Raw genomic sequence first — 57671 nt, forward strand, 5'->3', positions numbered from 1 at the left:
GCAACTGTTAATATAATTGTTTAACGTTAATATGCAGGGCTGCGCATAATACCCGCGTTCTAAGGAGGGATACACCATGTCACAAGCAATAACTGGGCAGGAGCTTGCTTCTGCACCAGTGCCTTCATCTGCACCGCCCAACAGGGTCACAACCGAAGCCCCTTGGGTGAAGTGGACGCTGATTGGTGCTGCTTTTTTAGCTTTGCTCTGGGTACTGGTATTGCCGCTAATCGTCGTGCTTACCGAAGCGCTCAAGCAAGGATGGGGCGTATACGTCGAAGCGCTACGAGACCCAGATGCCATGTCTGCATTGCGGTTGACGCTGCTGGTGGCAGCGATCACTGTACCGCTGAATACGGTATTTGGTGTAGCTGCCGCTTGGCTGATCACGAAATTTCAATTTCGCGGCAAAGGCTTGCTGGTCACCTTGATTGATTTACCCTTTGCCATCTCTCCTGTCGTCGGAGGACTGATGTATGTATTAGTGTTTGGTGCACAGGGCTGGCTTGGACCGTGGCTGGACGAGCATGATATTAAAATTATATTTGCTTTGCCTGGTATTATTTTAGCGACGCTGTTCATCACCTTTCCATTTGTGGCGCGAGAACTCATTCCAATGATGGAAGATCAGGGACAGCAAGAGGAAGAAGCAGCGGTCACGCTGGGCGCGCGCGGTTGGCGTATTTTCTGGAAAGTGACGCTGCCGAACATCAAGTGGGGTCTGCTGTATGGCATCATTTTGTGTAATGCACGAGCCATGGGTGAGTTTGGTGCGGTCTCCGTTGTCTCTGGACATATCCGGGGAGAGACGAACACACTGCCGCTGCATGTGGAAATTTTGTATAACGAATATCAGTTCTCGGCATCTTTTGCGGTGGCCTCGTTATTATTGTTACTTGCTCTGGCAACCTTGGTGCTTAAAAGCTGGTTTGGACGCAAACGCGTGCATTAATTTATGATTTTGTATATGATCCCTCAGGGCCTCTCTTTGCATCTATCGTCTGTTAACGGCGAGAAGATGGGAAGAGAGGCCCTTGTTCTAAGGTGGCTGATATGGATAATAAAATGATCATATCAAGGCACGTTGGTGTGCCCAGGAGGAGCGAAGGGAAAAATGAAACATCCGTTTCAGTCCTACCGTCAGCTGTTTCCAGTGCTGTCCTCACATATCCATGTAGGGAGCTGTTCCCAAGGGGCCGTATCGAGGCCGGTTTCCGCTGCCATTGAGGAATATCATCGAAGTTTGCTGCAACACGGTCATAACGGCGAGCTGTCTATGGCACGTTTGGAGGAGGTCAGAGGGCATTTTGCCAAGCTCATTGGGGCGGAGCCTGACGAAATTGCGGTCCTATCCTCAGCCTCTGAGGCGATTGCCGGGGTGGCCACAGCCCTTCCTTATGTATCGGGAAAAGAAGGCATTGTGTATGCGGACACCGACTTCCCAACAGTGGGACACATCTGGCAGGCACAGGAGATGTTCCGTGATCACATCTGTTGTATCCCCTCCATCGAGGGAGAAGTGATAATAGAACAGTATGAGGAGCATGTTACGGAGAAAACTGCGCTCGTTATGGTGTCACAAGTGAACTATACCAACGGATTTCAGCAGGATTTAAAATCCATTGCAGATATAGCTCACCGAAATCAGGCGTTGCTGTTTGTGGATGCCTATCAGTCTGTAGGGATTATTCCAGTGGATGTAAAGGCAATGGGCGTAGATATTCTGGTCGCTGGAGCACGCAAATATATGCTTGGAATTCCGGGCGTGGCTTTTCTTTATGTAAGCAAGGATCGAATAGACCGCTTCAAGCCCCGTCTTACGGGCTGGCTTGGGCAGGAGCCCGCTTCCCGGTTTGATATTGCTCACCCGGTTCCGGCGGCGGGAGCCCGACGCTTTGAGACGGGATTGCCTTCTTTCATTAGCATTTTTGCCGCCAATGCGGCCTTAAAGCTGCTGCTGGAGATTGGAGTCACGAGTATTCAGGCCTATATGAGTGAGTTGTTGGATTTTTCCGTTGAACATGGACGGCGCAAAGGGTTACACATACGTGTACCTTACAGGGGAGGCACATTACCAAGCCTGCTCGCTGTTGAAGTAGCCGACGTGTCGGCTGTAGAGAGGCGATTGAGAAGCCAAAATATGATCGTTTCAGCACGAAAGGATGTTATCCGTGTGGCTCCGCATTTTTACAATACGGCAGAGGAAGTCCGACGGATCATAGATGAATTGGCAGAGAGATGTTGAACGGCAAAAGCCTCTTCCGAGTGAATGGGAGCATAACGTGTCCCTTTTTACACAGGAGAGGCTTTTTGGGTGTTTAGAATTCTAATTATACGATCCGTTTGCGCAGCCAGCCGGAAATCAGATCCGTCAAAATGATCAGGACTACAATACCGAGCAAGATAACGCCTACACGGTTCCAGTTGCGCATTTGGAGTGCAAATAGTAGTGGAGTACCGATACCGCCTGCACCGACCAGACCGAGCGTGGTAGCGGAACGGATGTTAATTTCAAAACGATAAAGCGAATACGAAAGAAACTGTGGAATCACCTGCGGTAGCACGGCGAAGAAAATCACCTGCCAACGGTTGGCACCGCACGCGATCAAAGCTTCCTGGGGCCCGTGATCGACACTTTCGATCGTTTCCGAGAAAAGCTTCGCCAGCATGCCTATGGAGTGAATGCCGAGGGCAAGCACACCCGCAAATGAACCGGGTCCAACGGCTTTGATAAACAAGATGGCGACGATCATTTCGGGAAATACCCGGATGACACTAAGCACAAATTTTCCGCTACCTGACAAGGGACGCAGACGGGTCATATTGCTGGACGCCCAAAAGGCGAACGGAAGACAGACAAATGCGGACACGAAGGTTCCGAGCACTGAAATGACCAGCGTATCCAGTAACCCGCGCAGTAAATCCTCTCCCTCAGGAATGTAGACGAACGACCAGTCGGGATGAAGGAAGCCGTCCAATATAGCGACAGAGACACTTTTGGCCGTTCCCTGTAATCCTTCAAACTGCATCCCGCGAAAAGCCCAAATATAAATGATGATTAGCAGAATAGCTATCGCCCATAGGCGCAGGCGGGAGCCAATAGGTCTGCGAAGCGTAGGATCATTCATAATAATTTCCTCCGTAGCAGGTTACTGCCGTAATCAATCGCAAGGACGATGACGAGGGTCAGTAGAATAATGATGCTTGCCCGATCATATCGGAACAGCCCCAGAGAACGGTCAAGCAACAGACCGATACCGCCAGCGCCAACCAGGCCCAGAACGGAAGCCGCGCGCACATTGACCTCAAAGGTATACAGCAAGTACGACACAAAATAAGGCAGAGCCTGCGGAACCACACCAAAGGCGATGACTTGGATGCGGCTCGCCCCAACAGCAGTCATGGCCTCCAGTGGTCCGGGATCAATGGCTTCAATCGCCTCAAAGGTCAGCTTGGCTATAATGCCAAAGGAGAAGAAGAGCAGGGCGAGCATCCCTGCAAACGGCCCGATGCCGAATACCGCCACAAAGATCGAGGCGAACAGCAAATCGGGAATCGTCCGTACTAGATTCAGGATCGTGCGCATCGGCAGCGAAATCAGCTTGCGCGGCATTACATTATAGGCACACAGCAACGCGACAGGGATCGCCAATATGGCTCCCAGTGTCGTGCCGACAATAGCGATCTGGATCGTTTCCAGCATCGGTTTCCAGATGGTAGGCAAGTAACTCCAATCAGGAGGAAACATTTCCTCCAGCAATTTGCCCATCTCCGGTAAGCCAACGATCAATTGGTAAGGCGTGGCATCCGTATGAATGGAGCAGGCTACCAGCACTACGATAAAGATCATCCAGGTGGCGTAACGCTTATAGCGTCCTGGCAAAGGTGGCCCTGCGGGCGGCTTACTTGGCTGCGGCGGTCCAGCATGCGGTGACGGTTGCGTCGAAGAGAGCGGCTGGGCAGTAGAGTCGGGCTTCATGATCCCACTCCCAGCAGCTCATCATGCTTGATGGCCCGGCCGTAGATCTCCGCAAAGGCCTCATCCGTAGCCTCCTTCGGTGTGCCGTCAAAGACCACTTCTCCGGCGCGCAATCCGATGATCCGCGTTGCATATTCGCGCGCGAGATCAATGAAATGCAGATTGACGATGGTCGTAATCTGCATTTCACGGTTGATCCGCTGGAGGTCATCCATCACCTGGCGGGTGGTCAGCGGATCCAGCGACGCGACAGGCTCGTCCGCCAGAATGATTTTAGCCTCTTGCGCCAGAGCGCGGGCGATGGATACGCGCTGCTGTTGGCCACCGGACAGTTCATCTGCCCGGCTGTAGGCTTTTTCGCGGATGTTCACGCGCTCCAGCGCTGTTAGTGCCAGTTCGATATCCTCCTTCGGGAAGAGGCCGAGAATGGTTCGCAGCGTCGAATGATAGCCGACACGGCCGGAAAGTACATTGCGGAGCACCGTCGAACGCTTAACCAGATTGAAACTTTGAAAGATCATGCCGATGTCACGGCGAATGCGCCGCAGCTCGCTGCTTCCAGCAGACGTGACGGACCTGCCACCCACGACAATATCGCCGGACGTAATGTCATGCAGTCGGTTAATGGAACGCAGCAGGGTAGACTTACCTGCACCGGATAAGCCGACGATGACGACCATTTCTCCCTCCTGAATCGTCAAATTAATATTGTTCAACCCTTTGGTGCCGTTCGGGTATGTTTTCGATACGTTACGGAATTCGATCATATGCTCCCAACTTTCTCCCCCGATGGGGTGGAATGAAAACAACACCGCCATGAATACATGGACGGTGCTGCCCTGTCATTCGTAAAGCCTGTTTCGTAGCTGTTACTTCATTACAGTACCTTGCTTGCTCCGGTTACTTAACCGCTTGACCAACAGCTTCGGCGTATTCACGCACGGAGTCGAAGTTTTTATCGTCGCCCTTTTCATAACCTACATGGGTGTAAATCTCTTTAATGATTTCGCCGCCTGCTGGGTCTTTGGCAATGTCAATAAAGGCTTGGCTGATCTTGTCTCTCCACGCTTGATCCATATCAGAACGTACGCTGACGGTGTCATTTGGAATTTTAGCTGTGTAATGAATGACGCGAGTTTTTTCAAATACATCCGGGATTTCCTTCTTCACCGTGTTACGTGCATCCTGGAAAACAGCTACCGCATCAACCTGACCGTTCAGCAACGCCAGAATAGCAGCATCATGGCCTTTGATTGTCACACCCTGTACATCCGTGTCCGGGTCCACGCCAGCTTTTTTCAGCTCTGCTGCAGGGTATACGTAGCCTGCGGAGGAGGTTACATTTTGCCAGCCAACCTTCTTGCCTTTCAGATCAGCTAGGCTTTGAATCGGAGAATCCTTTTTCACCACGATCATGGCTTTATAAAAGTTCACTTTTTCAGTCGTGTCCTTGCCTGTGGCATCTTCAATTCCGTAGCGTTGAGCTTGCAACAGCAAGTCGGCTGCTTTACGGTTATCGTGGGCCAGTACATAAGCATTCGGCGGAAGGAATCCTACATCTACCTGTTTGGAAGACATGGCTTCCACAATCGTATTGTAGTCAGGAGATACGGTTACTTTCACCGGGATTCCAAGCTTGTCACCCAGTAGATTTTCGAGCGGTTTGGCTTTGGCTTCGAGCGTATCTGCATTTTGAGAAGGAACGAACTGTACCTTTAACTCTTTAGGAACATAGGCTGTGCTTTCGTTTTTAGAGCCATCTGTACCCGGAGTGGACGCGCTGTTGTTATTGCTTGCATTGGAGCCACAAGCGGCTAGACCCGCTGCCAGTGTGAAGGTCATGCACAAGGTCAGTGCTTTTTTGAACAAAATAATTTCCCCCTAAACATAGTAATAACGAAAATAAAATTAAAAACCTGTAAATGCTGTGACAAACCAAATCTTAACAGCTAGTCCCGCTGCTAGGGTAAAAACCGCTCCTGACTTTGGTAAAAATGATGTAAAATTTATCATATTAACATTCTCTTAACAGTGCTCTGTTAGACTTGTTCAAGCTCTATGACCGAAGCTGAGGGAGAGAACAAGATTGGATATTTTGGATATTAACGAAAAGGCAGGCCATGAAAATGTAGGTCCTGTGAGGGTGAAGTTCCGCATTATGGTTACAACCGATCTGCATGTCAGCTTGTGGAATTATGACTATTATACAGATCAGGAAACGCTGCATTACGGTCTGGCGCAAACTGCCAGCCTGATTCAAACGGCCCGGGCAGAGGTGCCCAATCACCTGCTGCTGGATAACGGAGATGTGATTCAAGGGAATCCGATGGGGGATTATGCTGTACAACGTCTTCAACAAGACCCAAGCGCGGTGCATCCCGCCTATAAAGCCATGAATCTGCTTGGGTACGAGGTGGGCAATATCGGGAATCATGAATTTAACTATGGACTGGAATATTTGCAGACTTGCCTTCAAGGAGCGAAATTTCCTTATGTGAATGCCAACATTTATATAGCAGGAGAACAAGAACGAAATTATTTTACACCTTATCTATTGCTGGATAAGACGGTAGAGGATGAAGCAGGCAGTAAGCATCTATTGAAGGTGGGGGTCATCGGCTTTGTCCCTCCGCAAATTATGCAATGGGACAAGGCGTGGCTGGAGGGGAAAATCATTGTCAAAGATATGCTGGAAACGGCAAGACGGTTTATTCCGCAAATGAAGGCGGCGGGAGCCGATCTGATCATTGCCATGCCCCATGCTGGCTTCGAAGATATTCTCGAAACACCTTATATGGAGAATGCGGTGCTGCATCTGAGCAGGGTGGAAGGGATCGACGCCATTGTGTTTGGTCATGCCCATAAAGTATTCCCTGGACCTTCGTTTATGGGGAAAACAGGTGTTGATCTAGAGCGAGGTGCCATCCATGATATTCCAGCCGTGGAGCCGGGCTTTTGGGGGGATCATCTGGGTATCATTGATCTGGAGCTGACCTTTAGTGGAGGAAAGTGGCAGGTGGTTGCATCTGCTGCCGAGGTCCGAACGGTGTATGATCCGATACGCAAGGAGGCGCTAGTACAACCGGATACTGCCATTCAGCAGTCGGTAGCAGAAGAGCACGCCGGAACACTGGAGTATATTCGTGCACCTGTAGGTCAGACGACGGTGGCGGTGAACAGCTTTTTTGCTCAGGTGATGGATGATGCTTCGGTTCAGCTCGTGAATGATGCGCAAATGTGGTATGCGAAGCAGCAGATGCAAGGGAGCGAGTACGAAGGATTGCCCGTTCTGTCGGCAGCAGCTCCTTTTAAAACAGGCGGCAGATATGGCCCAACGTACTATACCGATATTCCGGCGGGGACGTTGGCGATCAAGCATATCGCCGATCTGTACAATTTTCCGAATACGCTGCATGTCGTTCGACTGACCGGAACGGAAATTCGGGAATGGCTGGAGTGGTCTGCTGGTCAATTCCGGCAAATTGATCCTTCAGCAGAACAAGAGCAAGGGCTGATTAATTCTGATTTTCCAAGCTTTAATTTCGATATCATCGACGGCATCAGGTATCAGATTGATGTAACACAGCCAGCCAGATATGATGCTGACGGGGGCCTAAAGGACCCAGATGCACACAGAATCATTCAGATGTCTTTTGATGGCGAACCGATGGATATGCAGCGAAATTATCTGGTTGTTACGAATAACTATCGCGCGTTTTCCTCTGCGCTGGTCAATCCGGGTGGAGAGCGAATTATACTTGCTTCACCGGATGAGAATCGTCATGTGCTGACCGAATACGTGCGGCATATGGAGACGTTGACGCCAAAAGCTGACGGCCATTGGTCCCTCGCCCCATGGTCAGGGCGTCCGCATGTGACGTTCCTGACCTCGCCGCAAGCAACGGATGCCGCTAATGCCTATTCGGAGTTGCTTTATGAAGGGTTAACGGTAGAAGGGTACGCTAAGTTTGCCGTCGATTTCGGACGTTCACGGTAGAACTGCTAACTAGTTTTTGTCCTATAAGTCCACAGCATCAAAATAATAGAAATAGACTGTCCCTCAGAGGACGGTCTTTTTTCATAAAACAGATTTAAAATCGTACAAAACTCGTGATTTTATATGTCCTGAGTCGTGTTTAAAGTTATTGACCTCTCGTATAAATAGACATATACTTTGATTAAACAAATTTTGGTTTAAAAGGTAATGAAAAAGTCACCATCATTCGTTTGAGGGGGTGTCCCTTTGGAAAAAAACACCACGATCCGCGCAGAAATAGAAAAGTATATTCAAACTGAAGGCATTTCAATGCAATGTTTTGCAGATGCTTCCAAGGTAAATCCGGGTACACTTAGCGGTATACTTAATCGGAACCCGCCACGGCCGATCTCAGTCAATCAGCTTGATCTGATTACCGAGGCCATGGGATTGGAAGAAGGATCTTTGTTCGAGATGTATGTTGATGAATGTTTTATTCATTCCTTGCCGCACTGGAGGAGGTTGCGTCCGTTTCTCCTGCGTTGTTCAGAGTTGAACAAGCTGGAGTGTATACGCAGTGTACTTGGCTATTTGATGGACGATTTATCGAACGTTCCTGCCATTTTTGAGACCGCAGAAGCGATGTTTGAGGATGGCAGATATGAAGCTTCCATGCTTCTGTATGATTGTGTCATCGAAAGTGAGAAGTATACCCACTCTGAACGATTGGCGATCAGCTATTTCCGTATATTCCAGATTCAGATTAAGGATAACCAACGGAACTTGAAGGCTGCTGTACAATTCCATTTGTACCGTAGTCGTCTACCGGAAATTTACGCATTGGAAGGCTTACATATGCTATCTCAAGTGTTTGCTTTAAAAATGCAATGGTCCGAGATGGAAATGTATGCGGACGAGCTAAGAGAGCTGGCGCAGGCATTGTATCGCAATCGGAACCGTTTCGGAGATGAGCACCTGGAGCTGCTTAAGCCGCTCGTTTATTACTATGCTCAGGGGCATCTGCTCAAGGCCAGTTGCTATGAGTTTCAGGGTAGATATGAGGAATCCAAGCAATGGATTGAAGGTTATGCAGATTTGAGCTGGTTTGAGGGTTTAGACGAAGAAGGCTGGAAAGTGGTCAACCTGCATCGTGTATATGCACAGGGCAACCGACTTTGTATTGAAATTAAAATGGGCAACACTTCTGCAATCTATGAATATATTACTTATCTGCGCGAGCATCCGGATGAGACATTGGAAGGCTTGAACACCTTGCTCGAATCGGCGAACCGGTTCGGTTATTTCGTGGATGCCGAACTGGGACTGTTTAGTCAGCAACTCAAGAACTTCTGGGAGCTTGCACCGGAACGATGGGATACTCATTATCGCAAGCACTTTAATGCATTTCGTTTTGCATCCTTTTGTAAGGTGTTTGCAGAATATTATTTCCGAAAAGGCGATTACCCCGAGGGAGTGGGACAAACACTGCATTGCTTGCAACTGTCTGTTGATAATAGCTATACCGAACATATCATTGGTTGTATGGCTTTATTTGAGCAGCATCGGAATTTTGCTACACCGGAACAGCAGCAATTGTATCAAAGCCTATGCCTGGGCGTACGTGCAAATGAAAAGAATCATGCCTATGATCACAGTACCGGCGGATATTTATAATTCTAAATTTCATTCAAATTCTTCATATAACACGTTATTGCGAGGATATTCCCGTTTCAAAAGGGGATGTTCTCGTTTTTTAGCTGCTGCCGTCGCTTGTGACTTTTAGCATAGAGAGGATCGTTTTGCGCGTTGACAAGTTTCGCAAGCGGGATTAGGATAAATGCAGCACAGAAAGTGAAGGAGAGCATGAACAAATGACGATTCCCAAAACATTAACGATAGCCGGCTCCGACACAAGCGGTGGAGCGGGTATTCAGGCAGACCTGAAAACCTTTCAGGAGCTTGGCGTATATGGTATGACCGTATTGACAACCGTAGTAGCGATGGGGCCTAAAACCTGGGACCATCTTGTATATCCTGTTGCGTTGGATGTGGTAGAAGCGCAGCTGCGTACTGTATTGGAAGGTATCGGCTTTGATGCGATGAAAACCGGCATGCTTGGTTCCGTTGAAATTATCGAGCTGGTAGCCAGCCATTTGAAAAAGCATGATCTGAAGCGGATCGTAATTGACCCGGTCATGGTCTGCAAAGGCACGGATGAAGTGCTTCAGCCGGAAAATACAGAAGCGATGCTGGAATTGTTGATCCCTGGCGCTGACCTGGTAACACCGAACTTGTTCGAGGCTTCGCAACTGGCGAAGAATGGACCGATCACGACACTGGAGCAGATGCAGGAAGCGGCTGCGATTATCCATGAGCGTGGAGCTAAGCATGTACTGATCAAGGACCGTGGCAAAATTCGTGCAGGTAAAGCGATGGATCTGCTATATGACGGAATCACTTTTGACTGGTTTGAAGCCGATGTTGTAAAAACAAACTTTACCCACGGTGCAGGCTGCACCACTTCGGCAGCGGTAACGGCTGGTTTGGCACAAGGGCTGACTGTACGTGAAGCAGTGGATCAGGCCAAGAAATTCATTACACAGGCCATTGAAGGTAGCTTCAAGCTGAATGAATTCGTCGGTCCAACCCTGCATGCGGCACATCGTTTGCAAAACCAATAAAGCATGAAGGTCTGCGACATTAGGGAGACTTATAAATCCCCACCAGGCTGTATATATATTTAGGTTGCTTTAGGCAGCGACATCTATGATATATAAGTTAGATTAGGCTCAAAAGCCGCAATACATAGTATTGCGGCTTTTGAGGTTGTATTTTATTGGAATTTCGGCTTCCAGTTTGGTCTAATCGTACTGTATAATAGGCATCAGATTTATTACATTTAAGGAGGAACCGAAGCAATGACATTATTCAGCCAAATGGCTTACAGCCGACCAGAGCAACCTGAAATTGAACAGCGGTTTAAAACGCTGTTGCAGCAGTTTCGTGAAGCGGACAGCGTAGAACGTCAAAATGAAGTGATTCATGCGATTAATAAGCTACGCAGTAATGTGGAAACGCAATTGCAATTGGTGGAAGTTCGGCACTCCATTAATACGGAGGACGCCTTTTACAAAGCGGAGCAAGAGTACGCTGATGATTTCATGCCGGTTATTCAGGAGTATGTAACCGATTACTACCGGGCATTGGTGGATTCTCCATTCCGCAACGAGTTGGAGAATCAATGGGGCAGCCAGCTTTTCAGTATTGCCGAGGTAGCCCTCAAGTCGTTCCATCCGGATATTATTGAGGATTTGCAGCAGGAGAATAAGCTGACCTCGGAATATGCTCAATTGATTGCTTCAGCGAAGATCCCGTTCGAGGGGGAAGAACGCACATTGTCACAGCTCCTGCCATTTGAAATGGCTACCAACCGGGAGACACGCAAACAGGCCTCCGAGGCTAAATATCAATTTATGAGTGAGCATGAGGACGAGCTGGATCGAATTTATGATGAATTGGTCAAGGTACGTACGCGCATGGCACACAAGCTGGGCTATGACAACTTCGTAGAATTGGGCTATGCCCGCTTAGGACGTACAGATTACAATGCCGAGATGGTAGCCAATTTCCGCGAGCAGGTGCTGAAGCACATCGTTCCTTTGGCAACCAAGCTGAAGGAGCGCCAGCGCGAACGGATTGGAGTAGATCAGCTTCGCTATTACGACGAAGGCTTCAACTTCTTGTCAGGCAATCCTACGCCAAAAGGTGACCCGGAGTGGATCATTCGTAATGGAGCACGTATGTATGAGGAGCTTTCAGCGGAAACACATGAATTTTTCAGCTTTATGATCGAACGTGGATTAATGGATTTGATCAGCAAAAAGGGAAAACAAAGTGGAGGCTATTGTACATTTTTGAGCGAATATGGCACGCCGTTTATTTTCTCCAATTTCAATGGTACGTCCGGTGATATCGACGTATTGACGCATGAAGCAGGTCATGCCTTCCAGGTCTATGAAAGCCGACATTTTGAAATTCCCGAGTACCATTGGCCAACCATGGAGGCGGCTGAGATCCACTCTATGAGTATGGAGTTTTTCGCATGGCCCTGGATGAATCTGTTCTTCGAGGAAGATACGGACAAATATCACTTTGAACATCTATCTTCATCGTTGCTGTTCGTGCCTTACGGCGTAGCCGTGGATGAATTCCAGCATGCCGTATACGAACATCCGGATTGGACCCCAGCCGAACGTAAAAGCGCATGGCGCTCCATTGAACGTAAGTATAAACCGCATCTGGATTATGAAGGCAACGAATATCTCGAGCAGGGCGGATTCTGGCACAAACAGGGGCATATTTTCCAATCTCCGTTCTACTACATTGACTATACACTCGCGCAACTGTGCGCGTTCCAATTCTGGAAACGCATGAGTATCGACCGGACAGCAGCGTGGGAAGATTATTTGAAGCTGTGTCGTGCTGGGGGAAGTCGATCCTTTACCGGATTGGTTGAGCTGGCTGGACTCATCTCGCCATTCCAAGATGGTTGCATTGCCTCAGTAATCGGAGAAATCGAAGCATGGCTGAACAGTGTGGATGATAAAAAGCTGTAAGCTAACTAAAAAGGGCATTTCGCTTACCAGTTAAAGCTGAAAAGCTTGCAGATGACATGTTTTTTTAGGTGAAAGCAGGACGGTTGCACGAAAAAAAGCCGGGAACCTCTACATGATGTAGGAGTCCCGGCTTTGTGTGATTTTAGAGCAAATATACCTTATTCTTGTTTGGTGTTGAGTGGTTTGAGATTAGCCTCAATCGAAGCACGGCGCGACTCCAAAAATGGAGGCAGTGATAGGGATTCGCCCAGAAACTCCAATTCCTCATCGGTGTCAAACCCCGGTCCATCGGTAGCCAATTCAAACAGAATGCCGTTCGGCTCACGGAAGTACAAGGAACGGAAATAAAAGCGATCTACAAAACCAGAGTTGGAAATCTGCAGCTGCCCAATACGGTCTACCCATTGTTTGAGCTCTTCCTCGGTTTCAACACGGAAAGCTACATGGTGCACACTGCCGCGTCCTGGTCGCTCTTGTGGCAGATCGTTGCGCTCTTCCAGATGCACCTCAGTTCCTGTACCGCCTTCACCCGTTTCATAGATGACCACATCCGCTTGTCCAGCAACAGGGGAAGGATAGGAGCCCTTTTTACGGAAGCCCATAACCTGTTCAAGGATGAGAATAGTATTCTCCGCTTTGGGAATGGTCAGATGAACCGGCCCAAGTCCTACAATGCCGTATTCGGCAGGGACAGGGCTTTTCTCCCAAGGCGTGCCGCCGCGCATTCCGTGATCATGCTCATCTGAAACGAGGAAGAAGCGTTGTCCTTCAAAATCCTCAAACGAAAGTGCCAGGCGCCCCGCTTGATCCGTAATTTCGCCATGTTTTACATCCAGCTGCTCGAAGCGGTTTTTCCAGTAATCCAGTGCCTTGTCATTTGGTACCCGTAGGGAGAGAGCTGAAATGCTGTTATTTCCTGTACGAGTTTGTCCCGCATGTGGAATTTCAAAGAAAGTGACTTCTGTACCCGCAGTTCCACGCTCATCTCCGTAAAAAAGGTGATACACACTAACATCATCTTGGTTCACCGTTTTCTTGATCAACCGAAGTCCCATTACCTGAGTGTAAAAATCAACATTTTTAGCCGCTGCTGCTGTAATCGCCGAAACGTGATGCAATCCTAATAGTTTCATGTCATTATCCTCCTTGGTTTTTATATGATTAGGTTTTTCTAAACAAAATAAACAGTCGAAAAACTTTTCTTTATATTTATTATCTTGATATTAAGATATATTATTTTTGATTGTTTGTCAACTTAAATTATGACTTTGCTTGGAAGATCGGACAAAACTAGAATTTCGAAATAATGCAAAAGCAGATACAATAAAGCCCAATAAGGCCCAATATAGATAGAACGAATTTTATTATAAAAGGAGTGTACTCAATGTATACGGATAAGGATTTAACGATTAGGCCTGTTACAGAAGAAGACCTGCCGGCTCTTTGGACGTTAACTTTTAAGGAAGAAGCACCGGAATGGAAGCAGTGGGATGCACCTTATTATGAACATAAGCCACTTTCTTTTGAGGAGTATTTAAAAGAGAAGGAAAAGCGAATCGGGCAAGATGACTTTTGGATCATTGAAGTGGAGGGTAAGGTCATTGGATCGGTTAGCTACTATTGGGAGCATCAGCCTTCCCAATGGCTTGAAATGGGGATAGGTATCTTTGATTCGCGGTATTGGAGCGGTGGGTACGGTACGAGGGTGCTTCGACTGTGGATCACGCATTTGTTTAATACATTACCTCTAGTAAGAGTGGGCTTTACAACCTGGTCAGGAAACCATCGGATGATGAAGGTTGGGGAGAAACTGGGCATGACCCTCGAAGCCAGGCTTCGCAAGTGCAGATATTATGATGGAGAGTATTATGATTCGATCCGAATGGGGCTTTTACGGGAAGAGTGGCGGGGATAGTTGTTCTGCAAATAAGAACCTTTCTAAGCATAAAAAGATGATCTCTGAATGGATCAGAAGTCATCTTTTTTGACGCGCATGGGTATTTTGCTTTCTTATTGTTAGGTGTATCTACTCTGATCCTCGAAGTCGCTCTACAATACTTTGTTTGTTGTTCATAGAATAGACTGCTGCTGGAATAAGTATCCCAAGCAATAACAGTAAAGGCAATGAGACTAGAAGTGGCCAAATTATAAAGTGATAGCTTAAAAGCCATAGCAAGCTGCAAAACGGTTTCACAATCAAAAGAGAAAATAAGACTGCCAATAGAATAGAGGTTAGGCTAGTAGCCCCAACATAATATAACCCTTCATAAATTAGCATTCCTCGCAGCTGCCGTTTGGTCATGCCTATGCTCTGCAGCATAGCAAATTCTTTGCGTCGGGTCAGTATGCTGGTTAAAATCGCATTAATAAAGTTCAGGATACCAATCAGGCCAATAATCAAGCTGAGCAGGCCGCCGATCATTATAACAGTAGTTTGCATACCTGATAAAGCATCTCTGGATGTAATTTTAGATTCATAGCTCATCATTGGTTCAATTGTTTCAGTGTATCGCTTCAAAAAACTCTGCATGGATGCTTCCTGAATTGAAGATACATTAAAGGCATAGCTCATTACCGCAGGCTGCTTTACAAGTGATTTGTATATATTCGCCGGGAGGTAGAAGCTATAACTCTGAAAGCGATCCGAATTGGAATATTTGATACCCACATGGCCAAGTACTGTAAACTTTTGCGTTATATACTCTCTATCCGGTGGAGCATCTGATGTACTCACATAACTATGCAAAGTAACGTTTTCTCCTACTTTATGATGAGTGGATTTCATGTAGGGCTTATCGTTGTCATCCAGTTCGACGCCTTCCAGGATATACTTACCGGAAGCTAGTTTCTTAAAATCAAGCTCACCATCAATCAATTGCAGCCGATGTAGCGGTAGCTCTTCAAGACCATACACTTCTATAAGGAAGTTGCCGCGAGCATCAGTGTTCTGGGTTTCATCCGTGATTCCTTTTGTATTCTCAGCAGTGAGAACCGTTGGACTACCGTACAATCGACCGCCTTCTTCAAAGCCTGGTTGTGCCTGTACAGCCTTAATAAAACTTTCAGTGGTTTCATTTTCATGCCCACTAAAACTGCTCGGGACCTGGAAATATCCAGCATGGGCAATGAGAAAATCGGTATCATTAAATTTGGATAAAAATTTATCCATATCAAAACTCTGAGACAGCGTGAAAACTGTATTTAGAAGCACCAAGCTTAAAGAAAGACTAATCACCACTAAAATAGTGCGTTTTTTATTACGCCCCAGGTTGGAACGAGCCATGAGGTGGATTTTTGCACCTCCGGTTGATTTTTTCAGCTTACCATTGTTCTTGTTTGCCCCACTTGTGTATCTGACTGCTTCTATCGGTGATACGGATGATGCAACTCTGCCTGGCTTGAAAGTGCTGATCATTACGGTAATGAGCGCGAACAAAGCAGATCCGATAAAAATCCATGGGTTGGGAGATACCGATATCACGGTACCGTTAAAATTACTCATATTTATAATAAAAGGCACGAGCGATTTACCAATAAAAAAACCTGCAATCAATCCAATCGGGATTCCTAGAACTGATAGAATCAGCGCTTGTCTGCGGATGATCCTGCGAATTTGTTTACTGCTTGTACCGATCGTCTTTAAAAGACCATAAAAACGGATATCTCGAATTACCGATATTTGGAATATATTATAGATGATCAAATAACCAGTAAATATGATCAGTAACAGGGCAGAAGTCAACGCTATGATGGTCTCTGTATCTAGACTAAAATTGGTTGAGATGTATGCCCAATTTACATTACTCGCGATATAGTTCGGTGCATCTTCGTCAAGCGAATATCCACTTTCGGTAATCACTTTATTGAGCTTTCCTCGCAAATCAAAACTATTGTCGAACATCATATATGCACAAATGACTCCTGTATAGAAGTGATCCTTTTTATAGGTGCTTTGTAATTCCTTGGCATGAGCATCGACATAGGCTTTAGAAGCGAATATTTGCCCTACCTTAACTACAGGATCACTTTTCCACCAGCCAGAGAGGACAAAATCACGCTGTACTTCTTTACCTCGTATGTTAAGCTTTATTCTCAAAGGTGCTCCAATCTTCAGTGGAACATCCAATAGCTGCAACGTCTTGGAGTCTGCAATCACTTCATTTTCTGCGACAGGCTTGTGCCCCTCTTTAAGCTCAATAAAACCGAGCTTCATCCCTACATCATCGTAATACCAGAACTCTGTACGGCGTTTTAGGAAGTTGTCGTTTTTAACTCCGTCGCTTAATATACGGTTATAAGCGATTTCCTTGATCAATGGATGATCCTTGACATGATTAAATTCATCATCCGTTATATATTTGAGTACGGCATGTCCATCTCCACCGACCTGTCGCATAGTTGCCCGTTGTAAGTTTTCTATAGCGCCAATCCCCATAGTGAACAGTGTTGTAAATAGCAATGAGGTTAGTGCTATGGCAACAATAGCAAAGAGGTTACGGGCTTTATTTACTTTGAAGCTCTTCTCTGATAAATTACGGATTACTTTTTTGTTCTTTACCTTGATCATTTTGTATCACCGCCGACAATTTTACCGTCCTCAATACGGATGATACGATCCGCCATTTGCGCAATTTCCTCGTTGTGGGTGATCATCACTATCGTTTGGCGGAACTGCTGGCTGGATACTTTGATCAATCCCATCACATCCAGACTGGTTTTACTGTCCAGATTTCCGGTGGGTTCATCTGCCAAGATAATGGCGGGCTTGGCTGCCAGTGCTCTGGCAATGGCTACACGTTGCTGTTGTCCACCGGAAAGATTGTTTGGCAGATTATTCATTTTATGGTCAAGGCCCAAGGTATGTACAATTTTATCTACGTGGGTTTTGTCGGGTTCTTTACCGTCCAGTTCAATAGGAAGCACAATATTTTCGTAGACATTCAAGACAGGTACCAGGTTGTAATTTTGAAACACGAAGCCAATCTTTCGTCTGCGAAAAATAGTCAATTCTTCGTCTTTCAGTGAAGAAATATCCTTACCATCAATCGTAACGTTTCCACTGGTTGGGCGATCAAGTCCACCCAGCATATGGAGAAGGGTGGATTTGCCGCTCCCGGACGTACCGACAATAGCGACAAATTCTCCGCTTTCCACCTCTAGATTCACGCCGTCTAAGGCATGAACAGCGGTATCCCCATCACCGTAATTTTTCTTTAATGCCTGAGTTTTTAATAAAGTCATTTTGTTTCCCTCCAAGAAATAGTCTGTATCTCCTTGCTATACTATACAGACCGTATCATAATAATCTTTCAACAATCTTTCTGAAATCTAACAATGTTGAAAGAATAACCTGCCTATGGAAAGAAAAATGGAAAAGGTGAGCTACCCCGGCGTGAACATATCTTGATGTAACCACCTTCTACCATGAGCTCTTTTTCTTGCTAAAAATAGTCCAATGCCAACACCCTCCTACGAATTAGCGGTATGGGAGCGATAGTAGCGCGTGAAGATTTTACCATATTCCTCTTCCACAATGCCTATGCCATTATCGGTAATATCAATTCGGCAAAAAATCGTACGCATCACTTTAATGTTCATGTGTCCGGCAGTTTCTGTGTATTTGATCCCTTTAGCAATGCATGTATAAGGAAATGAAGTTTTTCGGCTTGTGTGGATAGAGCTTTTATACAAGAGGAGTATCCTCCAGCAAATCATATTCGCTAAGCAGTTGTGAGTAAAGGAGGATGTAGCAATGCCATTCGCGTTTTCATTAGAGTCCCGTTGCCAGGAGGGATACGGATCAGCGAAATAGATTTGTACATCATGAGTGGCTTCCAAATTTGAATAGCAGGCAAACTCTTTACCGCGGTCAGCGGTTACCGTTTGGAATGCAGCAGTAGGGTACGGGGAAGCAGCTATACCAAACGCAATCTCCATGGATAACGCCGTGCGATCCGGCATCTGAATGGTGGTGTACAAGCGGGTTTTGCGTTCCACAAATGTGGCCACACAGCCTTACTTTCTCCACGGACTGAAACGACGGTGTCCAGTTCCTAATGACCGAACGTTTCCCGAGACCGTACCTCTTTTGGACGCTGGGAGATGGGCTTGCCTTTGTGTCGCAGGACGGTAAGTAGGCCTTTCACCAAAAGGTCTATATATAGCCAGCGATAGATGGTTTTAAAGCATACGATAATGACCCAGCCAAAAGTTTTAACCAGGTCATTTTCTTTACAGGGGGATTTATTCTTCTGTTCGCAGTCGTTCTACGATAGTTTTCCTGTCGCTCAGAGAATAAATAGCGAGAGGAAGACAGATCCCAAGAGCGAGCAGAACAGGCAGCACGAGGATCAGCGGCCAGATAATAAATTTATAACTCATAAACCATATTTGACTACTCAAGGGTCTCGCAATCAGGACGGAAAATAGGCTTCCTAATAAGATGGAGCATATGCTGGTGCCGAGCACATAGTACATCCCCTCATAAACAAGCATTGTTTTTAATTGTTTGTTGGTCATGCCGATACTTTGTAGTATAGCAAATTCTTGATGGCGGGTCAGAATACTAGTTAGAAGCGCGTTTGCAAAATTAATAATGCCAATCACCCCAATAATAATACTGAGCGTACCGCCGATCATCAAAATTGTTTTTTGCATACCTGAAAGCTCGGCAATTGAGGTGAATTTGGATTTATAATGCATCGTGGGCTCCTTTATTTCGGTATAGTTCTTTAAGAAGCTCTCCATCGTTTTTTCTTTACTATCGGATACATTAAAGGCATAACTCATCACCACAGGCTTCTTCACAAGCGTTTTGTAGATATCCGCCGGGAGATAGAAGTCAGTATAACTAGCAACGGCTACACCAGAATTGGATGATTTTACGCCAACATGACCAAGCACTGTGAATTCATGGCTAGTATACTCCTGGGCATTTGCTGTGTCCATATAGTTATGAAGAGTAACCTTTTCACCTACTTTGTATACGGATAGTTCCATTTCAGGATGATCGTAATTGTCTAACCTGATTCCTTCCAAAATATACTTTCCTGAAGCTAGCTTGCCATAATCAAGCTCACCATCAATTAATTGTAGTCGGTGAAGGGGGAGATCTTCAAGCCCATACACTGGTGCAGATAAGTTGCCGCGAGCGTCAGGAGTGACGATTTCCCCGTACAGCTTCTTCCCCTCTTTGTTCTCTTTATACTCGACAGTGAATAAATTGCCGCCACTGTACAATCGTCCACCTTCTTCAAAACCGGGTTGTGCCTGAACGGCCTGAATATAGCTTTCTGTCGTTGCATTGTCAGGGCCCGTGAAATGTTCTTGAAAATAATCAGCATGTGCAATCAGAAAGTCAGTGTCATGACTTTTAGACACATACTTATTCATATCCAGACTTTGGGATAATGTAAAAGTAGTATTCAGTAGCACTAGACCTAGAGAAAGGCTAAGCAGCACCAAAATAGTCCGCTTCTTATTGCGGCCTAAGTTGGTTCGAGCCATCAGCGGCATTTTAGCACCGTTAGTAGATTTTTTTAGTTTTTTCTTATCCTTTTTGGTAGTTCCGTCTACGTATCTTACTGCCTCGATCGGAGACACAGTCGCCGCAATTCTACTAGGCTTATATGCACTGATCATAACTGTCATGACTGCAAACAAAGCGGAGCCGATAAAAATCCATGGGCTGGGGGATGTAGTTACCTCAGCATTTGCGTGCATAGAAGTGTTCATAAGCAGCAGAGGGATAAGCGATCTGCCGACTAAAAAACCTGCGAGCAAGCCGATAGGAACCCCGATCAAGGAAAGAAATAATGCCTGTCTGCGGATAATTCTGCTGATTTGCCTGCTGGTTGTGCCAATGGTTTTTAGAAGACCGTAGAAACGAATATCACGCATCACCGAGATTTGGAAAATATTATAGATGATCAAGTAGCCAGTAAGCATGATCAGTAACAGACCAGTGGCTAGGGGGAAGACGGCTTCAGGGTTCGAACTGAAAGTGTTGGAAAGATACGCCCAGTTCACAGAACTTGCAATGTAGTTCGGTGCATTTTTGTCAAGGGAATAACCGCTTTCTGTAATCACTTTATTAAGATTTTCCCGCATATTCGAGCTGTTACCGAACATGATAGTTGCATTGATGGTTCCGGTCATATCATGATCCTGCTTATATGTGTAGCGTAATTCTTCGGCATGTGCATCCACATAAGCTTTAGAAGCATAAATTTGACCTCTGTCTATCATGGCGGCGGGGTCACTCTTCCACCAGCCGGAGAGGATAAATTCACGCTGTACCATTTTGCCGTGAACCTCAAGCTTCAAGGACAATGTGGCGCCCTCTTTCAGGGGAGTACCCAGTAACTGTAGGGTCTTCGAGTCCGCGATAACCTCATTTTCCGCCACTGGCTTGTGGCCTTTTTCTAGCTCAATCAATCCTAGCTTCAGCCCTACATCGTCATGATACCAGAACTCCGCATGGCGCTTTAAAAATTGCTCGTTCGTCACCTTTTCACTTAACAGGCGGCTATACGCTATCTCTTTAATAAGAGTGTGGTCTTTGATGTGATTAAATTCCTCATCGTTGATATATTTGAGATAACCCTGCCCTGCCCCACCAGCCTGTCGCATCGTTGCCTGTTGGAAGCTATCCATCGTGCCAAGCCCCATAGTAAATAGAGATGTAAATAACAAAGTGGTTAAGGCAATAGCGATAATCGCAATAATATTGCGGATTTTATTCGCTTTAAAACTTTTATCTGATAAATTACGAACCGCCTTACTGTTTTTTACTTTGATCATCGGGTCGCACCACCTACTATTTTACCGTCCTCAATGCGGATGATCCGATCTGCCATCTGCGCGATTTCTTCGTTGTGGGTAATCATTACCATCGTTTGGGCGAACTGCTGGCTGGATACCTTAATCAATCCCATTACATCCAAACTGGTTTTACTGTCCAGATTTCCGGTGGGTTCATCTGCCAAGATAATGGCGGGCTTGGCTGCCAGTGCTCTGGCAATAGCTACACGTTGCTGTTGTCCACCGGAAAGATTGTTTGGCAGATCATTCATTTTATGGTCAAGGCCCAAGGTATGTACAATTTTATCTACGTGGGCTTTGTCTGGTTCTTTACCGTCCAGTTCAATAGGAAGCACAATATTTTCGTAGACATTCAAGACAGGCACCAGGTTGTAATTTTGAAAAACAAAGCCAATCTTTCGTCTGCGAAAAATAGTCAATTCTTCGTCTTTTAGTGTAGAAATATCCTTGCCGTCAATCGTAACGTTTCCACTTGTCGGACGATCAAGTCCACCCAGCATATGGAGAAGGGTAGATTTTCCGCTCCCGGACGTACCGATAATAGCGACAAATTCTCCGCTTTCCACCTCCAGATTCACGTCGTCTAAGGCATGAACAGCAGTATCTCCGTTCCCGTAATGCTTCCTTAATGCCTGAGTTTTCAATAGGCCCATATACATTCTCCTCCACAAAAAAATGTCTGTATCGTAGTCATCTACAGTACAGACACTAACACACTAATCTTTCTACAATCTTTCTGAAATCTAACGGTATTGAAAGAATTAAGTATCCATAGAAAGAAAAATAGAGAAGGTAGAACCACGGCCGTAGTGTGACCGTACTTTGATGTACCCACCCTCCGCAGCGATGATTTCTCTAGCTAAAAACAGTCCAATCCCGACACCCTCCTGCAAGTTAACAGTAGGGGAGCGATAGAAGCGGGTAAAGATCTTCCCTTGTTCTTCTTCTGCAATGCCTATGCCGCTATCAGTAATATCAATTCGACAAAACAATTCGTATGCCATCACTTTTATATCCATGCTTCCGCCTGTCTCTGTATATTTTATAGCGTTATCCATAATGTTATAGACAGCTTCACTGGTCCACTTTAGGTCAAAATAAGCATGAATAACGGTGTCCTCCCTAATAACTGAAATCCCTTTGGCATCTGCTTTTGGCGTTATTTGCTCCAGTGCAGCATCAAGGAGCTTATGAACAGATTCTTGCCTTGGCGCTACCGTGATAATCCCCGTTTCAAGCCGCGATGTTTTCAACAATGCCTGGATTAGGAAATTAAGCTTTTCGGCCTGTGTTGATAGAGCTTTCACACAAGTGGAGGTATCCTGTGATAGTTCGTATTCGCTAAGTAGTTGGGAATAAAGCAGGATGTTGGCCAATGGTGTTTTCGTTTGGTGTGAAATATCGGAAATCAGCTCATTTATTTTATTCTTTTCAGCAAGCAGATTTTTGGAGGACACGGAACAAATGGAAAGAAATCTCACGAATTTAGCTTCTATTGAAGAAAGAACGGATTCATCAAAGACATCCTCTGAGAAGCTGCCATTTATCGCGGCATCCAGCATGTTCTCAATGGTTTTCATTGTTTTATGGATGCTCCTGCGATACAGCATAATAGCACCCACAGCGGTGCATACAGCAACAACGGCAATTCCAATACATATATATAGGAGTGTTGTCATTTCAACGCCCATGTGTAGCCCAGCCCATAAACCGTTTTAATATATTGTGGGGAAGAAGGATGATCCTCGAGCTTGTCACGTAGCCTTTTTATCGTAACCGACAAGGCATTTTCACCTACATATTCAGCCCCGTCAGTCCAGATGCTGTCTATTAAATGATCACGCGAAACGGTATTTCCTCGATTGTTGATTAGGATGCGCAACAATTTTTGCTCCGTTTTACTTAGTTCAATAGGTGTACCATTTTTAATAAATTCCATTCTCTCGAATGAAAAAGAAAAATTGTCTAGCTGAGTGGAGTCTGCAAGCGAGTATCTGGATTTCTTTAGCTGAACGCCAACTCTTGCTCTCAGTACCATAAGACTGAAGGGTTTGGTGATATAGTCGTCAGCACCCAGCTCAAAACCAGTGACGACATCTGTTTCCATATCATTCGCAGTCAGAACGATGACGGGTATAGTTGTTTTTTTTCGTATATCTGTTAAAAGATCAAGCCCGTTTCCATCTGGTAAATTAATATCAAGAATGACTAAATCAAAAGCAGTGATGTTCAATTGTTCTTTTGCAGCAGCAATGTCATACGTTTGTGTAAATACGTTGTTAGGTTCTTTAAGAGCAAGAACAATACCGTTACTCAAGGCGATATCGTCCTCGACGATTAGTATGTGATTCATCATTCTCCTCCTGTTTTTTTGGTCTATCAAATTAATGAAACCCGAATTCCAAGAACTGCTTACAGTAAAAATGGAAAAGAGGGCCCCAAAATCTTCCACCTCTATTTTACAGGATATTGCTCTTATTTGCTCATTCGCTCTTTAGACTATTCAGGTTTTGCTAACACCTTTCTTGATATGGTTTATTCATTGCAAAAAAATTTGACAGATACAATATCACTGATATAATTTATGCTAGTTGATTTTGATAATCATTATCATTATTGGAGGGGAGGACAGGGCCGAAGCTTGGTGCAGGTTATTGGACAGGCTCCCTTAGTTAGAGATGAAATTGCGTTATTTAATACTGGCTTTTCTAGTACTGGCCTTCGCCTCGGTTTTTATTGGTGTTCATGATGTAACTCCACTTGATGTGTTCCACTTAACCAACGATCAGGCGCAGGTACTCCTGATTAGCAGATTCCCACGTTTGATCAGTATCATTATCGCAGGGGCGAGTATGAGTATCTGTGGATTGATCATGCAGCAGCTTACCCGGAACCGATTTGTTTCTCCCACCACTGCAGGGACGATGGATGCGGCACGATTGGGTGTGCTGATGGCCATTATGGTGTTTGGAGCGGCAGGATTTTGGACGAAGATGCTGACGGCTTTTGGATTTGCTTTAGGGGGAACGCTGATTTTTATGAAGATACTGGATAAAATCCGTTTCAAGGACCCGGTGTTTATCCCGCTTGTCGGTCTGATGTTTGGGGGCATTTTAAATTCGGTAACGACTTTTTTTGCCTACAAATATAACCTGATTCAGGGCATTTCTTCGTGGATGCAGGGAGATTTTTCTCTCATTATGAGTGGTCGCTATGAGATGCTGTATCTTAGTGTTCCTTTGGTCGCGTTGGCGTACATATATGCGAATCGTTTTACAATTGCAGGCATGGGTGAGGATTTTGCAGCCAATTTGGGAGTTCATTACAAGCGTACCGTCAATGTCGGGTTAGTGATCGTGGCTTTGGTTTCCTCTGTTGTCATCTTAACGGTCGGGACGATTCCCTTTTTGGGGCTAGTTGTACCCAATCTCGTCAGCATGTATATGGGGGATAATTTGAAAAAAAGTCTGGCCCATACAGCGATCCTGGGCGCCGTTTTTGTGCTGTTTTGCGACATTTTGGGACGGGTCATCATTTATCCGTATGAAATTTCTGTAGGACTTACGGTGGGTGTGATCGGGAGCGCGTTGTTCTTGTATTTGCTGCTGAGGAGAAGGGCTTATGAATCCTAAATTAAAAATCGGCATATTAGCCGCTGCCGCGCTTGTGTTGATTGCTGCTTTCGTGTTTATAGATCTTCCGCATACCTGGCATTACGCGCTGCCACGACGATTGAAAAAGATCGCAGCTTTCATTCTGACAGGTGGCTCCATTGCTTTTGCAACCGTTATTTTCCAGACGGTTACGAATAATAAGATTTTGACTCCGGGTATTATCGGCCTGGATTCACTGTACATGCTGATTCAGACGACGATTATTTTTGCATTTGGCTCCGTCCCGTTGATTTCGACCAGCAAAGAATTAAACTTCTTGCTGTCGGTGGGGCTGATGGTGCTGTTCGCAGGACTGCTATACAAATTAATTTTCCGCAAAGATGGACGTGGGATTTATGTGCTTTTGCTGATTGGTCTGGTGTTCGGCACACTATTCAACAGTCTGTCTACCTTTATGGAGGTACTGATTGATCCAAACGAATTTGCGAAAATCCAGGACAAGAGCTTTGCCAGCTTTAGTAATGTAAACACCGAACTGTTATGGCTTTCTGTATTCGTGCTTGTGCTCGTATTTGCTTATGCGTGGAGATTCATTAAGTATCTGGACGTGCTGTCGCTCGGACGAGAGCATGCGATTAATTTAGGTCTCCCTTATGGTTTTATTATCAAAAGGCTGCTAATTATCGTAGCGATTCTCATTTCCATTTCTACAGCGCTTGTCGGGCCGATTACGTTTCTCGGATTAATTGTGGCCAATGTGGCTTATCAGGTGATGAAAACCTATCAGCATCGTTATATTATTCCGGCCTCTATCTGTGTCAGTGTTATTGCGTTGGCAGGATGCCAACTGCTGGCAGAAAGAGTATTCGACTTATCGACAACAGTCAGCGTCATTATTAACTTTATCGGGGGGGTGTACTTCCTGTACCTTTTGCTGCGGGAGAATAAGTCATGGTAGAAGTCAAAAACGTATCCAAACGCTACGGGAATAAAAATGTGGTGGATCAGGTATCCGTCACTGTACCTAAAGGAACGATTACCTCCTTTATTGGACCTAACGGCGCTGGAAAAAGCACCTTGTTGTCGATGATCAGTCGCCTGACTGACAGTGATGAGGGAGAAATCCTCATTGACGGGCAAGCCGTGAGCCTGACGAAAAGTGAGGAGCTAGCCCGGAAGATATCGATTTTAAAACAGACGAATGATGTCAATATTCGCTTAACCGTGAAGGAACTAGTCAGTTTCGGTCGTTTTCCGTATTCCAAGGGCAGATTGAACAGCGAGGATCGCAAAATGGTGGAGCAGTCTATGGCTTACATGGGACTGGAGGATATGAAAGATAAGCATATTGATTTGCTTAGTGGGGGACAGCGACAACGGGCTTTTATTGCCATGATTTTGGCTCAGGACACAGAATACATCCTGCTGGATGAGCCGCTGAACAATCTGGATATGAAGCATTCGGTTCAGATTATGAAGACGTTGCGTGGTTTGGTGGATGATCTCGGCAAAACGATTCTAGTCGTGCTGCACGACATTAACTTTGCCTCCTGCTATTCAGACTATATTGTAGGGATGAAGGATGGCAGGTTGCTAAAACAAGGAACGGCTGACGAGATGATTGATAGTCAGGTATTAAAGGACTTGTACGATATGGATATTCCGATTCAACAGATTGGTGACCATAAAATTTGCGTTTATTTCACTTAGGGGGAATGTTAAATGAAGAAAAATATGATGTTTTTAACGCTGATGCTTGCATTGGTACTGATCGTGTCGGCTTGTGGTAAAGCGGCTCCGGTAACACCGGAAGCGACAGGTGAGGGCTCCTCGACTGCAACCACTGAATCCAAAACCATCTCGGTCAAACATGCACTCGATGAAAACCCGGTTCAAGTCAAAGTTAACCCCAAAAATGTTGTTGTATTTGATTTTGGTTCACTGGATACGTTGGACAAGCTGGGCGTAGACGTTGCGGCGGTAGCGCAGCAGGATCTTCCTACGTATTTGAGCAAATATAAAGATTCCAAATATGCAAGTGCAGGTACGCTGTTTGAACCGGATTATGAGAAAATCAGTGATCTCTCTCCTGAACTGATCATCATCGGTGGCAGACAAGCGGATGCCTATAAAGAGTTGAGCAAAATTGCACCTACTATTTCGATGGCTGTAGACACCAAGGATTACATCAATTCCTTTAAAAAGAACGTGGAAACGTTGGGGCAAATCTTCAACAAAGAGGATGCTGCCAAGCAGGAACTGGCTGCGATTGATAGCTCCATCAAGGGCGTACATGACAAGGCTGTAGCGAGCAAAGCTAAAGGACTGATCGTGCTGACAAATGAAGGAAGCCTGAGCGCATATGGCTCACAATCCCGTTTCGGTATCATTCATGATGCTTTTGGCGTAACCCCTGTAGATCCTGGCATTAAAGTATCCACGCATGGACAAAAAGTTTCTTTTGAATATGTACAGCAAAAAAATCCGGATTATATTTTTGTCGTTGACCGTGGAGCAGTGGTGGTCGAAGAAGGCAAGGAGCAGGTTACAGGTAAACAAACCATGGAGAATGAACTGGTGAAGAAAACCAATGCATTTAAAAACGGTCATATTGTATACCTTGATCCTAACTACTGGTACCTGTCAGGTAACGGTCTGGAATCTGTATCTGAAATGATCAAGGAAATAGATGCTGCATTGTAATGCATACATTTACATCATGGGGGACTGTGTAGGATGAAAGGTCATGTAGATGAAATTTCATTAGATGGGTATCTTGTGCACGTCTATACACCTCCCGTCTCCGTGAATCATAATGAGCTGTATCCGGTGCTGTATGTGCAGGATGGTAGCTCTTTATTTCTAAGCGGATTAGATGAGCTGGAAAGAGGTTTTTCTACGGGGGAGCTGCCCCGTGTGGTGCTGGTGGGTATTCAGCCCGTAAATCGGCTGGATGATTATACGCCTTGGAAGGCAGCTGCTTTAGTAGAAGGAAGACCTGCTTTTGGTGGTGGTGGAGATGCCTATCTGGCGTTTGTGGTTACAAAAGTAATGCCATACGTCGAGGCAAAATATCCAGTGCATACTGGAACGGAGCATACGGGCATTATCGGCGCCTCATTGGGCGGATTAATTTCCATGTATGCCGCCTTCCAGTATAAGGACGTATTCGGACGCGTCGGTTCCATCTCAGGCTCGTATTGGTATCCGGGTATGATTGATTATATGCAATCTGCATCATGTGCAACTGTGAGGGATGGGACACAGCGCTTTTATATATCTGTCGGGACCCGTGAAGGTGAAGGGAAGACGAATGTACAAAAAGATATGGTTCCGCTCACCCTCCAGGCACACGAGTTGCTGCGGACACAGGGACTGGATGCAAAAGATGTGCTTCTTGAGCTGGATCAGGATGCGGTACATCGTGTGGATTGTTTTCAGCGTCAATTTCCTAAGGCCGTTCAATGGCTATTCGGATAGTACGAATTAATTACGAATTAATTACGAGTCGTATACAACAACCTCAAAGGATTGGAGAGCGTGGAGTCTCTATGCCTTTGGGGTTGTTTTTTTGTATAATAGAATCAATTTCATAATACCTTCAGTAGCTTTAATAAAGAGTACATATAGATCAAAATGGTTTAATTTGTCTATATGAAGTATACATTTCGTTAGTTTAATCATTTATGAAATTGATTCAATAGAGAAATATTGAAAATTTAAAGTTATACGTTATTGGAAGTGAGGGGAGCATAAATGAAAAGAAACCGCCTAGGATCATCAGATTTGCTGGTAGGTGAGATTGGCCTGGGATGTATGTCGGTCGGTACGGAGGAGCAGCAAGCTGTTTACTTGATTCATGAAGCGTTGGATAAAGGCGTAAATCTGTTGGATACGGCTGATTTGTACCAGCATGGACGCAATGAAGAAATTGTGGGGGCAGCGATCCGTGGACGGCGGCAGGATGTTATCCTGGCGACCAAGGTTGGGAACCGGCGCATACCAGGGCAGGAGGGCTGGGAATGGGACCCGTCCAAGAAATATATCCTGTCAGCCGTGAAAGAAAGTCTCCGCCGCCTGGGAACGGACTATATCGACCTGTATCAGCTGCACGGAGGGACGATTGACGATCCGATCGACGAAACCATTGAGGCTTTCGAGCAACTGCAGCGGGAGGGCGTCATCCGTTATTATGGTATTTCCTCCATTCGCCCGCACGTCATCCGTGAATATGTGGAACGATCGAATATCGTTAGTGTTATGAATCAGTATAGTTTACTGGACCGACGTGCAGAGGAAGAGGTACTGTCTTTGCTTCAGGAGCGGGGAATCAGCGTGATTGCACGTGGACCCGTAGCGAGCGGTGTATTGGCTGATAAGGGGGAAGAAAAGGCAGCGAAGGGATACCTAGACTACGAAGAAGCAGAGCTGCTGGACGTGCGTAAGCAATTAAAGGTATTTGCAGGGGCGGATCGTAGTATGGGTCAGACAGCGATCCGTTATAGCCTTTCACATCCGACTGTCGCTGCTGTGATCCCGGGTGCAAGCTCTTTGGGACAATTGGAGCATAATATTTCTGCTGCGGATATTGCACCGCTAACTCAACAAGAGCGGCAGGCGCTACAGCAAATTAGCCGAGCCAATCGTTATGATACGCAATACCGCTGATCCGGGCAATGATGGGACAAGTGTCAAACATGTACCCATCCCAGTTGCAATTTATAAAAGAACCATTACAATATAAGAATAAGCTTCCGTTTATATAATTCCATATGTGAATATGGAGATGTTTTGTAAATACAACCTAGGAGGGACTAACGAATGGAACGCATCGAATCTCAGCAGCAATATCAGGATTTAATTAACGGTGACGGTCTGACCGTCGTGAAATTTGATACAACCTGGTGTCCGGATTGCAAGACACTGGATAAATTTATGGACGGCATTATTGAAGAAAACGCGGATAAGCGTTTCTTTGCGCTTGATGCGGAGAAATTCCAGCCGATTGCCGACGAAAATCAAGTGCGCGGCATTCCGAGTCTGCTCGTGTTCCGAAATGGCGAAAAAATTGCTCATTTGCACAGCAAATACGCTAAAACGCCAGCTCAAATCTCGGAATATTTGACTACGCTGGAATCCAAACAATAATCAGAACGCATGATAGGGATCGTTCAGTACGATCTATCCTTTCTGCAAAATAGTAAAAGGGATATCCAAGGCTGATCATTCAGATCCTATGGATATCCCTTTTTAGTTATTGGTTATTGGTACCAAACAATAGCTTATAAAATAATGAAAAAGAACACAGCCGCCAGCACGAAGCGGTAAATGGCGAACGTAGTCAGGCTCAAGCGTTTGAGCAGACCGAGGAATGTTTTGATCGCCAGCATCCCGACGATAAAGGAAGTAATAAAGCCTGCTGCGAACACCGGAAAATCACTCATAGACAGATGATCCATACTTTTAATCATATCAATACCCGATGCACCCAGCATGACCGGAACCGATACGAGGAATGTAAATTCCGCGGCTGCCGTATGACTTACACGTGCGAATAGGCCCCCAGACATGGTTGAGCCTGAACGGGAGAAGCCTGGCCATAGAGCTAGGACTTGGAACAGACCGATGGTAAAAGCCTGTTTGTACGTGATCTCATCCAACGTATGTGATCTAATGGGCGGATGAAATTTCTCGGCCGCAATCATCAACAGGCCTCCGATGACTAAACTATAGAGAACCGTTTCAGGACCAAACAGGTATTGCTTAATTACATCACGGAACAGTACGCCAATTAGCCCAGCTGGGATCATGGCTAAAATAATATGTAACAGGTTTAGACGTGGCTGACTCGAGATTTTGCGTCTGAAATCAAACAGGCTCAGGAATCTGCGCCAGTATAATACGACGACTGCCAGCACAGCACCTAATTGCACGATAACCTCAAACGTTTTGACCGTATCATTCTCTGTGTTTAATCCTAGAAGATCAGCCGTGAGGATCATGTGACCCGTCGAAGAGACCGGCAAAAACTCTGTCAGCCCTTCAATAATTCCCATAATAATAGAAGATAAAATATCCACTTTACTAGCTCCTCCTTACACGCGTGCAGGGCAAACGACCTAAGCCGTTTGCCCTGGAGATATGTCATTTCAGTAGGAGTGAACACAAGTGTCAAGTGCAAAGATAAACGCTCAGGTCACACGGTTCATTCCCGGGAAGAAGTGTCCGATTCTGCTTCCAATTCAGATGCGGGGGATGTGTAGTGTAAAATAATCTCCACCCGACGAATACGATTTTTACCCATTTCACGAATGATAAATTTCACATCTTCTTCTATGAATTCCTTGCCCTGTCTAGGTTCCGGAACCCGGCTATACACCCACCCTCCGACAGTATCCACGTCTTCATCGTCCAATGTCAAGCCAGTCAGATCACTCAGATCGGAAAGCATCACTTTACCATCCATCAAATAACTGTTCTCCGTCAGTTTCTCGATTTCCTTCCGTTCATCCTTATCAAATTCGTCCCGAATTTCGCCAACAATCTCCTCCAAAATGTCCTCGATGGTAATGAGACCGGAGGTTCCACCGTATTCATCGACCAGGAGAGCGATATGAACCTGCTCCTTCTGCATACGTTTCAGCAGTGTGTTGACGGGGATAACTTCCGGAACGGTCAAGATCGGTTGAATCAGGCTGTCGAAAACAAGCTCGGGATTGCGATCATACTCAAGGAATAGCTGTTTGGTATTAATCATACCAATGATCTGATCCTTGCTATCTGTCGCCACCGGAAAACGGGTATACTGCTCTTCGTGAATAGTCAGCATGTTTTCTTTTAGCGAGCGATTCGTAAACAAGCATACCATATCTGTACGTGGCACCATAATTTCTTTGGCAACGGTCTCGTCAAAAGCAAAGATACGATTTACGTAGCCATATTCGGTGTTATTGATCTTACCACTTTCCACGCTTTCGGACAAAATGATCTGAATTTCTTCCTGAGAGTGCGCTTCTTCATGCTCACTAGCCGGTTGAAGACCAAACAGACGAACCAGACGATTGGCCGAGCCGTTAAGGAGCCAAATAAACGGATACATAATCCGGTTAAACCAAACGATGACTGGAGAGGTTAACAAACTGACAGCTTCCGCTTTGCGGATCGCCAATGTTTTGGGAGCCAGTTCGCCGATCACCACGTGCAGGTAAGTTACAATGACGAATGAAATAATAAAGGCCAGGATATGTGAAAAATCCCCATTGATGTTGAGCTGTTGAAAGAGAGGCTCCAGCAATTTGACTACGGTCGGTTCACCGAGCCAGCCGAGTCCCAACGCTGTAATCGTAATACCAAGCTGACAGGCGGACAGGTAGCCGTCCAGATTATTGACGACCTTTTGTAGCGCCAGTGCGTTTTTACGGTTCTCCACAACCAGCTGATCGACCCGGCTGGAACGGATTTTAATAATCGCAAACTCGGTAGCCACGAAGAAAGCACTAAATAAAATCAACACCGCAAACAAAAATAGACTGACACCTATACCCATATAATTTTCACTCATCCCTTTTTCGTTCAATTTTTTTAAGGAACTCCATTTTAAGTTCACTTGAACTTATTTTAAGAACTTAAAAGAAAATATACAAGGTTCATATGGAATCGTAGCAGGTCGCCTACCTCCAATTTACACAGAAAATAAGGCATAATAGAACCCGCACGTCTCATTGCTTCACTTTACAAGCCTAGTTTGAGGGCGTATGATGAGTTCAAATGAACTTGAAATGTAATAAAGGGAGGAAAGCAGATGGAGTCTTTTACCCTTACTCGTCGTGATATGGCCCATTTGCTGCTGGCCATGGAAGGTCGCCGCGAATTGCAGCCTTTGGCCGTTCTGCAGGACGCCTGGAGGCGCACTCATAGCCATCTCGCCCGCTCCGGGAGCGCGATGCCGACATTTTTATACACCGATGTGACACCTGTGCTAGATAAAATCATCAAGGGTAAGCACAGCGCAGCCTTTTCGCTGCAAGAGATTGTTTCCCTGGGACAACTAGTCGAGTACAGCCATGTGTCACTAGCATCTATGCAAAATTGGGTCAAACGCGACTTCAAGGAATTTCTCGGCGCTCCGAAGATCGGCAAAAAATACTCGGTCAACCAGGCAGCTATATTGCTCATTGTAGAAGATTTAAAATCATGTCTTGATTTTGAATCCATTCGTCAGCTATTTCATATCCTGTTCCAACAGCCCGAAGATGATACGGACGATCTGATTCAGCCGGTCGATTTGTACGCTGCCTACTCAACTTTGTTTGAGGAGCTGGATGCGAACGGAGACCAACTGCTCGATGTTGCTGGTGCAGGCTATGTAAAGGATAACGGAGATTCCGTTACAGTACAGCAGCGTCAGGAAGGTGCGACAGAGGAGTTGCTGGTTCAGGCGGCTGATCAATACACCAGTCGTTTACAGCATTTGACCCCTAACCAGTGTGAAGCAGTGCGTAATACTTTGCTGGTGGCAGCAGTAGCGGTGCAAAATAGTTATTTTTTGTCCATGGCACGTCGGTATGTGAATGCGACGTTGTTTCTGGACTTCCAAGGGTAAATAAGGATTGGCACTAGAAGCCAATCCTATTTTTTTACTCTTTTTAGAGGATTGTCTACCCTTTTGGAGACTGAAAAAGTATACAAAAGAGGTATATACACTAAAACGCTGTCAAAGATACAATAAACATATATAATCCAGCAATTGGAAAAACTTTGAATATCTCTTCCAAAGCATCTGGATACACACACAGGAGGTAATGGCATGTCCGATGTCTCCATCATCATTTGTACCCGCAACCGGATCGAAGACCTGACACGCTGTATACAATCTATTGCAGTACAGCAGCAATTGGAGCATACGGCTGTAGAACTGCTGATTGTTGATGACGGCGATATTTCCGACCAACAGATCGAGCAGTACCGTCACATGGTATCCGGATTGCCTCAAAGCGTTTTGAAATATTATAAAAAAAGTCGTCCCGGCGTTTGGTTATCTCGCTATGAGGCCTTGTCCCTTGTGCGGTATGATATTGTGCTGTATTTTGACGACGATGCAGAACTGGACGATAAACTCTATATCCGGCGCTTGCTCGATACCTATGATCAGGATAAAACGATTGTGGGTGTTGGAGGGATTGCAAAGGGATTACATTCGAGCCGGGCAGGAAAGCTGCTGGGCGTTTTGACATTTCAGATGTCTTCATCCCTCGGCAAGCTCTCGCCTAGTAGTCTGGCAGGTTCTTTGCTGCGATGGGGCGAAGCAACAGAGGTTTTCGATACAGAATTTTTCCATGGCTGCAATATGTCATTTCGGAGGGATGCGCTTCGGGACATGAAGCCGTATCCGTGGATGACCAGTTATGCCGTGGCTGATGATTTGTACATGTGCCAGTTAGCGAGCCGTTACGGCAAATTGGTTATCAATCCTGACTTAACCATTATTCATCATGAATCTCCAAGCTCGCGCGATAAGGCGGGCAAAGTAGCCAAGGCTACAGCGATTAACCACTATTATTTTCTTGCTTTGAAAAAGGCTGGAGTGATTCAGTATGGAGCCCTTTTATGGACCTTATCCTACTTGATGCTCAAAGAAACGCTGCGTCGCAATTTTAATGCCGCAGATGGATACAAGCAGGGGGTGTTGTTCATTCTGAACCCGCGCAAGCAAAAATATAACGAATATTTAGGCCCGGCGGTTCAGTAATCTGTTTTTTTACACATTGACAGGATAAAGGGGGAGTATGATGTTAAGCTTGTCCATTGCTCTGTGCACCCGAAATCGGGTTGACGATCTGACCCGATGCATCAATTCAATTGCCATTGGGGGAGCACCGGAGGCATGTGAAACCGAGCTATGGATTATTGACGACGGAGAACTGCCGAAGCATGTGCTGGAACGCTATGAGCGTCAGTTGGGCGGAGCGGGAATTACCTACCGATATCATCGTAAGGAGCAGCCGGGATTATGGTTATCTCGTGTAAAGACAGCTGAACTTGCGCAGGGTGACATTATTTTGTTCCTTGACGATGATGTTGAGTTGCCGAGCAACTATTTAAATGAGTTGATGCGTACCTATGAGGTTTACCCGCAGGCTGCTGGTGTCGGCGGTATTGCACAGGGAATGAGTAACAGCTTCATGGGAACGATTCGATGCTTGCTGTCATTCCAGCAGTCTTTGTCCAAAGGGAGGTTGTCCCTCAGCGGTCAGTCCGGCTCGATGTATAACTGGCATAAGGCCAAGAAGACGTTTAGAACCCAGTTTTTTCATGGCTGTAATATGTCATTTCGCCGTGAGGCGATTCGCAGTCTAGAGCCGGTACCTTGGTTGCAAAGCTATAGCGTAGGCGAGGATCTGTTACTTTCGCGCATCGCAATGAAAAGCGGCCCATTGTACATTAACCCGGCGCTTACGCTGCTTCATCACGAATCGCCGTCCTCACGCGACAATATGGAGCAGGTTACTTATATGCGGGTGATGAATCATATTCATTTACTGCGTGATGAGGGATCTGGGCCGATTGGTTATGCAGCGCTATACTGGACGACGTTGTATCAGATTTTGAGAGAAAAGCCCAAGAAAAATCATACTGCCATTCAAGGCTATAGAAGAGCGTTGAAAGCGATCTTTTCAAGTCCAAAGGATCTTGTTGGCGGGGGGCAGTTGCCTGAACGCAATTCCAAAAAAACGGTAGGCTGATGGAGGTGCGTCAAAAGACGCGATGCGAGCATAGAGACGAGAGGCTTAATAAGGAACAGGAGTTGGACGTAACATGAGCACATGGACAGCAGCAAGGAAAGTATTCACGGGTGACAGTCTCGCCAAAACGATCATGCGCACGAGCTTTAACAATTTTTTTGTGCTAATCGTTACGACCCTGACTTCCATCCTGACCGCACGTATGCTCGGAGTAGAGGGGAAAGGAGAACTGGCGGCAGTTCTGTTCTGGCCTACGCTGATCGGCAGTGTGTTGAGCTTCGGGTTACCAACGTCGTTAATTTATAACATCAAGAAGAAAACAGGCACGACGGAAGAATTGCTGGCGTTGTCGCTCTGGATTCAGTTGCCTGCCAGCTTGTTGGCAGGAGCGGTGGCCTGGATATGCATGCCGCTGTGGCTGAATGGTTATGGTGCGGACATCATCCAACTGTCCCAGCTTTATTGTGCGGCAGCCATACCGCTGGCAGTGCTTACAGCGCTGACGACAGCATTGTCGCAAGGGCTGGATCGATTTAGCGTATATAACGGCCTGTTGTTTTACTACCCACTACTGAATTTCATCGGTCTGGTGACACTGTGGCTGATGGGCTTGCTCAATGTGCAACTGGCTGGAGCAGTGAATTTTGCCGCGAGTTTCCTTGCACTAGTGTGGGCGTTCCTCCGTTTGCGCAAGTATATGAATTTGCGTACTTTCCGCCCATTTACCAGCCGCCAAGTGCTTCGTCCTTATTATAGCTATGGAGCGAGGGTTTACGGGATGGAGTTGATGGGGACGCTGTCCACACAAACGGACAAAATCGTTATTGTGGCACTGCTATCACCCAAAGCGTTCGGCCTGTACTCTGTCGTCTACGCCTTGTCTCGTGTGTTCAATGTAGTGCAAAATGCCGTCACTAACGTTACCTTTCCAAAGGTTACGGGAATGGAGCACAGCAAGATTGTCGAAACGGTAGGACGTGCTTTTCGCATCTCTATGGCTGCGATGCTAATCGTCATTGTGCCTGCTCTCTTCATTGGACGATACATGCTGGGTTTGCTGTACGGCCCCGCTTTTCTGGAAGCATCGCTAACGTTCTACCTGCTGTCACTGGAATGTATCATTGGTGGCGGCTCATGGATTCTGGCTTCGGCCTTTAACGCGCTGGGGCGTCCGGGACTGGTATTGTTCCGGCAAATTGTAGCCTATGCGATCACCGTCGGTCTGTTTTTTATTTGTACACCGATCTTCGGTCTGGATGGCATTGCGATTGCTTTGCTTGTAGGCGCTTGTGTTCGGTTGGCGTTCTCACTGTTCTCGTTCCCCATGTTTTTCAATGTTCCGCTATCACGGATCATTTTTGATAAAAGTGATATTACATTCGTCATTCAGACAATACAAAAGAAGCGCAGGAAGGGAGAACTGAAAGATGCCGAATTTGCATCCCATGGCTAAACTGAAAAACAAGCTGAGCGTCATTCTCGACGTAGTCCCCCAAGGTTCGAACATCATTTATGTCGACTATCCCGTCTATAATAACGGTGGGGATGTACTCATCATGAAAGGCACTGAGGCGTTCTTCAAGGATAATGGCATCCGTGTCCGTGCCCGTTATAGCGCCATGGATATTCCCGATCAGCTTCAAATCCCGGGTGACTGGATTATCGTGTGTCACGGCGGCGGCAACTTCGGCGATCTCTATTCAAATCACCAAAATTTGCGGGAACGCATCGTTCGCGATTTCCCTAACCACCGAATTGTGATTATGCCGCAAACGATCCACTTTCAATCTGAACAGAAGGCTAATGAGGTCGCTGCCCTGTTTAATGCTCACCCGGATCTACATATGTTTGTGCGGGATACTCGCTCTTATCAGTGGGCTAAGGACAAGCTGAACCAGTGCAGTATCACACTATGTCCTGATATGGCTCACCAGCTCTGGCCATTGAAGCCGACTACGGAAACCGTGAAGGACGTACTGTACTTCCTGCGTACGGATATTGAAACGGTGGGGGGCCAAAAAAAATTCGATGACGAGGCTGATGCCTCACACCGTCTGGACTGGGATACTTTATTCACTCCGCTGGAAGTGAAGGGGATCGTCTATTTCCAAAAGTTTTACCGACTGAATAAGAAAATCGGCGGCCCGTTGCCTACCCGTACATTCTGGTACAAGTACACCGACCATCTCATGAACAAGGCGGTTACGCTGTTCAGTTCTTATCGCGAGGTTCGCACTTCACGGCTACACGGTCACATTCTGGCCTGCCTGCTTGATATGCCGCACGTTGTCATTGACAATTCCTACGGCAAGAACTCGCAATATTATAATACCTGGACACACCCGAATCCAAAGGCGAAGCTGTTTAGTGAAGCTCCAAGTGCGTTGGAGCAGCCATCTTAATAGTAAGAAAAATTATTTTCAAAAGCCTCCTGATCATTGAAATGATTTAGGAGGCTTTTATATAGAGACAAAATCATTTAATGTGATAAATAATAATGGCAGTGTATATTTAATGACTTAATCTAAAAGAGTAGGACGCCCCCGTAGAGGTCTTTATTGCGCCAATTTCCCCCCCCAAAAAACGTCGCTTTATTTTGACAATTCATTTCATGAATAGATATAATTTATGGGATAAAACTTGCAGAAAATCGGGAAATCCCACAGTTTTTGCACCGCATCACATATTACATGGCAGTACATCACATGAAAATATATTTATTTTAATGAATCGAGGCTGACGAATGAGTAATCAATCGATGGACATGCTTCTCACGAAGGATATCGTGCGTGAAGGGGAGTCTATTTTGCGTACGAAGGTTGATCCGGTATGCTTGCCACTATCTGAAGAGGATCTTCAACAGATGCAATGGATGCTGGATTATCTGAAAAATAGCCAAAATGAAGAGCTGGCTACCCGCTATGAACTGCGCCCGGGTGTGGGGTTATCTGCAAACCAGGTAGGTTTGAACAAAAGAATGTGCGCTATTTATTATGAAGATGGAGACAAAACGGTAGAGTATGCGTTGTTTAATCCGAAGTTAGTCAGCCACTCCACGTCCATGATTTATTTGGAGCAGGGTGAGGGGTGCTTGTCGGTAGATCGGTACGTAGCCGGATATGTACCGCGTTACGAAAAAATTCGTATTAAGGCCACTTTACCAGACGGAACACAGGAGCTATTGACGTTCAAAGGTTATGCAGCGATTGTTGTACAGCATGAAATGGACCATTTGGATGGTATTATGTTCTATGACCGTATCAACCCGGAAGATCCGCACAAGCTACCGCAGGGAGTGCATATCGAACCTTTTGTACGTAAATAGTTTAGGAATCGTAAAGTGTGGTGACTCTGTTCGCCACATTTTTTAAATTTTGCAAAAAACATAGATATAGAGGTTACGAAGCATTAAACTGGATACATACATATAGGTCGAGATGGAGGATGTGAAAACACGCAAAAAATGTAAGCGCTTATCTTGTGGGAGGGATGGCATGAATCGTGGAGTATGGCTTCTGATGAGTAATATGCGTATGCGGAATAAGCTGCTGTTCTCCTACGTACTAATTGTCATGATTCCGGTGCTGGTGGTTGGCGGCTGCGTAACTTTTTATTTGCGAGAGCAGGCATTGAATAGTGCAATTGCCCAGACGGTAAACAATGTGGAAAAGATCAAAAGCCAGACGGCAAATTTACTACGTGTGCCAACGGATATTTCAAATGGGTTGATGTTCGATAAAAGGCTGAGGGAAATGGCAAACCGACGGTATCCGGGTATGGTAGAGCTGATGAATGCGTATCATCAATACAAGGATTTTAATGAGTACACTCAGCAATATAGAGAGGTTGCTACCATTCGGTTCTATTCGTACAATCCGACGCTTGTCAATAATCTGGAGTTTATTCCAGTGGACTCTAACATTGAGCGGCAGCAGTGGTTCCAGACGGCTTTGAAGGGGACGGCGATTAACTGGTTTTACATTCAGGATAAGGAGGATAACCCGGTTAATCGCTTAAGCCTGGTACGGCAAATTCCATTTCCCGAATACAATACCAAGGGAGTTCTGATGATATCGCTGAGCCAGACCGAGTTGAATCATATGCTGAGCAAGGAGCCTTTTGAAACATTGATTGCGGATCGTAACGGGATTGTGGTCGCAGCTACTCGTCCGCAGTCGGTGGGGCAGACGTTGGGCGATTTACATTTGGGCTTTGATGTCCAGCGTGCGGGTAAGGGGATATATGAAGCGAAAATCAACGGAATGCCCTCCAACATCATCGTGGATGAGCTGCTGCCCGCCTCCAGTGTGAGCGGATTTACGATTATTTCAGTGTTTTCAACGGAGCATATTGTACAGGGAGCCAATCGAATCAGCCTGATTGGTGCTTTATGTGTTCTTGCAGTGCTGGTTATGGCACTGATTCTGATCACCATCATTTCCTGGCTGATTACCAAACGCCTACAGCGGTTGAGCTATGAGCTGGGTAAGGTAGCCGCGGGCGATTTTCATGTGGTATCGAGTGTGGAGGGAAGGGACGAGATCGGGGATTTATCCCGCCGTTTCAACTATATGGTGAGTAGTATTCGCCAACTCATGGCGCAGGTCTATGAGACGAGTGAGCACAATAACAGGCTGGAATTGGCACAAAAGGATATCAAGTTAAAAATGATGGCCAGCCAAATTAATCCACACTTTCTGTTTAATGCATTAGAATCTATTCGAATGAAAGCACATCTGAATGGGGAAGCGGAAATTGCAACGACGGTGCGTTTGCTTGGCAGGCTGATGCGCCGGAATCTGGAGATTGGCAGTGGTAAAACGACGGTACTACAGGAGCTGGATATGGTGCGATCCTATTTGCAAATTCAGCAATTCAGATTTGGAAATCGCTTGATCTATGAAGTGAATTTGGAAGAAGATGCGACGGACATGTCGATTCCTCCCTTAATCATACAACCGCTGGTGGAAAATGCGGTCATTCATGGACTGGAAAATAAGGAAGAGCCGGTTACCGTGAAGGTAAATATTGCAATAGAACAAAGAGAGTTGAAAATTAAAGTAGAAGATGATGGGATTGGCATGGAAGCTGGGCAACTGACCCGTCTGCTAGCTCGGATCAGGGGGACGGATGAGCCGGAAGGGAGTAGTATTGGCCTGCGTAATGTACATCAACGTCTGACATTGATGTATGGTGAACGTTATGGATTGCATATTGAAAGCGCATTACAAGTAGGAACAACCGTATACTTTTCCATACCAAGGGAGGAAGAGTCGAATGTATAAAGCCATGATTGTAGATGACGAGCCAGCGATTCGTGAAGGATTGTCCTCCATTATTGACTGGGGGGATTGTGGCTTCCGTATTGTCGATACGGCAGGGAATGGACGCGAGGCTCTGGATAAGTTCGGAGAGCATCGGCCGGAGCTAGTCATTGTAGATATTCGTATGCCCGGGATGAGTGGACTGGAGGTTATACGTAGTATACGTGAAAAGAACGGGGAGCCGTATCATTTTCTCATATTAAGCGGATATGCAGACTTTGATTATGCACGGCAAGCCATGGGCTTCGGAGTAGATGGCTATCTACTGAAGCCAGTTGATGAGGAAGAAATGACGACAGAGTTGAAGCGGGTACGGCAAAACATTGAGGATGAGAAAGAAGTCGGCAAATGGGGAAGTCCGCCTTCTCATGAGCGTAATTGGATCGAAGCTCTATTGTTTCCGGTTCATCGAGAGTATACTCGTAATGCTGTAGAAAGCAGCGATTCTCTGCACAGAGCATCCAAGCAGGCTGAACATCAAAGCGGTAACGGAAAACATGGACAACAGCCAGCGTTACCAGCATTAGACTGGAGTAGCTATCAGATTATTCTGATAGATTTACGTATACCTGACTGGGATCGGCAAGCCCGGCAGTCGGCAGCAAAGCAGCGGCTAACAGAATTGTGCCATGAGCAGGGTAGAGGTATCGTGTTTGAGGCGGGAATATATGTGGGCCTTTTGCTTCCCGCCACGTTAAAAACGGAGAAAGATGCTGTTCAGCTACTGGCTGTTTGGCGACAGGACCTAAAGCCGTGGGCAACGGAAATTTATGCGGCTGCCGGTGATCCTGTAGCCATTCTTAACGACATTCCCAGATCTTTTGAGCAGGCACTGCGATTATTGGAGCGTACGTTTTTGTTCCGGGCAGAAAGAGTCATGCTTCCTGGAGACCTACACGAATTGGAGACAGTCGAGACTGAAATGAGTGGAGCGTCTGATAGTGCCACAGATGATCCCATACGTTATGCAGAAAAGCTGTACTATGCGCTAGATATGGCTAATAGTGAAGCTGCAACCCGTGTCATTAAGGAAATGGAAGTCCAATTTCCGCGGATTTATCGCACAGAATCCGCAATCAAGGCGGCATTCGCCCAAACATTCACACTGGCGTTGAACAAGTATGCAGCCGGACAGGATCACAGTCGAACCGTGCTGGAGGAGCACTCCAGCTTTATAACCGATGTATATGCTTATTCCACATTGGGCGAGCTGGTGGATCACTCGCTGGAGCATGTGTTGCAATGGATTGGCCAGACTGATCCTGGTGGCAAGGACATCATCATGAAACAAATGATTGACTTTATACATGGTCATTACGATGAAAATTTGCGACTGGAGTTACTGGCAGATATGTTCAATTACAATAGTGGCTATTTGGGCAAGCTGTTCAAAAGTCATACTGGCGAGGCCTTTAATGTCTACCTGGATAAGGTGAGGATTGAGCGAGCGAGGGAGCTGCTTGCACAAGGAATTAAGGTACACCAGGTGGCGGAACGCGTAGGGTATGCGAATGCAGATTATTTTCATAGTAAATTTAAAAAGTATGGTGGAATGTCACCTTCCTCCTATCGTAATCGGGTTCAAAAGAACGGAGGAACAGATGGCTGTTGATAGAATCCCTAGGTTTAACGCTATGAAGTCTCTCTTACAGATGTCGGAGGTACGACCTCCGAACGAAGAGAGGCTTTTTTTGCATGATGAAAAAAAGATAGATCAATAGGAAATGTCACATTTATTATGGGATTTAGGCTGTTTTCATCAAATCGCCATCGTTATGACACAGCTTTGACACGATGTTCACATTTTCGATTCTATTTCATTTAAATTTATTCTATATAATGGGGATAATCTGAAGCCGGATCATGACACCATGGTGAAGGTAGTTGAGTGAGTCATTTTCTAAAAGGTGACCGCTGCATATGTAAGAATGTGAATACTGTCACAAATGTAGAAGACTTCAGATTACAGACACTATAAATCAATGTTAAGAGAAGTACAGGGGGAGGAGCAACATCATGGACGTATTGGATTTGGCACGGTTGCAGTTTGCAACCACAACGATTCTTCACTTTGTTTATGTGCCGATCTCCATTGGATTGTCGTTATTGGTGGCAATTATGGAGACTATGTATGTTATTAAGAAAAATGACTTGTACAAAAAAATGGCTCAATTCTGGGGAACGTTTCTGCTGATTAACTTTGCACTGGGCGTAGTCACCGGGATTTTGCAAGAATTTCAGTTCGGGATGAACTGGTCGGACTTTTCCCGTTTTGTGGGTGATGTATTTGGTACGCCGCTGGCGATTGAAGCGCTGCTTGCATTTTTCCTGGAATCGACATTTATCGGATTATGGGTATTCGGTTGGGAAAGATTGTCCAAAACGGTCCATTTAATTTGTATGTGGTTGGTATCTATCGGTACGATGTTATCGGCATTGTGGATTCTAGCTGCTAATTCCTTCATGCAGCGTCCAGTAGGCTATGAGATTCAAAATGGACGTGCAGAAATGAAAGATTTTGCTGCTCTGCTAACGAATGAACAACTGTTATGGGAATTCCCACATACATTGTTTGCTGCTTTTGCGACAGGAGCATTTCTGATCGCGGGTATCAGTGCATGGAAGCTGATGCACAAAAAGAATCTGGACTTTTTTAAACCTTCTTTTAAATTGAGTATTATTGTTGCATTAATTAGCGCCATTGCTATTCCGTTGTTTGGTCATGGACAGGCTCAATATTTAGTGAAAACACAACCGATGAAGATGGCTGCCAGTGAGGGCTTATGGGAGAACAGTGGTGACCCCGCTCCTTGGACCGTTATCGCATGGATTGATCCTGGAAACAAGGGAAATACCTTTGAGATTAAAGTTCCTTTTGCTTTGAGTTTTCTATCCTATAGTAAATTTACCGGCTCTGTGCCTGGTATGAATGAGCTGCAAGCCCAATATGAAAAAACGTATGGTCCGGGCGATTATATCCCGCCAGTACGTACCACGTTTTGGAGCTTCCGCATTATGATTGCGGCTGGATGTGGCATGATTGCACTCGCCTTATACGGGGCTTACCTGACGTTCCGTAAAAAGCTGGAAGGTTCACATCGCTGGTTCTTCCGTCTGATGATATGGGGGATATCCCTTCCATTCATTGGGAATACTTCAGGTTGGATCATGACTGAAATAGGTCGCCAACCGTGGACGGTATTTGGTTTGCTTCAAACGAAAGATTCTGTTTCGCCTACCGTTGTGGCAGGAGAAGTGCTATTCTCGTTCATCTCATTTACTACATTGTATTTAATTTTAACAGGTGTGCTGGCGTTTCTGTTTTACCGTACGGCTCGTAAAGGTCCAGATATTGAGCCACATCAGCAAACGGTAATTCATGATCCTTTTGCTCAAGGGGGTGACACCATTGTCGCTAAATGATTTATGGTTCTTATTGATCGCTGTGCTGTTTACCGGCTTCTTTTTTCTGGAGGGCTTTGATTTTGGCGTAGGAATGGCCACAGGATTGGTGCCGCGTAACGACCAACAAAAACGTTTGATGATCAATACGATTGGTCCATTCTGGGATGCCAACGAAGTGTGGCTGATTACAGCAGCAGGTGCAATGTTTGCCGCTTTTCCGCATTTTTATGCGACTATGTTCAGCGGATATTATCTCGTATTTGTGTTTATTTTGCTAGGTTTGATCTTGCGTGGAGTTTCTTTTGAGTTCCGCGGAAAGGCTGAAGGAAAATGGTGGACAGGAACGTGGGATGCCTGCATTCTGATTGGCAGCTTTCTACCGCCGATGCTGTTCGGTATGGCTTTTGCGGCTTTGGTGAAAGGTGTACCTATTCAGCAAAACATGGATTTGAAAGCTGGATTTTCCGATGTATTCAATGGATATACCGTATGGATTGGACTGACAGTGGTCGGAATGTGCCTAATGCACGGACTGACGTTTATTTCTCTGCGGACGATTGGAGAAGTACGGGATCGTGCTCGCGTGATGGCATCCAAATTTCTTCCGGTATTGGGCATTTTACTTGCGGGCATGGTGGTATGGACTTATTTTGCAACGGATTTATTTGCGCGTCGCGGTCCCTTTATGTATGCTGCGGTAGCAGTCGGAATTGTCGCCTATGTGCTGACGTGGTACTTCCTGAAGCAGCGCCGCGAAGGATGGGCCTTCGGGATGACAGGTGCAGTGATTTTGCTGACCTTCGTTTCGTTATTCGTCGGTTTGTTCCCAAGATTTATGGTGAGCTCGATTAACAGTGCTTTTGATTTGACGATTTATAATGCAAGCTCCAGTCATTACACACTGAAAGCCATGACGATTGTTGCAGCAACGCTTTTACCCTTTGTGCTGGCTTATCAGGCGTGGAGCTATTTTGTTTTCCATAAGCGTCTCAGTGAGAAGGATCATTTGGAATACTAATGGATAAGGCATGGTTTGAATTAAAGGGCATTCGGCCAGTGATGCTGCTACTGGCTGCCCTTTCCCTGCTCCAGGGGGCCGCAGTGATTGCACAAGCAGTCTTCTTGGCAAAGGCTGTTACGATTTTGTTTGAACAAAATCCGCTGGTGATGGCTTGGCCGTCGCTGGCGTTGTTTTTCGCTGCTTTTGCAACGAGGCATACGGCGATCTGGCTGCAACGCCGGACAGCAGGCCGTTTTGCTGAAGCTTCAGGCGCTTCCTTACGGGAGCGTCTGCTTGCACGTTTGTTCGAACGGGGACCGGGTTTTGCAGCGCAGGAAGGTAGCGGCAAGTTGGTGACGCTAGCGCTGGACGGCATGGATCGTTTTCGCACGTATTTGGAGCTGTCCATTCCTCGTATGATTGACATGATGGCTGTCACTATACTTGTACTTGTGTATGTTTTCACATTGGATGTCATTTCAGGTGTGATTTTGACGACTACGATGCCGATTCTGGTAGGCTTCTTTATTTTACTCGGCTTGGCGGCGCGGAAGCAGGCAGACAAGCAGTGGCGTTCCTATCGTCTGTTATCTCATCATTTCACGGATTCGCTGCGTGGACTTCAGACACTAAGGTTTTTGGGTCGTAGCCAAGAACATGGGGAAACGGTTGGGAAGGTCAGCGACCAATACCGCACGGCAACGATGCGCACGCTGCGGGTAGCGTTTCTTTCCTCATTTGCCCTTGATTTTTTTAGTATGCTATCGGTCGCATTTGTTGCGGTAGGCTTGGGTTTGCGCCTGATTAGTGGCTCGGTGGGTTTGGAGGCAGCGCTTGCGGTGCTTATTCTGGCCCCAGAATATTTTATGCCCATACGCCAGTTGGGATCAGACTATCATGCTTCACTGGATGGTAAGGAGGCTTGGGGAGCAATCCGCTCCATTCTCAGTACAGAAGATGACGCGACCGAGCCGAATAAACAGGCAGCTAACGATAAAGGATTGGACATCACGGGACAGGACATTCTCGAGCTGTTCGATGTGTGCCTCCTTAATGAAGACGGTTCGGCTCGGCTTGAACATGTGTCTGCCAATGTTGAACCGCACATGAACATGATCGGCATCGTTGGAGCTAGTGGAGCAGGTAAAACGACGCTGCTTAGTCTGCTTGGCGGTTTTGCTGATCCCACTTCGGGCGAACTGCTCCTGAATGGATGCAGATTGGCTGGGGATGCAAAAGCTGAATGGCAACGGCATATTGCGTATATTCCACAGCATCCATACCTGTTTAGCGCTTCTCTGGCAGATAATATCCGTTTTTATGAACCGGAGGCATCCAACCAGCAGGTGGAGTGGGCGGTTGACGCGGTTGGACTGCGTGAACTGGTAGACGGTCTTCCGGGTGGAATGAATGAGCCCATTGGTGAAGCGGGTAGGACGTTGAGCGGAGGACAGGCGCAGCGGATTGCATTGGCGCGGGCGTTGCTCAGTAACCGTCCGGTCATTTTATTGGATGAGCCTACGGCGCATCTGGATATTGAGACAGAGTGGGAGCTAAAACAGACGATTTTATCGGTTTTGAAACACAAAAGAGTGTTTCTTGCCACCCACCGGCTACATTGGATGCCAGATATGGACTGTGTCTGGATGATGAATCAAGGTCGTCTGGAAGAAGTAGGTTCCCATAAACAATTGATTGCCCGTAAGGGGGCATATTACCGATTGCTGACGGGGATGTCGGAAGGAGGGAACGGACGATATGAGAGTAACGGATAATAGCAGACAAGGCTGGTTTGTGACGTATCTGAGACAATATTTTTGGGCCTTTCTGCTAGCTGCTCTTTTAGGCGCGCTGGCCATTGGATGTGCGGGCGCGTTGCTTTTTACGTCCGGTCATCTGATTACCCGTTCGGCCTTAAAACCGGAAAATATATTAATGGTGTACGTTCCAATTGTGCTTGTGCGAACATTTGGTTTTAGTAAAGCGGTTATTCAGTACCTGGAACGCTTGGTAGGACATGATGCCGCACTGCGTCTGGTGTCCCGTATGCGGGTACGCTTATATCGGGCAGTAGAACCGCAGGCGCTGATGATCCGCAGCAAATTCCGTACAGGGGATTTATTGGGGTTGCTGGCAGAGGATATTGAGCAGCTTCAAAACATCTATCTGAAGCTAGTTCTGCCTGCGCTATCGGCTTTGCTGATTTATGCAGCAGGCATCTCGGCGCTCGGACGGATGGACGGAACCTTTGCCTTGCTTATGGCGCTATATGGAGGATTTTTGCTTTTTATTGCCCCAGCTATCTCACTATGGACCTCACTCGCCAAACGGCGAATGTTCAAGCAGGAACGGAGTAAAGCCTATCAGGACCTGACGGATGCTCTGTTCGGCATGAGTGATCTGGTGCTGAGCGGACGGACTGGGCATTTCCTGAGTACCTTTACACAACGGCACAATAGGGCTGCCGTGATGGAAAATTCACTTCGCCGGGGCGAGTGGCGTTCTCATTGGATCGCACAATGCGTTGTAGGTGGCGGGGTTGTGATTATGACTGTGTGGGCGGGAGGACTGGTAGCACAGAATCGTATAGAAGCCACATGGCTGGCATCCTTTGCCCTTGTGGCTTTTCCGTTGCTGGATGCTTTCGTTCGCGCTGGAGAAGCAGTGGTGCATGCGCCGGAGTATCAGGATTCCCTTCGACGGTTGAAGGATTCGGAGAAAGATACACATACACCTGTGTCATCATCGCTTCCGGTTACTGTGGATGCAGGACACCCAGCAGCAGGCGGCACAGCTGACACTATAGATGAGCAGGCTACCGCTCTGGGATTGGGCCACGGAGGAGACCTGCTGCTGAACAACGTAAGCTACCGCTATGCGGCAACGCAGGAATGGAGCGTGCGTGATATCTCTTTGCACGTACCGCAGGGGGGCAAGGTTGCATTGCTTGGTCGCAGTGGTGCGGGCAAGTCCACGCTACTGAACCTGATTCAGGGAGCATTGCAGCCTGATGAAGGGAGCGTCACTATCGCAGGGATTCCCGTATATACAGGTGGAGCATACTCCAGTTTATTTGCGGTGCTAAACCAGCAGCCATATTTATTCGATACAACGGTAGCGAACAATATTCGGCTGGGACGACCCGATGCTACGCTGGATGAGGTGCGTGCAGTGACGAAGCAGGTAGGGCTTGGAACTCTAATTGATTCTTTGCCGGAGAGCTACGATACCCGAATGCATGAGACGGGCCTTCGTTTTTCCGGTGGAGAAAAACAGCGAATTGCACTGGCGCGGATTTTGCTGCAAAATCACCCGATTGTTTTGCTGGATGAGCCGACAGTGGGGCTTGACCCGCTGACAGAGCATGAGCTCATGCAGACGATGTTTCGTGTGCTGAAGGGCAAAACATTGATCTGGATCACGCATCATCTCACAGGAATGGAGCATATGGACGAGGTGATCTTTATGGAGCAGGGCACCATTTCCATGCGCGGCAGTCATGAGCAGCTGTGGCAGGAGCAGTCTCGTTACCGTAATCTGTATGAGCTGGATCATCCGAGCCTGTGAAATGAGGTATTTAAAATTTTGATTAACTTTTATATACTGGTTAGAGTTGATGCGTCACATGCAGACATTCAACTGGAGAGGCTGATATGAATGAAAACACTAATCTCTAAGCATTGGCATTTGATGCTGATTGGTTTTGTAGCCCTGAGCATGGGCGGGTTTGTCTTGTTTTATTTTCAGGGGAGCGTGTCGTCGTTTCCGGCCATTCAACCTAAACAAGCTCAGGAAGAGCCAGACAAAACTAAATATGAGATTGTTACAGTGGGTGTAAAAGGGGACGGTTTCTATCCTAAAAATATTGAAGTGAAAGCCGGCGTTCCAACCAAAATCAATTTCAAGAAAATGACATCCTTCACTTGCATTGATGAAGTGCAGTCGTTGAAGATCGGAATGGACGTTTACCTGGATCACGAAAATAATTATTTTACCGTCCAGGACTTGAAACCAGGCGTATATGAGTACAATTGCGGTATGTACATGTACTACGGGACGATCACAGTAAAATAAATCAAAAAAGCTTTCTGGCACATTGATGCCAGAAAGCTTTTTTTCCTTCAATCAATCATTAGGTTAATTGCGACAGTGTGTATATACCATCCACCACCTGTGGTGCAGTATGCATTATCCTTTTTGCATTATGCTTTATCCTTTACCCTTTACCTCTGATCAGCTTACATTGCAGATCTTTTGTTTTTTACAAGACTTCTTTCAGGGAATTTACATTAGAACGGAACAGGCGGAATGTGCTGGACAAGCGAAGCGGTCGCCTTAAAGCTTTCTGCAGGAAAGTTCGCATCGCAAGCATAAACTGTCCCCGGCTTTCTACCTTTGTGTGCTTATTCAAGAAATCCGGGGACAACAGCGATGGGAAGCACCATCCGCATGCGTAGTGGCACGAATGTAATTTTTTTCATCCCATATATCTAATTTTGAACTGATTTTTCTCCTAATTCGTCGGGTATCCGCTTCCAAGCCAGCAAAGTATGATAATAGTATCTAGAGATGAGGAGGAGCTTGTTATGGGATCTTCAACTGAAACCGCTTCCAACAATAGTGCTTTGATTCCTGAATCCAATAGGGGAAGACCACGCAAGGCTCGCGGCCCGAAGCCTGACCGTGGTAAAAAAGGCTTGTGGGACAGTGTGAAGCAGCAAAAGTATCTTTATTTTATGTCCATTCCTTTCGTCATATGGGTGTTTGTTTTCAGCTATCTTCCGCTTTGGGGCTGGACGATGGCGTTTCAAAATTATAAGCCAGCCAAATCTTTTACGGACCAGAAATGGGTAGGGCTGGATAACTTTATTGAGCTATTTCAGGATGAACGATTTTATCTGGTATTACGCAATACGCTAGCGATGAGCCTGATGGGGATTGTATTTGGTTTTGTCGTACCGATCTTCTTTGCAATTCTGTTAAATGAGCTGCGTGGTATGCTGTTCAAACGGTTTGTGCAGACAATATCCTACCTCCCGCATTTTGTATCCTGGGTAGTTGTGGCCGGCTTGGTCACCAAGATGCTGTCCATTGACGGAGGCATTGTCAACGATGTATTGGTAGCGCTTCATATTGTGGATGAACCGATTCAGTTCATGGCAAAGGGGAGCTGGTTCTGGTATATTGTAACCGCTTCCGACATATGGAAGGAGACAGGTTGGAATACGATTATTTATTTAGCTGCAATCACCGGAATTGATCAAGAACAGTATGAAGCATCGCGCGTGGATGGAGCGAGTCGTTGGAGACAGATGTGGCATATTACACTGCCGGGTATCCGCTCGACGATTGCCATTCTGTTCATTATGGCGATTGGACATCTGGTGAGCAACGGTTTTGAAAAGCAGTTCTTGCTTGGCAATAGTCTTGTGACGGATTATTCCGAGGTGCTGGATCTGTACGCGCTCAATTACGGGATTAATTTGGGTCGCTTCTCTTACGGGACGGCAATTGGTATTTTCAACTCGCTGGTTAGCATTCTGCTGTTGTTTACGGCGAACGGTATATTCAAAAAACTGACCAAAGAAAGCATCATGTAGGGAGGGAGAAGCGAAATGACGAATAAGGCATTTAATGCTACCCGGTCTGAGAAGCTGTTTGACCTATTTAACTATATCCTCATGGCTCTGATCGTGGTGTTGACGCTGTACCCGTTTCTGAACGTACTTGCGATTTCCCTGAACAATTCAACGGACACGGTTCGTGGTGGTATTTATATATGGCCCCGCCAATTTACGCTCGAAAATTACAAAACGATTTTCCAGTACGATGGCCTTCTTCAGGGACTGCAAATATCTATTCTTCGTACTTTGGTCGGGACGGTACTCGGATTGATCTGCGCATCTATGCTTGCTTTTACATTGAGTCGGGTCGAGTTTCGTGCTCGTAAGTTTATTTCTACGTTTTTGGCGTTGACGATGTATTTTTCCGGCGGGATGGTGCCCGTGTTTATTTTAATGCGGGATTTGCATCTTCTGGGCTCGTTTTGGGTGTACATTTTTCCAGGCTTAATCAGTGCATTTAACGTGTTTGTCATTCGTTCCTTTATGGATGGTTTGCCGTATGCGTTGCAGGAGTCTGCCAAACTCGATGGAGCGAATGATTTTACGATTTACTGGAGAATTATTTTGCCGCTGTGCAAACCAGTATTGGCAACGATTGCTCTTTTTCTAGCAGTAGGTCAGTGGAATGCTTGGTTTGATACGTATTTATACAACGGTGGGGCGTCGCAATGGACGACGTTACAGTATGAGCTGATGAAAATACTGCAAAGTACGCAGCAAGGCGGCTCCAGTATGACGAATAGCAATGACATGGCTAAACAAATGGCTCAAATTTCACCAGAGTCGATCAAAATGGCAATCACGATTACGGTTACGCTCCCCATCCTGATGGTGTATCCGTTCTTGCAAAAGTATTTTGTAGGCGGTATGACGCTGGGGGCAGTGAAATCATAAAAGCCAGGATTCTGGCAGTAAATAGTAGTTATTTGCAGGAGAAGTCATCATAAGAATATAGGAGGATTTATACATGAAAAAACACTGGTCCAGATTTGCACTGATTCCCTTGCTCGCGGTGTCACTTACCGCACTCGCAGGTTGTGGGGGAAGCGATAAAGCAGCGAAGGAGAGCACATCCAGCGGTACAGACCCGATTACGTTTAGCTTCTTCGGAGCAGATACAAGCCCACAATGGAACGGAATGAAGGATGAAATAGGCAAGGAAATCACCAAGAAAACAGGTGTAACCTTGAATGCGGAATTTGATGTCAGCGGTGGAGGTGGAGATGACCGAATTGCTTTGATGGCAGCAAGTGGAGAATACCCGGACTTGGTTTCTCCTAAAGCGAATATTAATAAGCTTGTGGATGCGGGGGCCATGATTGATCTGACAGATCTGATCAACGATCACGCACCTAATCTCAAAAAGCTATATGGACCCTATATGGATCGTTTGAAATACAGTAATAAGGATCAATCCATCTATGTCCTTCCTACGTATGCAGGTGTGGGACAGGAAAGTTTTGACGCAACAGGGGGATTTGAAATTCAGCATAAGGTGCTCAAGGAGTTAGGTTATCCAAAGGTAAGAACGCTACAGGATTATGAAAACGTACTCAAAACCTATACTGCCAAGCATCCGACGATCAATGGCAAAAAAACAATCCCACTCACGCTGGATGCAGATGACTGGAGAATTATGATTACCGTAACGAATCCTGCCTTCCAGACGACTGGAGCGCCGGATGATGGTGAATATTTTATTGATCCCAAAACATTTGAAGCCAAACTTCATTACAAACGTCCAGAAGAAAAGGAATATTTTCGTTGGTTGAACCACATGTACAATGAAGGGCTGCTCGATAAAGATTCGTTTGTGCAAAAAAGTGATCAATACAAATCCAAAATTGCCAGCGGCCGTGTCCTCGGTCTGATTGACCAGGAGTGGGGGTATCAGGATGCTGAAAATGCATTAAAAGCGTCAGGTAAGGCTGATGCCAGCTACGCGCATTTTCCAGTTACACTTTCGGAGGAATACAAGGATCGTTCCTTTCAGGATATGGGCTTCGTGTCCGGTTATGGTGTAGGTATTACGGAAAATTGCAAGGACCCGGTGCGGGCTATAAAATTCCTTGATTATTTAGCTTCCGATGAAGGACAGGTGCTAGTGAACTGGGGGATCGAGGGCAAGCATTATGAGATCAAAGATGGCAAACGCATCATTCCGGCTGATGTGCTGGAGCAAAAAACGAACAATGCAACCAACTTCAGCAAATCCACGGGTATAGATTTGTACACGCTCATCAGCGGACACTATGGTGACGGCGTGAAGGACCCTACGGGTAACTACTATACTGCCAAATTCCCGGAGCAAATTATCGCGGCTTATTCGAAGCCGGAGAAAGAATCCCTTAAAGCATATGGCGTAAAAACGTGGAAAGATCTGTTCCCAGACAAGAAAGAATTTGATGTAAAGCCTTGGGGCGCAGCCTATAACCTGACAACAGACAATGAATCCAACTATAACGTTACATTCAAAAAAACGACCGACATTATCCGCAAACGTATACCCGAAGCTATTTTAGCACCAGCTTCCAATTTTGATACGGTATACGACAACATGATTAAAGAACTGGATGCCGCCGGAGCTGTCCAAATGGAACAGCAATACACGCAACTGGTGAAGGACAGAGTGGAGTTATGGAGCGGTAAGGCTTCTAAATAGCTGACTGCTTTTAACGAAATTTTGAATGCCGGAATGACAGAGCGCTTGTCCTTAAGGTCCATACGGGATTAGCGCTCTGTTTGATCTTGATGGGGGAGGGTTTGATGTGACGAAAGGCGAAAGGCCACAGTCCCTGCGTTTATGGTATCGCCAGCCTGCTGAGGTATGGGAGGAAGCATTGCCAGTCGGCAATGGAAGGCTGGGAGCTATGGTATTTGGCGGAATCAGAGAGGAGCATTTGCAATTAAACGAGGATACGCTCTGGTCCGGGTTTCCCAGAGATGGCGTTCAGTATGATGTATTGCGATATTTGCAGCCTGCCAGAAAGTTGATTGCAGATGGAAAATACAAGGAAGCGGAACAACTGATTAATACGAATATGCTAGGTCGCGATACGGAAGCCTATCAGCCTTTGGGAGATTTGTGGATTACGCAGGAGGGCCTAGGGGAAATTGCACATTATGAACGGAAACTGGATTTGCTGACCGGAACCGCAGCGGTCACTTTTCAGAGTGATGGAGTCCGCTATACCCGTGAAGTTATCGCCAGTGCGCCAGATGGAATCATCATGGTGTCACTGACTGCGAATAAGCTTGGGAAGATCCAAGCATCCGTGCGCATCACTTCCCCCCATCCTTGTGAAGACGAGGTTGGAGAGGATGTACATTTTGGTGATTCATCCAAATGGGATAGCGATAAAGAGGATGATCCATCCGAGGAGCCATCCGGGGACTTTATGACATTGACTGGACGAGCGCCCAGTCATGTGGAATCTAATTATCACGGTGATCATCCACAGTCTGTCGTTTATGAAAATGATTTGGGGATGGCTTTTGCAGTTCAGGCGAGGGTTATTCCCGAGGGAGGAACCTTGACGAAGGACACTGATGGTGCGCTGATCATCTCAGGCGCGGATAAAATCACGGTGTATTTGGCAGCAGCTACTGGATTTAGGGGATTTCACGCTATGCCGAATAGTGATGCAACGGAGTCAGCAGAAGCATGTCAAGTCATTTTAGACGGAGCAATTTCGCTGGGAACTGAGCAGGTGCGGCAACGCCATGAACAGGATCATCGAAAGCTGTTTGACCGCGTTGCATTAGAACTGGGAGGTGATACTCTAACCGACGAATTCGTTCTACCGACCGATCTGCGATTAGAACGTTATCAGAAAGGTCAGGCCGACCCGGGGCTGGAAGTGCTGTTATTTCAGTATGGCCGCTATTTGCTCATGGGTAGCTCGCGTCCGGGGAGTCAGCCTGCCAATCTTCAGGGCATCTGGAATGACCGGGTGCAGCCGCCGTGGAACAGTAATTATACAACCAATATTAATACTCAGATGAACTATTGGCCCGCAGAAGTATGCAATCTTGCCGAGTGCCATGAACCCTTGCTGCACATGATTGGAGAAGTGGCTCGTACGGGACGGAGGGTAGCCTCCATCCATTATGGTGCTCAAGGATGGGCGGCTCATCACAATGTAGATGTGTGGAGATACGCCGGACCTTCAGGGGGCCATGCCAGCTGGGCATTTTGGCCGCTTGGAGGTGTATGGCTAACTGCTCACCTATGGGAGCGCTATCTGTTTACCTTGGATATAGCCTATTTGGCAGAACAAGCTTATCCGCTCATGAAGGGGGCGGCAGCCTTTTGCATGGACTGGCTCGTAGAAGGCCCGGAGGGTCAGCTTGTGACGTCCCCATCCACATCACCTGAAAATAAATTCAAAACGACGGATGGCGAGGATTGCAGCATATCTATGGGCTCTACCATGGATATGACGCTGATTCGAGAGCTGTTGGGTAACTGCATTCAAGCTGCGGATCTGCTGGAACTAGATGATGAGTTCCGCAACCGCTGCGAGGAGACACGAGACAGATTAATGTCCTATCAAATTGGTCGCCACGGTCAGCTACAGGAATGGTTTGTCGATTTTGAGGAAGCGGAGCCTGGGCATCGACATGTTTCGCATCTATATGGGTTATATCCTGGTCGACAAATTCACATCCGTGATACCCCGGAGCTAGCTGAGGCGGCTCGCATATCGTTGCGTCGACGGCTTGATCACGGTGGTGGGCATACCGGATGGAGCTGTGCCTGGTTGATTAATCTGTACGCTCGACTGGAAGATGGCGACGCCGCACATCGGTATGTTCGCACGTTGCTGTCGCGATCGACCTATCCTAATTTATTTGACGCTCACCCGCCTTTTCAGATCGACGGTAATTTTGGTGCGACGGCGGGGATCGCAGAAATGCTGCTACAAAGCCGTCCGGGAGAGCTGACGTTACTGCCTGCCCTGCCAACGGCATGGCCGGAGGGACGGGTCAGTGGATTGAAGGGACATGGCGGGATGACGGTCGGCATGGAATGGTCCGGTTCCCGGCTTGTCCGTGCAGAACTGGCCACATCCATCTCAGCAGGAAGCTGCACGATTCGCAGTGCACATCCATTTAGCGCAGATGCTCGTCAGGCTCTGCCTGATCCTGAGCACGGAGGATTTATTTTGTCATGGATTTTTACCAAAGAACAGGAAATAACGAACGGGCATACGATTATAATTGAAGGAGAGGAATAGACAATATGACCATTTTTCAATTTCCGCAGGACTTTATGTGGGGCACCGCGACGGCAGCCTATCAAATCGAAGGAGCTTATGAGGAGGATGGGAGAGGCTTGTCGATCTGGGATACCTTTGCCCATACGCCTGGCAAAGTATTCAACGGTGATAACGGCAATGTAGCTTGTGACAGCTATCATCGCTACGAGGAAGATATCCGCCTAATGAAGGAGCTGGGCATTCGTACATACCGTTTTTCCGTGTCCTGGCCGCGTATATTTCCCAATGGTGACGGTGAAGTCAATCAAGAAGGATTGGACTATTATCATCGCGTAGTCGATTTGTTGAACGAAAACGGGATTGAACCGTTTTGTACACTGTACCATTGGGATCTGCCTCAAGCGCTTCAGGATGCTGGAGGATGGGAGAATCGTCACACGATTCAAGCATTTGTCCAGTATGCAGAAACGATGTTCCGCGAGTTCCACGGTAAAATACACCATTGGCTAACATTCAATGAACCGTGGTGTATCGCCTTTTTATCCAATATGCTGGGTGTTCATGCCCCAGGTCTGACAAATCTTCAGACAGCCATTGATGTAGGACATCATCTGCTAGTTGCACATGGTCTTTCTGTGCGCCGCTACCGTGAGCTGGGCACCAGTGGCCAGATCGGTATCGCTCCCAATGTCTCATGGGCTGTCCCTTACAGTACATCTGAGGAAGATAAAGCTGCTTGTGCGCGCACCATTTCCCTGCACAGTGACTGGTTTCTTCAACCTATTTATCAAGGCTCGTATCCTCAGTTTTTGGTAGACTGGTTCGCGGAGCAGGGAGCTACCGTGCCTATTCAGGATGGTGATATGGATATTATTGGCGAGCCTATTGATATGATCGGTATTAATTACTATAGTATGTCGGTTAATCGCTTTAATCCTGAAGCCGGGTTTCTTCAATCTGAAGAAATCAATATGGGGCTACCTGTAACAGATATCGGCTGGCCAGTGGAGTCGCGTGGGCTGTACGAGGTACTGCATTATTTGCAAAAATACGGTAACCTCGATATTTATATCACAGAGAATGGGGCTTGTATCAACGATGATGTCGTGAATGGCAAGGTTCAGGATGACCGTCGCATTTCGTATATGCAGCAGCATTTGGTGCAGGTACACCGGGCGATTCATGACGGCCTTCATGTCAAAGGATATATGGCATGGTCACTTATGGACAATTTTGAGTGGGCAGAGGGATATAATATGAGATTTGGCATGATTCATGTCGATTTTCGCACACAGGTCCGCACCCCGAAGGAAAGTTACTATTGGTATCGAAATATAGTAAGTAAT

The 57671-nt window shown here is 46.3% G+C and carries 45 protein-coding genes and 1 pseudogene (1 of these 46 cut by a window edge); 32 read left to right on the forward strand and 14 right to left on the reverse strand.

Annotation, left to right across the window (positions count from 1 at the left end; genetic code table 11):
- Positions 1-76: 76 nt before the first annotated feature.
- Both cysW and JOD82_RS21040 read left to right on the forward strand, forming a co-directional pair.
- Positions 77-952, forward strand: a complete 876-nt coding sequence (gene cysW, locus JOD82_RS21035) for a sulfate ABC transporter permease subunit CysW (RefSeq protein ID WP_069011947.1) — start codon at positions 77-79, stop codon at positions 950-952.
- Positions 953-1114: 162 nt separating this feature from the next.
- A complete protein-coding gene (locus JOD82_RS21040) occupies positions 1115-2245 on the forward strand; it encodes an aminotransferase class V-fold PLP-dependent enzyme (RefSeq protein WP_069011949.1) in 1131 nt (376 codons plus the stop codon).
- Between the two features lie 85 nt (positions 2246-2330).
- Here the strand turns inward: JOD82_RS21040 and phnE (JOD82_RS21045) are convergent, their stop codons facing one another.
- From phnE (JOD82_RS21045) to JOD82_RS21060, 4 genes are all read right to left on the reverse strand, one after another.
- Positions 2331-3128, reverse strand: coding sequence for a phosphonate ABC transporter, permease protein PhnE (gene phnE / locus JOD82_RS21045; RefSeq protein WP_013312028.1), 798 nt, complete (start codon positions 3126-3128; stop codon positions 2331-2333).
- On the reverse strand, positions 3125-3979 hold the full coding sequence (gene phnE / locus JOD82_RS21050; RefSeq protein ID WP_029519297.1) for a phosphonate ABC transporter, permease protein PhnE: 855 nt from the start codon (positions 3977-3979) through the stop codon (positions 3125-3127). The genes phnE (JOD82_RS21045) and phnE (JOD82_RS21050) overlap by 4 nt, the downstream gene beginning before the upstream one ends.
- Entirely contained in the window at positions 3976-4746 is a 771-nt protein-coding gene (gene phnC / locus JOD82_RS21055; RefSeq protein ID WP_069011950.1) for a phosphonate ABC transporter ATP-binding protein, read from the reverse strand. The genes phnE (JOD82_RS21050) and phnC overlap by 4 nt, the downstream gene beginning before the upstream one ends.
- Positions 4747-4879: 133 nt before the next feature.
- Positions 4880-5848: a phosphate/phosphite/phosphonate ABC transporter substrate-binding protein gene (locus tag JOD82_RS21060; protein ID WP_025722520.1), complete on the reverse strand. Its 969-nt coding sequence runs from the start codon at positions 5846-5848 to the stop codon at positions 4880-4882.
- 217 nt (positions 5849-6065) lie between these two features.
- Here JOD82_RS21060 and JOD82_RS21065 point away from each other — a divergent pair, with 217 nt between their 5' ends.
- The 4 genes from JOD82_RS21065 (at position 6066) to JOD82_RS21080 (ending at position 12571) form a co-directional block, all read left to right on the forward strand.
- The gene (locus JOD82_RS21065; RefSeq protein WP_209949887.1) at positions 6066-7976 is read left to right on the forward strand and encodes a bifunctional 2',3'-cyclic-nucleotide 2'-phosphodiesterase/3'-nucleotidase; all 1911 of its coding nucleotides are present in this window, start codon (positions 6066-6068) and stop codon (positions 7974-7976) included.
- A gap of 246 nt (positions 7977-8222) precedes the next feature.
- Positions 8223-9629 (forward strand): DNA-binding protein, encoded by a 1407-nt coding sequence (locus JOD82_RS21070; RefSeq protein WP_069011956.1) that lies wholly within the window; start codon positions 8223-8225, stop codon positions 9627-9629.
- 197 nt (positions 9630-9826) lie between these two features.
- Positions 9827-10636: a bifunctional hydroxymethylpyrimidine kinase/phosphomethylpyrimidine kinase gene (thiD, locus tag JOD82_RS21075; RefSeq protein WP_029519291.1), complete on the forward strand. Its 810-nt coding sequence runs from the start codon at positions 9827-9829 to the stop codon at positions 10634-10636.
- Positions 10637-10873: 237 nt separating this feature from the next.
- Positions 10874-12571, forward strand: coding sequence for a M3 family oligoendopeptidase (locus JOD82_RS21080; protein WP_069011958.1), 1698 nt, complete (start codon positions 10874-10876; stop codon positions 12569-12571).
- A 158-nt stretch (positions 12572-12729) separates the two neighbouring features.
- Here the strand turns inward: JOD82_RS21080 and JOD82_RS21085 are convergent, their stop codons facing one another.
- A complete protein-coding gene (locus JOD82_RS21085; RefSeq protein ID WP_209949888.1) occupies positions 12730-13704 on the reverse strand; it encodes a ring-cleaving dioxygenase in 975 nt (324 codons plus the stop codon).
- A 251-nt stretch (positions 13705-13955) separates the two neighbouring features.
- Between JOD82_RS21085 and JOD82_RS21090 the strand changes: the two genes are divergently transcribed.
- Positions 13956-14486 (forward strand): GNAT family N-acetyltransferase, encoded by a 531-nt coding sequence (locus tag JOD82_RS21090; protein WP_029519285.1) that lies wholly within the window; start codon positions 13956-13958, stop codon positions 14484-14486.
- A gap of 111 nt (positions 14487-14597) precedes the next feature.
- Here JOD82_RS21090 and JOD82_RS21095 read toward each other — a convergent pair whose 3' ends face one another.
- From JOD82_RS21095 to JOD82_RS21130, 7 genes and pseudogenes are all read right to left on the reverse strand, one after another.
- Positions 14598-17138 carry an ABC transporter permease gene (locus JOD82_RS21095; RefSeq protein ID WP_209949889.1) on the reverse strand — a complete coding sequence of 847 codons (2541 nt, stop codon included), beginning with the start codon at positions 17136-17138 and terminating at the stop codon, positions 14598-14600.
- Complete coding sequence (locus JOD82_RS21100) at positions 17135-17812, reverse strand: ABC transporter ATP-binding protein (RefSeq protein ID WP_165149490.1); 678 nt, start codon at positions 17810-17812, stop codon at positions 17135-17137. Before JOD82_RS21100 ends, JOD82_RS21095 begins: the two co-directional genes overlap by 4 nt.
- Positions 17813-18307: 495 nt before the next feature.
- Positions 18308-18762, reverse strand: a pseudogene (locus tag JOD82_RS21110) (IS30 family transposase); the annotation flags it as partial.
- Positions 18763-18814: 52 nt separating this feature from the next.
- Positions 18815-21373: an ABC transporter permease gene (locus JOD82_RS21115; protein WP_209949890.1), complete on the reverse strand. Its 2559-nt coding sequence runs from the start codon at positions 21371-21373 to the stop codon at positions 18815-18817.
- On the reverse strand, positions 21370-22047 hold the full coding sequence (locus JOD82_RS21120; protein WP_165149486.1) for an ABC transporter ATP-binding protein: 678 nt from the start codon (positions 22045-22047) through the stop codon (positions 21370-21372). Before JOD82_RS21120 ends, JOD82_RS21115 begins: the two co-directional genes overlap by 4 nt.
- A 108-nt stretch (positions 22048-22155) precedes the next feature.
- A complete protein-coding gene (locus JOD82_RS21125) occupies positions 22156-23073 on the reverse strand; it encodes a sensor histidine kinase (protein ID WP_209949909.1) in 918 nt (305 codons plus the stop codon).
- The gene (locus JOD82_RS21130; protein WP_209949891.1) at positions 23070-23747 is read right to left on the reverse strand and encodes a response regulator transcription factor; all 678 of its coding nucleotides are present in this window, start codon (positions 23745-23747) and stop codon (positions 23070-23072) included. Before JOD82_RS21130 ends, JOD82_RS21125 begins: the two co-directional genes overlap by 4 nt.
- 325 nt (positions 23748-24072) lie before the next feature.
- Here JOD82_RS21130 and JOD82_RS21135 point away from each other — a divergent pair, with 325 nt between their 5' ends.
- From JOD82_RS21135 to JOD82_RS21165, 7 genes are all read left to right on the forward strand, one after another.
- Positions 24073-25026, forward strand: a complete 954-nt coding sequence (locus JOD82_RS21135) for an ABC transporter permease (protein WP_025721924.1) — start codon at positions 24073-24075, stop codon at positions 25024-25026.
- Complete coding sequence (locus JOD82_RS21140) at positions 25016-25966, forward strand: iron chelate uptake ABC transporter family permease subunit (RefSeq protein WP_209949892.1); 951 nt, start codon at positions 25016-25018, stop codon at positions 25964-25966. The genes JOD82_RS21135 and JOD82_RS21140 overlap by 11 nt, the downstream gene beginning before the upstream one ends.
- A complete protein-coding gene (locus JOD82_RS21145) occupies positions 25960-26718 on the forward strand; it encodes an iron ABC transporter ATP-binding protein (RefSeq protein ID WP_039273792.1) in 759 nt (252 codons plus the stop codon). Before JOD82_RS21140 ends, JOD82_RS21145 begins: the two co-directional genes overlap by 7 nt.
- Before the next feature lie 12 nt (positions 26719-26730).
- Positions 26731-27711 (forward strand): siderophore ABC transporter substrate-binding protein, encoded by a 981-nt coding sequence (locus JOD82_RS21150; protein ID WP_209949893.1) that lies wholly within the window; start codon positions 26731-26733, stop codon positions 27709-27711.
- A 33-nt stretch (positions 27712-27744) separates the two neighbouring features.
- Positions 27745-28488 carry an alpha/beta hydrolase gene (locus tag JOD82_RS21155; protein ID WP_165149478.1) on the forward strand — a complete coding sequence of 248 codons (744 nt, stop codon included), beginning with the start codon at positions 27745-27747 and terminating at the stop codon, positions 28486-28488.
- Positions 28489-28764: 276 nt separating this feature from the next.
- Positions 28765-29676, forward strand: coding sequence for an aldo/keto reductase (locus JOD82_RS21160; protein ID WP_069011651.1), 912 nt, complete (start codon positions 28765-28767; stop codon positions 29674-29676).
- A 153-nt stretch (positions 29677-29829) separates the two neighbouring features.
- Complete coding sequence (locus JOD82_RS21165; RefSeq protein WP_025721930.1) at positions 29830-30156, forward strand: thioredoxin family protein; 327 nt, start codon at positions 29830-29832, stop codon at positions 30154-30156.
- Positions 30157-30290: 134 nt separating this feature from the next.
- Here JOD82_RS21165 and bacA read toward each other — a convergent pair whose 3' ends face one another.
- Together bacA and JOD82_RS21175 are read right to left on the reverse strand one after the other, a co-directional pair.
- Positions 30291-31088: an undecaprenyl-diphosphate phosphatase gene (gene bacA / locus JOD82_RS21170; RefSeq protein ID WP_029519259.1), complete on the reverse strand. Its 798-nt coding sequence runs from the start codon at positions 31086-31088 to the stop codon at positions 30291-30293.
- Between the two features lie 125 nt (positions 31089-31213).
- A complete protein-coding gene (locus tag JOD82_RS21175; protein ID WP_029519258.1) occupies positions 31214-32584 on the reverse strand; it encodes a hemolysin family protein in 1371 nt (456 codons plus the stop codon).
- 225 nt (positions 32585-32809) lie between these two features.
- Here JOD82_RS21175 and JOD82_RS21180 point away from each other — a divergent pair, with 225 nt between their 5' ends.
- From JOD82_RS21180 to JOD82_RS21265, 18 genes are all read left to right on the forward strand, one after another.
- On the forward strand, positions 32810-33610 hold the full coding sequence (locus tag JOD82_RS21180; protein WP_039273781.1) for a DUF1836 domain-containing protein: 801 nt from the start codon (positions 32810-32812) through the stop codon (positions 33608-33610).
- 204 nt (positions 33611-33814) lie between these two features.
- Positions 33815-34756 (forward strand): glycosyltransferase family 2 protein, encoded by a 942-nt coding sequence (locus JOD82_RS21185; RefSeq protein ID WP_029519255.1) that lies wholly within the window; start codon positions 33815-33817, stop codon positions 34754-34756.
- Between the two features lie 40 nt (positions 34757-34796).
- A complete protein-coding gene (locus JOD82_RS21190; protein WP_165149472.1) occupies positions 34797-35750 on the forward strand; it encodes a glycosyltransferase family 2 protein in 954 nt (317 codons plus the stop codon).
- A 73-nt stretch (positions 35751-35823) separates the two neighbouring features.
- Positions 35824-37203: a lipopolysaccharide biosynthesis protein gene (locus JOD82_RS21195; protein ID WP_029519252.1), complete on the forward strand. Its 1380-nt coding sequence runs from the start codon at positions 35824-35826 to the stop codon at positions 37201-37203.
- Positions 37178-38152, forward strand: a complete 975-nt coding sequence (locus tag JOD82_RS21200; RefSeq protein WP_069011653.1) for a polysaccharide pyruvyl transferase family protein — start codon at positions 37178-37180, stop codon at positions 38150-38152. The genes JOD82_RS21195 and JOD82_RS21200 overlap by 26 nt, the downstream gene beginning before the upstream one ends.
- 341 nt (positions 38153-38493) lie before the next feature.
- Positions 38494-39075: a peptide deformylase gene (gene def, locus JOD82_RS21205; protein WP_023990342.1), complete on the forward strand. Its 582-nt coding sequence runs from the start codon at positions 38494-38496 to the stop codon at positions 39073-39075.
- Between the two features lie 169 nt (positions 39076-39244).
- Positions 39245-41035 carry a cache domain-containing sensor histidine kinase gene (locus tag JOD82_RS21210; RefSeq protein WP_209949894.1) on the forward strand — a complete coding sequence of 597 codons (1791 nt, stop codon included), beginning with the start codon at positions 39245-39247 and terminating at the stop codon, positions 41033-41035.
- Positions 41028-42686: a response regulator transcription factor gene (locus JOD82_RS21215; protein WP_209949895.1), complete on the forward strand. Its 1659-nt coding sequence runs from the start codon at positions 41028-41030 to the stop codon at positions 42684-42686. The genes JOD82_RS21210 and JOD82_RS21215 overlap by 8 nt, the downstream gene beginning before the upstream one ends.
- Before the next feature lie 404 nt (positions 42687-43090).
- Entirely contained in the window at positions 43091-44497 is a 1407-nt protein-coding gene (locus JOD82_RS21220; protein ID WP_209949896.1) for a cytochrome ubiquinol oxidase subunit I, read from the forward strand.
- Positions 44484-45497, forward strand: a complete 1014-nt coding sequence (gene cydB, locus JOD82_RS21225) for a cytochrome d ubiquinol oxidase subunit II (RefSeq protein ID WP_080710733.1) — start codon at positions 44484-44486, stop codon at positions 45495-45497. The genes JOD82_RS21220 and cydB overlap by 14 nt, the downstream gene beginning before the upstream one ends.
- Positions 45497-47254 (forward strand): thiol reductant ABC exporter subunit CydD, encoded by a 1758-nt coding sequence (gene cydD, locus JOD82_RS21230; protein WP_209949897.1) that lies wholly within the window; start codon positions 45497-45499, stop codon positions 47252-47254. Before cydB ends, cydD begins: the two co-directional genes overlap by 1 nt.
- Complete coding sequence (gene cydC, locus JOD82_RS21235; RefSeq protein WP_209949898.1) at positions 47238-49046, forward strand: thiol reductant ABC exporter subunit CydC; 1809 nt, start codon at positions 47238-47240, stop codon at positions 49044-49046. Before cydD ends, cydC begins: the two co-directional genes overlap by 17 nt.
- Positions 49047-49136: 90 nt before the next feature.
- Positions 49137-49553, forward strand: a complete 417-nt coding sequence (locus JOD82_RS21240) for a cupredoxin domain-containing protein (protein WP_209949899.1) — start codon at positions 49137-49139, stop codon at positions 49551-49553.
- 512 nt (positions 49554-50065) lie between these two features.
- Positions 50066-51079, forward strand: coding sequence for an ABC transporter permease (locus JOD82_RS21245; RefSeq protein WP_029519240.1), 1014 nt, complete (start codon positions 50066-50068; stop codon positions 51077-51079).
- A 15-nt stretch (positions 51080-51094) separates the two neighbouring features.
- Entirely contained in the window at positions 51095-51997 is a 903-nt protein-coding gene (locus tag JOD82_RS21250) for a carbohydrate ABC transporter permease (protein WP_029519239.1), read from the forward strand.
- A 73-nt stretch (positions 51998-52070) separates the two neighbouring features.
- Complete coding sequence (locus tag JOD82_RS21255) at positions 52071-53765, forward strand: ABC transporter substrate-binding protein (RefSeq protein WP_039273751.1); 1695 nt, start codon at positions 52071-52073, stop codon at positions 53763-53765.
- A gap of 106 nt (positions 53766-53871) precedes the next feature.
- Positions 53872-56343: a glycoside hydrolase family 95 protein gene (locus tag JOD82_RS21260; RefSeq protein WP_209949900.1), complete on the forward strand. Its 2472-nt coding sequence runs from the start codon at positions 53872-53874 to the stop codon at positions 56341-56343.
- Between the two features lie 5 nt (positions 56344-56348).
- A protein-coding gene (locus JOD82_RS21265; protein WP_209949901.1) for a GH1 family beta-glucosidase crosses the window boundary here: on the forward strand, positions 56349-57671 show its 5' portion. It continues 24 nt past the right edge of the window; only the first 1323 of its 1347 coding nucleotides appear in the window; its start codon is at positions 56349-56351; its stop codon lies beyond the right edge, outside the window.

The sequence above is a fragment of the Paenibacillus sp. 1182 genome (assembly GCF_017833915.1).
Classification (GTDB): domain Bacteria; phylum Bacillota; class Bacilli; order Paenibacillales; family Paenibacillaceae; genus Paenibacillus; species Paenibacillus polymyxa_D.

What these genes read in the sequence shown, in the direction of transcription:
- cysW (WP_069011947.1), top strand. Translation starts at nt 77, where the DNA reads ATGTCACAAGCAATAACTGGGCAGGAGCTTGCTTCTGCACCAGTGCCT.
- JOD82_RS21040 (WP_069011949.1), top strand. Translation starts at nt 1,115, where the DNA reads ATGAAACATCCGTTTCAGTCCTACCGTCAGCTGTTTCCAGTGCTGTCC.
- phnE (WP_013312028.1), bottom strand. Translation starts at nt 3,128, where the DNA reads ATGAATGATCCTACGCTTCGCAGACCTATTGGCTCCCGCCTGCGCCTA.
- phnE (WP_029519297.1), bottom strand. Translation starts at nt 3,979, where the DNA reads ATGAAGCCCGACTCTACTGCCCAGCCGCTCTCTTCGACGCAACCGTCA.
- phnC (WP_069011950.1), bottom strand. Translation starts at nt 4,746, where the DNA reads ATGATCGAATTCCGTAACGTATCGAAAACATACCCGAACGGCACCAAA.
- thiD (WP_029519291.1), top strand. Translation starts at nt 9,827, where the DNA reads ATGACGATTCCCAAAACATTAACGATAGCCGGCTCCGACACAAGCGGT.
- JOD82_RS21080 (WP_069011958.1), top strand. Translation starts at nt 10,874, where the DNA reads ATGACATTATTCAGCCAAATGGCTTACAGCCGACCAGAGCAACCTGAA.
- JOD82_RS21085 (WP_209949888.1), bottom strand. Translation starts at nt 13,704, where the DNA reads ATGAAACTATTAGGATTGCATCACGTTTCGGCGATTACAGCAGCAGCG.
- JOD82_RS21090 (WP_029519285.1), top strand. Translation starts at nt 13,956, where the DNA reads ATGTATACGGATAAGGATTTAACGATTAGGCCTGTTACAGAAGAAGAC.
- JOD82_RS21095 (WP_209949889.1), bottom strand. Translation starts at nt 17,138, where the DNA reads ATGATCAAGGTAAAGAACAAAAAAGTAATCCGTAATTTATCAGAGAAG.
- JOD82_RS21100 (WP_165149490.1), bottom strand. Translation starts at nt 17,812, where the DNA reads ATGACTTTATTAAAAACTCAGGCATTAAAGAAAAATTACGGTGATGGG.
- JOD82_RS21115 (WP_209949890.1), bottom strand. Translation starts at nt 21,373, where the DNA reads ATGATCAAAGTAAAAAACAGTAAGGCGGTTCGTAATTTATCAGATAAA.
- JOD82_RS21120 (WP_165149486.1), bottom strand. Translation starts at nt 22,047, where the DNA reads ATGGGCCTATTGAAAACTCAGGCATTAAGGAAGCATTACGGGAACGGA.
- JOD82_RS21125 (WP_209949909.1), bottom strand. Translation starts at nt 23,073, where the DNA reads ATGACAACACTCCTATATATATGTATTGGAATTGCCGTTGTTGCTGTA.
- JOD82_RS21130 (WP_209949891.1), bottom strand. Translation starts at nt 23,747, where the DNA reads ATGAATCACATACTAATCGTCGAGGACGATATCGCCTTGAGTAACGGT.
- JOD82_RS21135 (WP_025721924.1), top strand. Translation starts at nt 24,073, where the DNA reads ATGAAATTGCGTTATTTAATACTGGCTTTTCTAGTACTGGCCTTCGCC.
- JOD82_RS21140 (WP_209949892.1), top strand. Translation starts at nt 25,016, where the DNA reads ATGAATCCTAAATTAAAAATCGGCATATTAGCCGCTGCCGCGCTTGTG.
- JOD82_RS21145 (WP_039273792.1), top strand. Translation starts at nt 25,960, where the DNA reads ATGGTAGAAGTCAAAAACGTATCCAAACGCTACGGGAATAAAAATGTG.
- JOD82_RS21150 (WP_209949893.1), top strand. Translation starts at nt 26,731, where the DNA reads ATGAAGAAAAATATGATGTTTTTAACGCTGATGCTTGCATTGGTACTG.
- JOD82_RS21155 (WP_165149478.1), top strand. Translation starts at nt 27,745, where the DNA reads ATGAAAGGTCATGTAGATGAAATTTCATTAGATGGGTATCTTGTGCAC.
- JOD82_RS21160 (WP_069011651.1), top strand. Translation starts at nt 28,765, where the DNA reads ATGAAAAGAAACCGCCTAGGATCATCAGATTTGCTGGTAGGTGAGATT.
- JOD82_RS21165 (WP_025721930.1), top strand. Translation starts at nt 29,830, where the DNA reads ATGGAACGCATCGAATCTCAGCAGCAATATCAGGATTTAATTAACGGT.
- JOD82_RS21180 (WP_039273781.1), top strand. Translation starts at nt 32,810, where the DNA reads ATGGAGTCTTTTACCCTTACTCGTCGTGATATGGCCCATTTGCTGCTG.
- JOD82_RS21185 (WP_029519255.1), top strand. Translation starts at nt 33,815, where the DNA reads ATGTCCGATGTCTCCATCATCATTTGTACCCGCAACCGGATCGAAGAC.
- JOD82_RS21190 (WP_165149472.1), top strand. Translation starts at nt 34,797, where the DNA reads ATGTTAAGCTTGTCCATTGCTCTGTGCACCCGAAATCGGGTTGACGAT.
- JOD82_RS21195 (WP_029519252.1), top strand. Translation starts at nt 35,824, where the DNA reads ATGAGCACATGGACAGCAGCAAGGAAAGTATTCACGGGTGACAGTCTC.
- JOD82_RS21200 (WP_069011653.1), top strand. Translation starts at nt 37,178, where the DNA reads ATGCCGAATTTGCATCCCATGGCTAAACTGAAAAACAAGCTGAGCGTC.
- def (WP_023990342.1), top strand. Translation starts at nt 38,494, where the DNA reads ATGAGTAATCAATCGATGGACATGCTTCTCACGAAGGATATCGTGCGT.
- JOD82_RS21210 (WP_209949894.1), top strand. Translation starts at nt 39,245, where the DNA reads ATGAATCGTGGAGTATGGCTTCTGATGAGTAATATGCGTATGCGGAAT.
- JOD82_RS21215 (WP_209949895.1), top strand. Translation starts at nt 41,028, where the DNA reads ATGTATAAAGCCATGATTGTAGATGACGAGCCAGCGATTCGTGAAGGA.
- JOD82_RS21220 (WP_209949896.1), top strand. Translation starts at nt 43,091, where the DNA reads ATGGACGTATTGGATTTGGCACGGTTGCAGTTTGCAACCACAACGATT.
- cydD (WP_209949897.1), top strand. Translation starts at nt 45,497, where the DNA reads ATGGATAAGGCATGGTTTGAATTAAAGGGCATTCGGCCAGTGATGCTG.
- cydC (WP_209949898.1), top strand. Translation starts at nt 47,238, where the DNA reads ATGAGAGTAACGGATAATAGCAGACAAGGCTGGTTTGTGACGTATCTG.
- JOD82_RS21240 (WP_209949899.1), top strand. Translation starts at nt 49,137, where the DNA reads ATGAAAACACTAATCTCTAAGCATTGGCATTTGATGCTGATTGGTTTT.
- JOD82_RS21245 (WP_029519240.1), top strand. Translation starts at nt 50,066, where the DNA reads ATGGGATCTTCAACTGAAACCGCTTCCAACAATAGTGCTTTGATTCCT.
- JOD82_RS21250 (WP_029519239.1), top strand. Translation starts at nt 51,095, where the DNA reads ATGACGAATAAGGCATTTAATGCTACCCGGTCTGAGAAGCTGTTTGAC.
- JOD82_RS21255 (WP_039273751.1), top strand. Translation starts at nt 52,071, where the DNA reads ATGAAAAAACACTGGTCCAGATTTGCACTGATTCCCTTGCTCGCGGTG.